Annotated in this window: 47 protein-coding genes, 2 tRNA genes and 2 pseudogenes (1 of these 51 only partly in view); 36 read left to right on the top strand and 15 right to left on the bottom strand. The window is 47.5% G+C overall.

The window, feature by feature from the left end; translation table 11 throughout:
* Positions 1-21 precede the first annotated feature (21 nt).
* Both BN102_RS00580 and BN102_RS00575 read left to right on the top strand, forming a co-directional pair.
* Entirely contained in the window at positions 22-1,785 is a 1,764-nt protein-coding gene (locus tag BN102_RS00580; protein WP_019207100.1) for a RagB/SusD family nutrient uptake outer membrane protein, read from the top strand.
* Positions 1,786-1,842: 57 nt separating this feature from the next.
* Complete coding sequence (locus BN102_RS00575; protein WP_019207099.1) at positions 1,843-2,307, top strand: hypothetical protein; 465 nt, start codon at positions 1,843-1,845, stop codon at positions 2,305-2,307.
* 763 nt (positions 2,308-3,070) lie between these two features.
* On the opposite strand, the gene BN102_RS00570 is transcribed toward BN102_RS00575, so the two are convergent.
* Both BN102_RS00570 and BN102_RS00565 read right to left on the bottom strand, forming a co-directional pair.
* A complete protein-coding gene (locus tag BN102_RS00570; protein ID WP_019207098.1) occupies positions 3,071-3,331 on the bottom strand; it encodes a thioredoxin family protein in 261 nt (86 codons plus the stop codon).
* A 20-nt stretch (positions 3,332-3,351) separates the two neighbouring features.
* A tRNA-Arg gene (locus BN102_RS00565) sits at positions 3,352-3,423 on the bottom strand.
* A 249-nt stretch (positions 3,424-3,672) separates the two neighbouring features.
* On the opposite strand from BN102_RS00565, the gene BN102_RS00560 reads away from it, so the two are divergent.
* The 3 genes from BN102_RS00560 (at position 3,673) to BN102_RS00550 (ending at position 10,351) form a co-directional block, all read left to right on the top strand.
* The gene (locus BN102_RS00560) at positions 3,673-7,116 is read left to right on the top strand and encodes a TonB-dependent receptor (protein ID WP_036786876.1); all 3,444 of its coding nucleotides are present in this window, start codon (positions 3,673-3,675) and stop codon (positions 7,114-7,116) included.
* A gap of 366 nt (positions 7,117-7,482) precedes the next feature.
* Positions 7,483-9,330 carry a 2-oxoacid:acceptor oxidoreductase subunit alpha gene (locus BN102_RS00555; protein WP_021311876.1) on the top strand — a complete coding sequence of 616 codons (1,848 nt, stop codon included), beginning with the start codon at positions 7,483-7,485 and terminating at the stop codon, positions 9,328-9,330.
* Positions 9,331-9,346: 16 nt separating this feature from the next.
* Positions 9,347-10,351: a 2-oxoacid:ferredoxin oxidoreductase subunit beta gene (locus tag BN102_RS00550; RefSeq protein ID WP_019207095.1), complete on the top strand. Its 1,005-nt coding sequence runs from the start codon at positions 9,347-9,349 to the stop codon at positions 10,349-10,351.
* Positions 10,352-10,430: 79 nt separating this feature from the next.
* Here BN102_RS00550 and BN102_RS00545 read toward each other — a convergent pair whose 3' ends face one another.
* From BN102_RS00545 to bamJ (BN102_RS00530), 4 genes are all read right to left on the bottom strand, one after another.
* Positions 10,431-10,934, bottom strand: coding sequence for a pyridoxamine 5'-phosphate oxidase family protein (locus tag BN102_RS00545; protein WP_019207094.1), 504 nt, complete (start codon positions 10,932-10,934; stop codon positions 10,431-10,433).
* An 11-nt stretch (positions 10,935-10,945) separates the two neighbouring features.
* Positions 10,946-12,061, bottom strand: coding sequence for an OprO/OprP family phosphate-selective porin (locus BN102_RS00540; RefSeq protein WP_019207093.1), 1,116 nt, complete (start codon positions 12,059-12,061; stop codon positions 10,946-10,948).
* Between the two features lie 365 nt (positions 12,062-12,426).
* Positions 12,427-13,296, bottom strand: coding sequence for a BamJ family beta-barrel-assembly machinery protein (gene bamJ, locus BN102_RS00535; RefSeq protein WP_019207092.1), 870 nt, complete (start codon positions 13,294-13,296; stop codon positions 12,427-12,429).
* A 16-nt stretch (positions 13,297-13,312) separates the two neighbouring features.
* A complete protein-coding gene (bamJ, locus tag BN102_RS00530; RefSeq protein ID WP_019207091.1) occupies positions 13,313-13,897 on the bottom strand; it encodes a BamJ family beta-barrel-assembly machinery protein in 585 nt (194 codons plus the stop codon).
* Between the two features lie 139 nt (positions 13,898-14,036).
* Here bamJ (BN102_RS00530) and BN102_RS00525 point away from each other — a divergent pair, with 139 nt between their 5' ends.
* The gene (locus tag BN102_RS00525) at positions 14,037-14,735 is read left to right on the top strand and encodes an SIR2 family NAD-dependent protein deacylase (protein WP_035455490.1); all 699 of its coding nucleotides are present in this window, start codon (positions 14,037-14,039) and stop codon (positions 14,733-14,735) included.
* Between the two features lie 69 nt (positions 14,736-14,804).
* Positions 14,805-14,969: a rubredoxin gene (gene rd, locus BN102_RS10620; RefSeq protein ID WP_021311021.1), complete on the top strand. Its 165-nt coding sequence runs from the start codon at positions 14,805-14,807 to the stop codon at positions 14,967-14,969.
* Positions 14,970-15,112: 143 nt separating this feature from the next.
* Here rd and pnp read toward each other — a convergent pair whose 3' ends face one another.
* On the bottom strand, positions 15,113-17,359 hold the full coding sequence (gene pnp, locus BN102_RS00520; protein WP_019207088.1) for a polyribonucleotide nucleotidyltransferase: 2,247 nt from the start codon (positions 17,357-17,359) through the stop codon (positions 15,113-15,115).
* Positions 17,360-17,554: 195 nt separating this feature from the next.
* On the opposite strand from pnp, the gene BN102_RS00515 reads away from it, so the two are divergent.
* The 3 genes from BN102_RS00515 (at position 17,555) to BN102_RS00505 (ending at position 19,771) form a co-directional block, all read left to right on the top strand.
* Positions 17,555-18,706 carry a thioredoxin-like domain-containing protein gene (locus BN102_RS00515; protein WP_019207087.1) on the top strand — a complete coding sequence of 384 codons (1,152 nt, stop codon included), beginning with the start codon at positions 17,555-17,557 and terminating at the stop codon, positions 18,704-18,706.
* Positions 18,707-18,892: 186 nt separating this feature from the next.
* Positions 18,893-19,357, top strand: a complete 465-nt coding sequence (greA, locus tag BN102_RS00510) for a transcription elongation factor GreA (RefSeq protein ID WP_019207086.1) — start codon at positions 18,893-18,895, stop codon at positions 19,355-19,357.
* 9 nt (positions 19,358-19,366) lie between these two features.
* Complete coding sequence (locus BN102_RS00505) at positions 19,367-19,771, top strand: HIT family protein (protein WP_019207085.1); 405 nt, start codon at positions 19,367-19,369, stop codon at positions 19,769-19,771.
* Between the two features lie 133 nt (positions 19,772-19,904).
* Here BN102_RS00505 and BN102_RS00500 read toward each other — a convergent pair whose 3' ends face one another.
* Positions 19,905-20,948 carry a mannose-1-phosphate guanylyltransferase gene (locus BN102_RS00500; RefSeq protein ID WP_019207084.1) on the bottom strand — a complete coding sequence of 348 codons (1,044 nt, stop codon included), beginning with the start codon at positions 20,946-20,948 and terminating at the stop codon, positions 19,905-19,907.
* Positions 20,949-21,114: 166 nt separating this feature from the next.
* Here BN102_RS00500 and BN102_RS00495 point away from each other — a divergent pair.
* The 4 genes and pseudogenes from BN102_RS00495 (at position 21,115) to BN102_RS00480 (ending at position 24,081) form a co-directional block, all read left to right on the top strand.
* Positions 21,115-21,201 (top strand) — tRNA-Leu (locus BN102_RS00495).
* A 253-nt stretch (positions 21,202-21,454) separates the two neighbouring features.
* Positions 21,455-21,903: pseudogene (locus BN102_RS00490) on the top strand (PD-(D/E)XK nuclease family transposase); the annotation flags it as partial.
* A 605-nt stretch (positions 21,904-22,508) separates the two neighbouring features.
* Positions 22,509-23,672 (top strand): C10 family peptidase, encoded by a 1,164-nt coding sequence (locus BN102_RS00485; RefSeq protein ID WP_019207082.1) that lies wholly within the window; start codon positions 22,509-22,511, stop codon positions 23,670-23,672.
* Between the two features lie 4 nt (positions 23,673-23,676).
* Positions 23,677-24,081, top strand: a complete 405-nt coding sequence (locus BN102_RS00480) for a hypothetical protein (RefSeq protein ID WP_019207081.1) — start codon at positions 23,677-23,679, stop codon at positions 24,079-24,081.
* 129 nt (positions 24,082-24,210) lie between these two features.
* Here BN102_RS00480 and BN102_RS00475 read toward each other — a convergent pair whose 3' ends face one another.
* Entirely contained in the window at positions 24,211-24,990 is a 780-nt protein-coding gene (locus BN102_RS00475; protein ID WP_019207080.1) for a class I SAM-dependent methyltransferase, read from the bottom strand.
* 205 nt (positions 24,991-25,195) lie between these two features.
* Between BN102_RS00475 and BN102_RS00470 the strand changes: the two genes are divergently transcribed.
* On the top strand, positions 25,196-26,728 hold the full coding sequence (locus BN102_RS00470; protein WP_019207078.1) for a PAS domain-containing protein: 1,533 nt from the start codon (positions 25,196-25,198) through the stop codon (positions 26,726-26,728).
* A 116-nt stretch (positions 26,729-26,844) separates the two neighbouring features.
* Here the strand turns inward: BN102_RS00470 and BN102_RS00465 are convergent, their stop codons facing one another.
* Positions 26,845-27,771, bottom strand: a complete 927-nt coding sequence (locus BN102_RS00465; protein WP_019207077.1) for a hydrogen peroxide-inducible genes activator — start codon at positions 27,769-27,771, stop codon at positions 26,845-26,847.
* Between the two features lie 43 nt (positions 27,772-27,814).
* Between BN102_RS00465 and BN102_RS00460 the strand changes: the two genes are divergently transcribed.
* A complete protein-coding gene (locus BN102_RS00460; protein WP_019207076.1) occupies positions 27,815-28,063 on the top strand; it encodes a hypothetical protein in 249 nt (82 codons plus the stop codon).
* A gap of 162 nt (positions 28,064-28,225) precedes the next feature.
* Here BN102_RS00460 and BN102_RS00455 read toward each other — a convergent pair whose 3' ends face one another.
* From BN102_RS00455 to BN102_RS00445, 3 genes are all read right to left on the bottom strand, one after another.
* Positions 28,226-29,086 carry a sugar phosphate isomerase/epimerase family protein gene (locus tag BN102_RS00455; protein WP_019207075.1) on the bottom strand — a complete coding sequence of 287 codons (861 nt, stop codon included), beginning with the start codon at positions 29,084-29,086 and terminating at the stop codon, positions 28,226-28,228.
* Positions 29,087-29,333: 247 nt separating this feature from the next.
* Positions 29,334-29,825: a Dps family protein gene (locus BN102_RS00450; RefSeq protein WP_019207074.1), complete on the bottom strand. Its 492-nt coding sequence runs from the start codon at positions 29,823-29,825 to the stop codon at positions 29,334-29,336.
* A 41-nt stretch (positions 29,826-29,866) separates the two neighbouring features.
* The gene (locus BN102_RS00445) at positions 29,867-30,451 is read right to left on the bottom strand and encodes a superoxide dismutase (RefSeq protein ID WP_019207073.1); all 585 of its coding nucleotides are present in this window, start codon (positions 30,449-30,451) and stop codon (positions 29,867-29,869) included.
* A 271-nt stretch (positions 30,452-30,722) separates the two neighbouring features.
* Here BN102_RS00445 and BN102_RS00440 point away from each other — a divergent pair, with 271 nt between their 5' ends.
* The 8 genes from BN102_RS00440 (at position 30,723) to BN102_RS00405 (ending at position 40,656) form a co-directional block, all read left to right on the top strand.
* The gene (locus BN102_RS00440) at positions 30,723-31,637 is read left to right on the top strand and encodes a glutaminase (RefSeq protein ID WP_036787011.1); all 915 of its coding nucleotides are present in this window, start codon (positions 30,723-30,725) and stop codon (positions 31,635-31,637) included.
* 218 nt (positions 31,638-31,855) lie between these two features.
* Positions 31,856-33,103, top strand: coding sequence for an efflux RND transporter periplasmic adaptor subunit (locus tag BN102_RS00435; protein WP_036786872.1), 1,248 nt, complete (start codon positions 31,856-31,858; stop codon positions 33,101-33,103).
* Position 33,104: 1 nt separating this feature from the next.
* The gene (locus BN102_RS00430) at positions 33,105-34,403 is read left to right on the top strand and encodes an ABC transporter permease (RefSeq protein ID WP_019207070.1); all 1,299 of its coding nucleotides are present in this window, start codon (positions 33,105-33,107) and stop codon (positions 34,401-34,403) included.
* 18 nt (positions 34,404-34,421) lie between these two features.
* A complete protein-coding gene (locus tag BN102_RS00425; RefSeq protein WP_019207069.1) occupies positions 34,422-35,714 on the top strand; it encodes an ABC transporter permease in 1,293 nt (430 codons plus the stop codon).
* Positions 35,715-35,751: 37 nt separating this feature from the next.
* Positions 35,752-36,423 carry an ABC transporter ATP-binding protein gene (locus BN102_RS00420; RefSeq protein WP_019207068.1) on the top strand — a complete coding sequence of 224 codons (672 nt, stop codon included), beginning with the start codon at positions 35,752-35,754 and terminating at the stop codon, positions 36,421-36,423.
* A gap of 1 nt (position 36,424) precedes the next feature.
* Positions 36,425-37,903, top strand: coding sequence for a TolC family protein (locus BN102_RS00415; protein WP_019207067.1), 1,479 nt, complete (start codon positions 36,425-36,427; stop codon positions 37,901-37,903).
* 46 nt (positions 37,904-37,949) lie between these two features.
* The gene (locus BN102_RS00410) at positions 37,950-39,311 is read left to right on the top strand and encodes a sigma-54-dependent transcriptional regulator (protein WP_019207066.1); all 1,362 of its coding nucleotides are present in this window, start codon (positions 37,950-37,952) and stop codon (positions 39,309-39,311) included.
* Between the two features lie 4 nt (positions 39,312-39,315).
* Entirely contained in the window at positions 39,316-40,656 is a 1,341-nt protein-coding gene (locus BN102_RS00405) for a sensor histidine kinase (protein ID WP_036787009.1), read from the top strand.
* A gap of 609 nt (positions 40,657-41,265) precedes the next feature.
* On the opposite strand, the gene BN102_RS00395 is transcribed toward BN102_RS00405, so the two are convergent.
* Positions 41,266-42,972, bottom strand: coding sequence for a Na/Pi cotransporter family protein (locus BN102_RS00395; RefSeq protein ID WP_019207063.1), 1,707 nt, complete (start codon positions 42,970-42,972; stop codon positions 41,266-41,268).
* Positions 42,973-43,059: 87 nt separating this feature from the next.
* Here BN102_RS00395 and BN102_RS00390 point away from each other — a divergent pair, with 87 nt between their 5' ends.
* From BN102_RS00390 to BN102_RS00365, 6 genes are all read left to right on the top strand, one after another.
* Positions 43,060-44,730: a nucleoside kinase gene (locus tag BN102_RS00390; protein ID WP_021311209.1), complete on the top strand. Its 1,671-nt coding sequence runs from the start codon at positions 43,060-43,062 to the stop codon at positions 44,728-44,730.
* Between the two features lie 70 nt (positions 44,731-44,800).
* Positions 44,801-46,312, top strand: a complete 1,512-nt coding sequence (rpoN, locus tag BN102_RS00385) for an RNA polymerase factor sigma-54 (RefSeq protein ID WP_019207061.1) — start codon at positions 44,801-44,803, stop codon at positions 46,310-46,312.
* A 2-nt stretch (positions 46,313-46,314) separates the two neighbouring features.
* Complete coding sequence (locus BN102_RS00380; protein WP_021311205.1) at positions 46,315-46,971, top strand: hypothetical protein; 657 nt, start codon at positions 46,315-46,317, stop codon at positions 46,969-46,971.
* 35 nt (positions 46,972-47,006) lie between these two features.
* Entirely contained in the window at positions 47,007-47,390 is a 384-nt protein-coding gene (gene gcvH / locus BN102_RS00375; RefSeq protein WP_019207059.1) for a glycine cleavage system protein GcvH, read from the top strand.
* A gap of 213 nt (positions 47,391-47,603) precedes the next feature.
* A complete protein-coding gene (gene purE, locus BN102_RS00370; protein WP_019207058.1) occupies positions 47,604-48,113 on the top strand; it encodes a 5-(carboxyamino)imidazole ribonucleotide mutase in 510 nt (169 codons plus the stop codon).
* Positions 48,114-48,121: 8 nt separating this feature from the next.
* Complete coding sequence (locus BN102_RS00365; protein ID WP_035455688.1) at positions 48,122-49,960, top strand: 4-hydroxy-3-methylbut-2-en-1-yl diphosphate synthase; 1,839 nt, start codon at positions 48,122-48,124, stop codon at positions 49,958-49,960.
* 87 nt (positions 49,961-50,047) lie between these two features.
* On the opposite strand, the gene upp is transcribed toward BN102_RS00365, so the two are convergent.
* The gene (upp, locus tag BN102_RS00360; RefSeq protein ID WP_019207056.1) at positions 50,048-50,707 is read right to left on the bottom strand and encodes a uracil phosphoribosyltransferase; all 660 of its coding nucleotides are present in this window, start codon (positions 50,705-50,707) and stop codon (positions 50,048-50,050) included.
* Positions 50,708-50,959: 252 nt separating this feature from the next.
* Here upp and pckA point away from each other — a divergent pair, with 252 nt between their 5' ends.
* The 6 genes and pseudogenes from pckA to BN102_RS00330 all read left to right on the top strand — a co-directional run.
* The gene (pckA, locus tag BN102_RS00355; protein ID WP_019207055.1) at positions 50,960-52,564 is read left to right on the top strand and encodes a phosphoenolpyruvate carboxykinase (ATP); all 1,605 of its coding nucleotides are present in this window, start codon (positions 50,960-50,962) and stop codon (positions 52,562-52,564) included.
* Between the two features lie 78 nt (positions 52,565-52,642).
* A complete protein-coding gene (locus tag BN102_RS00350; RefSeq protein ID WP_021311194.1) occupies positions 52,643-53,287 on the top strand; it encodes a nitroreductase family protein in 645 nt (214 codons plus the stop codon).
* Between the two features lie 205 nt (positions 53,288-53,492).
* Complete coding sequence (locus BN102_RS00345) at positions 53,493-54,650, top strand: NAD(P) transhydrogenase subunit alpha (protein WP_019207053.1); 1,158 nt, start codon at positions 53,493-53,495, stop codon at positions 54,648-54,650.
* A gap of 78 nt (positions 54,651-54,728) precedes the next feature.
* Positions 54,729-55,043, top strand: a complete 315-nt coding sequence (locus BN102_RS00340; protein ID WP_035455691.1) for an NAD(P) transhydrogenase subunit alpha part 2 — start codon at positions 54,729-54,731, stop codon at positions 55,041-55,043.
* A pseudogene (locus BN102_RS00335) lies at positions 55,043-56,458 on the top strand (NAD(P)(+) transhydrogenase (Re/Si-specific) subunit beta); the annotation flags it as partial. The gene BN102_RS00340 and the pseudogene BN102_RS00335, both read left to right, overlap by 1 nt.
* Positions 56,459-56,805: 347 nt before the next feature.
* Positions 56,806-57,671: the 5' portion of a sugar phosphate isomerase/epimerase family protein gene (locus BN102_RS00330; RefSeq protein ID WP_245545291.1), read on the top strand. The gene runs 76 nt beyond the window's last position; only the first 866 of its 942 coding nucleotides appear in the window; its start codon is at positions 56,806-56,808; its stop codon lies beyond the right edge, outside the window.

Below are 57,671 nucleotides of genomic sequence, written 5' to 3'. Positions count from 1 at the left end.
TTAACTTTTAATTCGTTTATCATGAAACAGATATACATACTGATAATAGGACTGACAACTGCCTTATCCTTTAGTTCCTGCGGAGACGACTTCCTCGGTAAGAAGCCTCAAGGCAGCTTGACCCCCGAGGCTTTGGAAAATGAGACAGGGGTGAACTTGCTGACGATAAACGCCTATGCGGGACTGGCTTCTCCGGTAGACGGCTATTCGCCTTATCAGGCCTCCCCGCTCAACTGGGTATGGGGCGGCATTTACGGCGGCGACGCCAATAAAGGTTCCGATCCGGGCGATCAGTCCGTGTTGAACGAAGTGGAACTCTACAATACGCTTTCCACCAACGGTTATCTTTCCCAGAAATGGGCATGGGTATACGCCGTGGTCAAACGCGTGAACTTAGCGCTGCAGACCTTGGCCGGCGCTCAGGATATGGAGGAGAACCTTCGTAAAATCCGCGAAGGAGAATTGAAATTCATTCGCTCCCTGGCTTGTTTCGAAGGTATCCGCGTTTTCGGTCCGTTCATTCCCTGGGTCGGAGAAGAGATCACGGAGAACAATCCGAAGGTACACAACGATAAGAATATCTACGAAAACGTGCTGGCCGATTTGGACGTCGCCGTGGCGAACTTGCCGGAGAAACAGGAGCAGGTAGGCCGGGTCAATCTGTGGGCGGCCAAAGCTCTGAAAGCCAAAGTGCTGATTTACAAAGGCGATCTGGCTGCCGCCAAACCGATGCTGAAAGAAATATTGGAAAAAGGACAGACCAGCAACGGACTGGCCTACGACTTGGAAGACAACCTGAACAACAACTTCAATGCCTTGACGGAAAACGGCAAAGAATCCGTCTTCGCCATTCAGTATTCCAATGCCGCGCAAGACATGGGGAATGCTGCGCTCTGTCTGGCCTATCCGCACAACTCGGGGCCGGGCGGATGCTGCGGCTTCTACCAACCCTCGTATGAACTCGTCAACTCGTTCCAGGTAGACGCCAACGGACTGCCGTACCTGAACGGCGAATACCGTAGCAAGAAGAGCGTATCCGTAAAAGGCCCTGGCGGAAAAGACGACCCCACCGGCGTCAACGACAATACCATCCCCGTGGATCCCCGCTTGGACTTCGCCGTGGGACGGTTCGGCATCCCTTACAAAGACTGGGGGTTGCCCAAGAACGATTGGGTGCGCAACCCCGTGAACGGAGGCATCTTCATCCCCAAAAAACACGTGTTCAGCAAGGCCGAAGATAACGCCGGGATGAAGAATCTGTATGGCGGATGGGCGCCGGGCTCGTGCATGAACATCGAATACCTGAGCCTTCGCGACTTGATCCTCCTCTACGCCGAATGCTTGGCCAACGACGGGCAGTTGGCGGAAGCCATGGCGCAAGTGAACCGGATTCGTACCCGCGCCGCCCTGGATGTCAACATCGTCAGACTGCCTGACGGAAAACCTGCCGCCAACTACTCGATTTCGCTGTATCCGGCTTCGCATGCCGCCTTTACCGACAAAGACGTCTGCCTCAAGGCTATCCGGATGGAGCGAAAACTGGAACTGGCCATGGAAGGCGAACGCTGGTTCGACCTGGCCCGCTGGGGAGGAGACTATATGTCGGCCGAACTGAAGGCTTATATCGAATATGAAAAGGAGTATATCCCGAAGTTTGCAGCAGCATCCGTCTTAAATCCTGCCAGGACTATGCTCCCGATCCCCGACAGCCAGATACAGACCATGGGCAACGACAAGGACGGAAAACCGTACTTGGTACAACCGAGCGCCTGGAACAATAACTAATCGACTGAAAAAAGTACGCAGCAGCACTGCTGCGTACTTTTTTATACCTGTCTCCCGATGAAAACAAAGCTTATATTGTGCTGTTGCATTTCCCTTTTGGCGTGCGGGTGCAAAAAGAAACAACCCTTGCGCGATTTCGCCTTCACGTACACGATGGAGATCATTCAACATTACAGGGTTTCGTTCTCCTTCGACAGCCAGAAGCGATTCCGAACGGAGATCGCCAACCATTACATGGATAAGGTGGAAAACAAACGACGGCCGGAAATCAAAGCAGGACGACTGACGGACGAACAGTTCGACCGCCTGAAAACGCTCTTGGAAGAGGCCGACCTCCCCTCCATGAAGGAGGATTACGGCTTCGACAAGCATACGCAGGCATCGCAGGACATCCTCGTCCAACTCATCCTAACACAGGGGGAAGAGAAGAAATACATCAGCATCCTCTACAATCGCGAGCAACGGTTTCCGCCGCCTTTCGTCCGGCTCATGAGCGAGCTGAACCGCTTTCTGAAACGGTAACATGAAACCGCACTGAAAATCCTCGCACCCACCCAAGTCATCTACGAGGAATGCACGCTAAGAACCGAACGATGACATCTTTCCAGACCTCAGCTCTTCCGACCCGCTCCGACTCTGGTTTTCAATGGCCGGACTTTTTCCTTGTGGGGAACATGCATCTCGTCAGCGATTATTCGCCATGCGAATTGCTTTGACGGAGTTGTCCGCCGGGTAACCCTGCCTGTAGGAGCGATTGTCGACTATGAAAACGAATTTCCGTTCCTGTCGAAGTGGTCGCCAATAAGGAAGACGGATTTTCGTTCCCTTCCGGTCGGTCGGCGAGAATGAAAACGAGTTTTCATTTTCGCCGCGTCGGTTGCAGGGAGGTAAAATGGATTTCTATGCATGCCGCATGAGTTGTAAAGGGTTAAAATAAATTTCTATTCATGTCGCATACGTTGCGAGGTACTAAAACGGATCTTTATGCATGCCGCATGGGTTGCAAGGTGCTAAAACGGATTTGTATTCAGACCGCATGCGTTGCAGCGACCAAAAATGAAAATTAACTCGCTGCAACCGACGCGGCAGCACCGAAACCGACGTACTACTCCCGTTGCACTATGCGGCAGCGCGGAAAATGGATTTCTATTCTGACCGTGCCATGCTGCGCCGGCAAAACCGGAATTTGACTCCTGTGGAATGGTTCGGCAGACAGGGTAAACCGGAAGCGCCGCCGCCACGGAACGCACCGCCGATTCGGCGGCGGGAGCGAAGGAAATACCCCTTATTCCAGCGCTTTCCGAAGCACGGCTTCCATCTCCTCTTTGAAGATACCGCCCTCGTGCACCTTCTTCCCGTCAACATAGAAAGTGGGGACATAGTAATAGTCGTATCGGTCGGCTATCTCGGGCTGTTCGCTTTCTTCGACGGTATCGATTTCCACGGTCTGCAGTTCGGGGTGTTCCCGTTTCAGTTCCTCGATGTAACGAAAAGCTTTCTTGCAGAAGGGACACTCCTTCAAATAAAAATAGGTGATGGGTTTCATAAGCGTTGTGATTAATACGGTAGCCCCGAGCAGAATCGAACTGCTATCAAAAGTTTAGGAAACTTCTATTCTATCCGTTGAACTACGAGGCCTTTTATGGAAAAAGATGATCGTCCGGCAAAGGTAGTGGTTTTTGCGAATACGACAACGCAAAAGTCGATCTTTTCTTTATACTCATTCTGAATCGACGTACGAATGCCTCTGAAGATGAGGCGAAGAGAATAATTTTTGCCTTTCGCATGCATTTTTAAGGTGGAAGTATTCAATGTTTCTTTTAATTTTATTACATTTGTAAGGCGTTATCAAATGAAAATTCTAAATTTAATTAATAATTGAGACTTATGTTAAAAAGAATGCGATCTTTCTTGGCAGTCGTTGTTACGATGATTGCCGTAAGCGTCAACGCACAGATTACCACTTCTACCCTAAGCGGTAAGGTGGTTGATGCTAATGGAGAAGCCATTATCGGTGCCACAGTGCAAGCCACTCATACACCTTCCGGCACTCATTACGGTACTGTCACCAACATGGATGGGCTTTATACCATTCAAGGTATGCGTACCGGCGGTCCGTACAAGGTAGAGATTTCCTACATTGGTTATCAAACAGTGAACTATACGGATGTGGCATTGCAACTCGGCGAAATCTATAACTTGAATGCTTCGTTGAAAGAAACTTCGGAGGTGTTGGAAGAGGTGGTGGTGATCGCCGCCCGTTCCAGGTTCGCTAACGAAAAGACGGGAGCTTCTACCAATATCTCGAATGCGCAACTGACAAGCATACCGACCATCAACCGCAGCATTTCCGATATCGCCCGCCTCTCTCCGTATGCGAACGGAATGAGCATCGCCGGAGGCGACGGCCGTTCGACGAATTTTACCATCGACGGAGCCAACTTCAATAACAACTTCGGCTTGAGTTCTAAACTCCCCGGCGGCGGCAACCCGATTTCCATGGATGCCATCGAGGAAGTGCAAGTCGTAGTCGCTCCGTTCGACGTGCGCCAAACCAATTTCATCGGCGGCGGCATCAATGCCATCACGAAATCGGGTACCAACACGTTCAAAGGTACGGCGTATTACTATTACCGCGATCAGGATATGCGCGGCAACAGAATTGACGGCGAAGACCTGGGCGCTCGGCCGGAAGAGTCGAAGAAAACTTTCGGTTTCACCTTAGGCGGACCGATCGTGAAGAATAAACTGTTCTTCTTTGTCAATTACGAAAACGAGAAAACTCCGGGGCAGGTGATCAAGTATCGTGCCGCTACAGAAGGCGAAACGGGCGGGAAAGACTTGGTATCCCGTACCACGGAAGCGGACATGCAACGCGTCTCGGATTACGTAAAGCAGAAGTACGGTTACGATACGGGCTCATTCACTAATTTTCCCGCCGATGAAGAGAATACGAAATTCCTGGCTCGTTTGGACTGGAATATTACCGACCGCCATCACTTGAGCGTTCGTTATAACAATACGAAGAATACGACTTGGAATGCCCCCAACGGTAACTCTTCCGATACGGGGCAACGTTTGAACAACACTTATCGTGTCGGTCCGCAGTCCATGTCGTACGCCAACAGTATGTATTCGATGAATAATAAGGTACAGTCCTGGTCTGCCGATTTGAACAGCCGCTTCACGGATAAAATTTCCAATCAGTTGCTCTTCACTTATACGAAGATCGACGATGTGCGCGGGTCTACCTCTTCCCCTTTCCCGTTCATCGATATTATGGCAGGGAAGGATGCGGAAGGCAACCAGATTATGGAGCCCTACCTCAGCTTAGGTTATGAGTTGTTTACTTGGAACAATGGCGTACATAATAAAGTGACGAATATCACGGATAATTTCACCTACTATTTAGGCGCACACAAATTCACTGCCGGCATCAGCTTTGAACATCAACTGGCCAACAACGCTTACATGCGCAACGCTACAGGCTATTACCGTTACAACAGCATAGACGATTTCCTGAACGGAGCTACTCCGGAATCGTTTGCGCTTACTTACGGTTTCAACGGCGTGAAGAATCCGAATGCGCAGGTGTCGTTCAATCAGTGGGGATTCTATGTGCAGGATGAATGGAATATCAGTCCGAAGTTTAAATTGACTTACGGCGTTCGCTTCGACGATTTGACGTTCGATAACGACGACTTGCAGCGTAACACTGCGATCTACGATTTGACCTTCCGCGACGATCGGAAGATCGATACGGGCAAGTGGCCCGAATCGCGTATACAGATTTCTCCGCGTATCGGTTTCTCTTGGGACGTCCTGGGCGACAAGATGCTGAAGGTGCGAGGCGGTACCGGTCTCTTTGCCGGTCGTCTGCCATTGGTATTCTTCACCAATATGCCGACCAATGCCAATATGGTTCAAAATAGCGTCAAGTTCACGACTTCTTATCTTAATGGCAAACCGACAGGTGCTTACGATCCTCGTTTGGATCGGTTCAAAGGCAATATGCTGACGAACACGGACGATATGATCAACACGTTCAACTTGCCGACCACTCTCGAAAAACATTATGCCGGCAGCAAGATCTCGGGAGTGGATAAGAATTTCAAGATGCCGCAGGTATGGAAATCTTCCATTGCGATCGATTACCAGTTGCCCGTCTCCTTCCCCCTGACGGTTACCGGCGAATTCATGTTCACGAAGAATATCAATGCGGTTGTAATCGATAACATCAATATCAAGAATCCGACCGAATGGAATTATTATGCCGATGCGTCCCCCTCAGATCGCCCGGGCTCGGTATGGACGCTCTCTTCAACTGGTATCCAGCGTTTTAACGGGGCGGATAACCGTATGATGTACCCGAGCCATACGATAAAGACTTATAACGCCCAGGGAAAGGTCGTTAAATCGGCTACCGTCTTCGATTATCAGTACCATAACGGAAAGAATGCCGTGATGTTGGCCAATACGCATAAAGGATGGGGATATACGGCAAATATTACCGTCAACGCGCAGCCGGTTAAAGACTTGAACTTGATGTTGGCTTATACGCATACGCAATCGAAAGAGGTTTCCGGATTGCCGGGCAACGACCCCATTTCAACCTGGCAAGGCTTGAATACGATCGACGGACCGAACTTCGCAACTGTTCAGCGTTCGCAGTATGTCATTCCCGATAAGGTGATTGCGTCCGTAGGCTATTACATCCCGTTCCACCATAAAGGGCTGTTGCGGGGAACTCACCTGAACTTGTTCTATTCTGGATATAGATACGGAGGCTATAGTTATACCTACGTCAATGATATGAACGGTGACGGTATCAATAACGACTTGATGTACATTCCGAAGAATGACAGTGAAATCCTTTTCGGTTCGTTCGACAAGCATGGTGAGTTCAAGGCCAATGACGCCGATCGCAAGATTTTCTGGGACTTTGTGAATCAGGATCCTTACCTGAAGAAGCATAAGGGCGAATATGCCGAAGCTTATGCAGCGCGTACGCCTTGGGTACATCGCTTCGACCTGCGTGTGGCGGAAGATTTTTCGTTCAAAATCGGCAAGACGGAACATACTTTCGAATTATCTCTCGACTTCATGAATATTGGAAATATGCTCAATTCCAAGTGGGGAGTTTATAAGTCCAATGTCGTTTCGAACTACAGCCGTATCTTGAAATACGAAGGCGCCGATGCGAACAGAACTCCGGTTTTCTCCGTGTACAAGGACAGACAGGGCAACTATCCTACCGAATCGTACGCCGTTTATAAGGATTACAGCCAGTGTTGGAAGCTGCAGATCGGTTTGAAGTACTACTTTAATTAATAAAGTTAAAATCTCTATAGGAAGAGGCGATTCCTCCACATGGGATCGTCTCTTTTTTCTAATCGATGCGGTCGCTTCTGTTTATCATTATGCGAGGACATCCCCGGCAAAATAAGCGTAAGTGCCGGACAAAACACGTTATGGTTTTGGAAAACGAAAGGAGGAATTTACAAATAGTTAGTAGTTCTTTGTATTTTTACCTCTTTTCCGGTACATTTTACTGCTTTTCGGTGGAAGATAAGAGCGTAGGATTTCTTTTTGTCATTGTCGAAAGGAATAAAGTTTGTTTTTCTTTTGAAATGTCGAAGAACTTTCCGAAATTTGCCGCAAATAATTAACTCAATTATAACCTTAAATGTTTTGTATATGACAGATGAAATGGTTGTCAAGGAACTGGATCAGGTGGTTGTCCGTTTCTCAGGCGATTCAGGCGATGGTATGCAACTTGCGGGAAATATTTTTTCGAATATTTCCGCGACGGTTGGAAATGACATCAGTACCTTTCCGGATTATCCGGCGGATATTCGTGCTCCGCAAGGCTCTTTGAACGGCGTATCGGGCTTTCAGATCCACATCGGCGCCGAGAAGGTCTACACCCCGGGCGACAAGTGCGACGTGCTGGTAGCGATGAATGCGGCGGCGCTGAAAACGCAGTATCAGTTTGCAAAACCTACGGCTTGTATCATTATCGATACGGATAGCTTCAAGGAATCGGATTTGAAGAAAGCAGCGTTCAAGACGGATAATCCTATCGAAGAAATGGGTATCCGACAAGACGTGATCGCCGCTCCCATTACCAAGATGGTGAAGGATTGCCTAGCTGATTCGGGTATGGATAACAAATCGATGTTGAAGTGCCGGAACATGTTCGCCTTGGGGTTGGTTTGCTGGCTGTTCAACCGCGACCTCGAGGCCGCCGCCGCCTTCCTGCGCGGGAAGTTTGTCAAAAAGCCGGAGATTGCCGAAGCTAACGTGAAGGTGATTCGGGCCGGCTATGATTACGGGCATAATACCCATGCATCTGTCGCTCATACTTATAAGATCGAATCGAAGACGAAAGCTCCGGGAAAGTACATGGATATCAGCGGCAACAAGGCGACCGCTTACGGGTTGATCGCCGCTGCGGAACGGGCGGGATTGAAGCTTTATCTGGGCTCTTACCCCATCACCCCGGCTACGGATATCCTGCATGAGTTGGCTAAACATAAATCGCTGGGCGTAATTACCGTCCAGTGCGAAGACGAGATCTCCGGTTGTGCCTCTTCCATAGGCGCTGCTTTCGGCGGGGCCTTGGCCGTGACTTCTACTTCCGGGCCGGGAGTGTGCCTGAAGTCGGAGGCGATGAACTTGGCCGTGATTACCGAATTGCCCTTGGTCATTATCGATGTCCAGCGCGGCGGACCGTCGACAGGACTGCCTACGAAGTCGGAGCAGACCGATTTGCTGCAGGCTTTGTTCGGCCGGAACGGCGAATCTCCGATGCCGGTGATTGCGGCAATCTCTCCGACCGACTGTTTCGATACCGCTTATCTGGCCTGCAAGATAGCGCTGGAGCATCTGACTCCGGTTATCCTGCTGACCGACGGGTTCATTGCGAACGGTTCGAGCGCGTGGCGTTTGCCGGACTTATCCGCGTATCCGGAAATCCGTCCGCCGTATGCGACGCCGGAGCAGCGAGGACATTATGCACCTTATCTGCGCAATCCCGACACGTGCGTCCGTTATTGGGCTGTTCCGGGGCGGGAAGGATATACGCATATCCTCGGCGGTTTGGAGAAAGATAGCGATACGGGCGCCATCTCGACAGATCCGGAGAATCACGATAAGATGTGCCGCCTCCGTGCCGAGAAAGTCGCTCGCATTCCCGTTCCCGACGTAGAAGTGTTAGGCGATAAGGAGGATGCCGACTTGTTGATCGTCGGTTTCGGCAGTACGTTCGGACATTTGTATTCGGCGATGACGGAGATGAAGAAAGAGGGGAAGAAAGTGGCTTTGGCGCAGTTCAAATACCTGAACCCGTTGCCGAAGAATACGGCGGAAGTGTTGAAGCGGTATAGGAAAGTGGTGGTGGCCGAGCAGAATTTAGGTCAGTTCGCCGCCTATCTGCGTATGAAAGTCGATTGTTTCGTACCGTATCAGTATAACGAAGTAAAGGGACAGCCGTTCCAGGTGAGCGAGTTGGTCGCCTCTTTCAATCATATTTTATCTTTATAATTCAAGACGTAAGACCATGAGCGAATATACAATCAACGATTTTAAGAAAGGACAACCTCGTTGGTGTCCGGGGTGCGGCGATCATTTTTTCCTGGCTTCGCTGCATAAAGCGATGTCCGAGTTAGGCATCGCTCCTCATCATACTGCTGTGATTTCAGGTATCGGTTGTTCCAGCCGGTTGCCTTATTATATGCATACGTACGCCATGCAGACCATTCACGGCCGCGCCGCCTCCATTTCTACGGGGCTGAAGGTCGTACGTCCGGATGTGACCGTCTGGCAGGTTTCGGGCGACGGCGACGGGTTGGCTATCGGCGGGAATCATTTCATCCATGCCGTCCGTCGTAATATCGATATCAATGTGATTCTGTTGAACAATCGCATTTACGGTTTGACGAAAGGCCAATATTCGCCGACCTCTCCCAGGGGATTCGTCAGCAAATCCTCCCCTTACGGGACGGTCGAGGATCCGTTCCACCCGGCGGAACTCTGTTTCGGGGCAAGAGGACGTTTTTTCGCCCGCTCCGTCGCCAGCGACGCGCAGGGAACGGTTGAGATCCTGCAGGCGGCGATGAAACATAAGGGGACTTCCGTCTGCGAGATTTTGCAGAACTGCGTGATCTTCAACAATGGCGCCTACGATGCCGTCTATACGAAAGAAGGTCGGGTCAAAAACGCGATCTATCTGGAGCACGGAAAACCGATGCTTTTCGGTGAGAACCGGGAGTTCGGGCTGATGCAGAGTGGTTTCGGACTGAAGGTCGTCCGCTTGGGCGAAGACGGTGTCAGCGAGCAGAATATCCTCGTGCACGACGCCCATTGCATGGACAATACGTTGCAGTTGAAGCTCGCTTTGATGGAAGGACCGGACTTCCCCGTCGCCTTGGGAGTGATCAGGGATGTAACGGCTCCGACTTACAACGAAGCGGTGGAAGAACAGATCGAGGAAGTGAAAGGAAAGAAGAAATACCATAACTTCGACGAGCTGTTATTGACGAACGATATTTTCGAAGTGAAATAGAGGGTTTTGAACCGATGTCGTCGAGGCGCTCCTAAACGGAGCGCCTCGACGCGTATGTCAGCTTCCCGCAAATGGTTCGCTACTCGTCCAAGCCGTGCATATTCGGGTCGTTCAGTTTGTGTAGGTTGCTCTTGGCCGTCATCTCGAGGACCGTTAACCGCATCACCGTCGTAGCGGGAACGGATTTTAGGTTGACCGGGAAGCCGTCCGGATGATAGTGGGCGTTCAACAGGATCAGAGCATGTACCTTTTCTTCGTCGGGGAGCAGCTCTATTCGGCCTTTCCCTATGACACTGGCATAGGCCATGGTGCAATATTGCGCGTCGTCACGGAATAGCAGCCGGTGTCGGCAATCCATCTCGAAGGCGACGATCGGATGTTCCCGGATATAATCGTACTTCATGCCTTCTTTCGCGCCATGAAAATACAGGTAAACGACGCCGTCGATCACTTCGATGCCGAAGTTCAGCGGAAGGATGTAAGGAATTTCTGCTCCGTTGAAAGCGATGCGACAGACGTCGGACGCTTTCATGATCTCTACTTGTTGATCGAAATCAGTCACTTCGCGGGTAGCTCTTCTCATCAGGATCAATGTTAAAAACGAAATTGAATGCGCGATTGGAACAGACCCCAATTCGTTTTGCCGACAGTCGACTGGGCATCGGCCCACTGGTGCGAATAGTTGAACCGGAAGATCAGGTTCCTGTTCAGGTAGTAATTCGCCCCGACGGAGAGATCGTGCAAACGACCTCCTCGGAAGACGCGATCGTTCAAGTCGGTATAATTGAAGCGTCCGAAGAGGATGAGCGCCTCGGGTCCTGACGCACAGACGGGCAAAGCATCGACGGGATTGTAACCCAAAACGGAACCTTTCACCACCCAGCCTCCTTCCACATAAGTGCCTTGCCCGCAAAAGGCGGGGTGTGGGTATCGCTCAATCCACACCTTCATGTATTCCGCCTGAACGAAAAACGCTCCGTCCTGCGCGAATGTTTCTATGTTCCATTGCCATTGCCGGCGGACATGATCCACCGGGAGGGCGAACAGCGAAGGGGCGGGGAGGGACGTATTAGCTTTGCTTTTTAACGTGATCAGCCGAGAGGTTGCTTCTTCGTGGCGGTCGGGCACGCGGAATACGGCTCCGCTTCCGATATGGAACAATTTCCCGATGTCGTGGTACGGACGGAAGACGAAGCGTACCGAGGCATTGTAACCCTGTTCCGTTTTCTGATCGGTCCATACGCCGTCGCCGCAAAATACGCCTGCCGAAGCGTAGTACGTTGGAAGGTTCAACGTATAGGAGGCACCGAGTCGTCGGCCGAAGTAAAAGGTCTCGGCGCAGTTCGAGGCGGTGAGGAACAAGAAATCGTTGCTGCTCGAAGATTGGTCTAAACTGAAGAATCCTAACATGTAGCCCGTGCGAAAGATGTGCCGTCCGATTGTCTTCTCGATAAAGACATCCTTCAACCGGATCTGATTCCTTGCGAACGAGATGTCCATCTTCGCATACCAGCCGTCGTTCCAGCGGTATTTCCCTGTCAGGCGCACATCGGTAATGGCTACGCCCGAATGGAATCCCTTGGGAGCGCCCGCGTACCATCCGCCATCGATAAAGAGGCGTCCGCCCAGCGTCGGTCCGTCGCCTGCGTGTATCGCGGGGGCGACCAGCAGAAAGAGAAACGATCCTATGATTCGGCGGTATTTTTCCATAGAGGCATATCGTTATTGTTAGTGTCGTGCAAAGGTAGTGCATCTTTCGATACAATCCTACTGTTTTTTGCCTTTCTCCGCATCGATCGGAGATGCTGGCGAACATTTCGCCAAGACCCCGAAACGTTCCGTATCGGAAAAATAACTTATTCCTGGCCCTCGGGGCGCTCCGTGGCAGCTCCCCTGCGAAGGGAGGTAGCATTAAAAGCTCCTCATCCCGAGTCTCAGGGGGAAGCGGGTTATTTTGAAAAATTTTTCCTTTGGATCGTAAGAGGAAGGAGGAGTAGGGGCAGCAAGACAGCTGCCCTTTTGAGTTTCCATTCAAAAGGGCAGCCTTTATCAATCAATTAAAAACCATGGGCGGTTTATTTCTTGTCGATACCGATCAATTCGATTTCGAAAATCAAGGCGGAGAAAGGATTGATCTTGGCGCCGCTGCCGTTTTCTCCGTAACCCAATTCTTGGGGGATGTACACCATCCATTTGGAGCCGACGGGCATCATCGTCAACGCTTCCGTCCATCCTTTAATGACCTGATTGGCACGAAAAGTCGCCGGTTCCGAACGCTGGTAAGAACTGTCGAATTCCGTACCGTCGATCAGCGTTCCTCTGTAATGCACTTTCACGGACGAGGAGTCGGCTGGGACGGGACCCTTGCCTACCTTCAGGATTTTGTATTGCAGACCGCTCGGCGTGGTTTTCACGCTGTCGTTCTTGGCGTTCTCTGCCAGGAATTTCTCGCCGGCGGCCTTGTTGTCGGCATATTTCACCAAGTTGGCTTTGTGTTTGATGATTTTCGTCTGAGCGTCCACGTAGGCCGTAGCGCTGTCGACGCTGACCTTCGCCTTATTCTTCATGGCATCGATGAAACCGGCCAGGATATTGTTTTTACTTAATTTCTGGGTAGAGTCGCCGGCAAAGATGCGGTCGTTTATCGCTTCGTACATGCGTCCTGCTACCTGTTGTCCGATCTGCACTCCGGCTAAGTAAGCTTCGTCGGCTTTCGATGTTTTTGTCATTCCTTCTTGCACGCCGCGTCGGAAGTGGGCCATGTTGGTCGAGTCGATGCCGAGCTGCTGAGAGACGTACATGTCCAGACCTTGCGTATTGGCGATGCCGATCATGTACGAGAGAGTATCGACACCGTCTTGGAGTGAAGCTTTGGGAGCTTGAGCATTACAGGAGGCCAGCCCCGCTGCAGCGATAAGGGCTGCGAAATAAATCAGTTTTCTCATTTTTTTTGTTTTTTAATTATATGATTTGTATTAATTCGATATCGAAAATCAAGGTGCTGTAAGGAGGGATGAGTTCGCCCGCTTGCTGGGCCCCGTAGGCGAGGTCGGCAGGGATGTATAGGCGCCATTTGGAACCTTCGTTCATCAGCTGAAGCGCTTGGGTCCAGCCTTTGATGACTTGGCTGACGCCGAATACGGCGGGGACGCCGCGCTGGACGGAGCTGTCGAATACCGTGCCGTCGATCAGGGTCCCTTCGTAATGGCATTTGACACGATCGGTAACTGTCGGTTTCTTTCCGTTCCCTTCGCTTAGGATCTCGTATTGCAACCCGCTCGGCAGCGTAACGATTTCCGTGCGTTTTCGGTTTTCTTCCAAGAATGCTTTTCCTTTCCGGATTCGCTCTTCGTTGAGCTTCGCTTCCATGTTTGAAAAATAGCTGTTTACGATATCTTGAGCTTCTGTAAACGTCAAGGGCGTTTTTCGGTGAGCGAATATATCCTTGATGGCTTGGGCGAAGTCGTCGATGTTTAAGTCTTTCGTTCCCATGCTCAGTAAATTCTGGCCGATGCCCATTCCCATCGCATAACTGAATTTGTCCATGTTTTTTATCGCTTTAACCGATTCTTTTATCTGAATTGCAAAGGTAGAAGTTTTATTTGAATGATTGGAGAATTGCTGGCAAATTTTTCCTATTTTTGTTGCAAAGAGTCATATTCAATAAAAGCGGGAGGATCGCATGATGAAAAAATTGGTGGTTTTAACGGGAGCGGGCATGAGCGCCGAAAGCGGATTCAGTACATTCCGCGATTCCGGCGGGCTATGGGAACAGTATAACGTGGAAGATGTGGCTACTCCGCAAGGGTACGAACGGGATCCCCGGTTGGTCATCGACTTCTATAACAAGCGTCGTAAACAGCTCCAGGATGCCAAGCCGAATAAAGGCCATGAATTGGTAGCCGGACTGGAAAAAGCATATGAGGTAACGGTCATTACTCAGAATGTGGACGATCTGCACGAGCGTGCAGGCAGTAAAAACGTGATTCACCTGCACGGAGAGTTGACGAAGGTTACTTCCACCGATCAACCCAATAATCCGGAGTATATCCGAACGCTTCGACCGGAAGAATGGGAGGTGAAGATCGGCGATAAAGCCGCCGACGGCAGTCAGTTGCGCCCTTTCATCGTCTGGTTCGGTGAGGCGGTCCCTAAAATCGAAGATGCCGTTCGTTGTGTGGAACGAGCTGATATTTTTCTGATTATCGGTACTTCTCTGAATGTATATCCTGCGGCAGGGCTGTTGAATTATGTGCCTTATGACGTTCCGGTTTATTTGATCGATCCGAAAGAAGTCGCGATACCCTCGGGCAGAAAAGTGCGTGTCATCCGTAAAGGCGCTTCCGAAGGGATGGAAGAATTTATAAAAGTCATAGGCGACTGAGAGGTAGATTTTTCTAAATCGTTTATCTTTGTTACGAATACTAATTACTAACAATTTTAATTTGACAAGATGAAAAAGTATGTTTGCACAGTATGTGGTTGGGTGTATGATCCCGCAGTAGGCGATCCCGATAACGGCATCGCGCCGGGTACGGCTTTCGAAGATCTTCCGGACGATTTCGTTTGCCCTCTCTGCGGGGTAGGCAAGGAGGATTTCGAGGTCCAGGAGGATTGATATCCTTTAAAGGTAATCTGGATGCCCCGGCAGGCATTCTGCCGGGGTCTGAAATTGTTGCGGAGGAGCATTAATGCCGAGCGGCTGCACCAAAACTTTCGTTTCGATGCAGCCGCTTCGGGTTTTGTACCATCGGATGATGCTTAATTATCGTTTCCGTCGTTTTCCTCCTGACGCTGCGGTTTGTTAGGACGATACTCCCGGCGGTCATTATGGTTGCGGTGATCTTTGTGCGATGGACGATCTCCGCGCTCCTGACGTTCCGAATGCCCTTCCGGTTTGGGTAACAGCACCCTATGCGACAATTTGAATTTACCGGTCTTCGGATCGATATCCAAGAGTTTCACCTTAATGGTGTCGCCTTCTTTCAATCCGGATTCTTCGATCGTTTCTAAACGTTTCCAGTCCATCTCGGAGATATGAAGCAACCCGTCCTTGCCAGACAAAAATTCCACGAATACGCCGTAAGGCATGATTGACCTCACCTTTCCTTCGTACACTTCACCCACTTCTGGAACGGCGACAATGCCTTTGATCATGCGCATCGCGTCGTCGATGCTCCGTTTGTTCGAAGCAGCGACTTCGATATGCCCGCCGTCCTCCTGTTCTTCAATGGTGATGGTCGTTCCGGTCACTTCTTGCATGTTCTGGATGATCTTTCCGCCGGGGCCGATGACGGCGCCGATAAATTCTTTCGGAATGATCATGGTCTCTATACGAGGTGCATGCGGTTTCAATTCAGGGCGAGGTTCCGCCATCGTCTCAGTCAATTTGCCGAGGATGAATTCGCGACCGGCCTTGGCTTGGGCTAAGGCTTTGCCCAGGATTTCATAAGACAGTCCGTTGCATTTGATGTCCATTTGCGTAGCCGTAATACCGTCACGCGTGCCCGTCACCTTAAAGTCCATATCACCCAGGTGATCTTCGTCGCCGAGGATATCCGAAAGCACAGCATATTTATCGCTATTGTCGTCCTTGATCAACCCCATAGCGATGCCCGAAACCGGCTTCTTGATCGGAACACCGGCGTCCATTAACGATAAGGTGCCTGCGCAAACAGTGGCCATTGAGGAGGAGCCGTTTGATTCGAGAATGTCGGAAACAATACGAATGGTGTACGGATAATCGGTAGGAATTTGTCCTTTCAAGGCGCGCCACGCCAAATGACCGTGTCCGATCTCCCGTCGTCCGACGCCGCGTTGCGCTTTTGCCTCACCGGTTGCGTAAGGAGGGAAGTTGTAGTGTAATAAGAAACGCTGTTTGGTTTGGTTTAACACGTCGTCGATGGTCTTCTCGTCCAATTTTGTTCCCAACGTGCAAGTGGACAGGGATTGGGTCTCGCCGCGAGTGAAGATGGCTGATCCGTGAGGGCCCGGTAGTGGACTGACTTCGCACCAGATAGGGCGGATATCCGTCGTTTTCCGTCCGTCGAGACGTTTCCCTTCGTCCAGGACGCAGCGACGCATGGCCTCTCGTTCGACTGCTGCGTAATACCGATCGATCATAGCTTCTTTCTCTTCGAGCTCTTCTTCCGAATACTGCGCTTTGAACTCATCGACTACGGCTTGGAACGAATCTTCACGCAAATGCTTATTGGTAATGGCGGAAGAGGCTAATTGGTATGCTTTTTCGTAGCAGGCATTGCGCACGGCTTTTCGCAAGTCTTCGTCGTTTTCTTCGTGATCGTATTCGCGTTTCGTCGTCGATCCGACTACTTCCGACAGCTCTATTTGTGCCTTGCATTGCGTCTTGATCGCTTCGTGAGCCACTTTCAGGGCATTCAATAAATCTTCTTCCCTCACTTCGTTCATCTCGCCTTCTACCATCATGATGTTATCGTAGGTAGCGCCTACCATCAGGTCCATATCGGCTTTTTCAAGCTGTTCGAAAGTCGGATTGATGATGAACCGTCCGTCGATTCTGGCTATGCGAACTTCGGAGATCGGTCCTTCGAAAGGTATGTCGGAAACAGCTAAGGCAGCCGAAGCCGCCAGACCGGCCAGGGCATCCGGTATATCGACGCCGTCGGCTGAGAAAAGAATGATGTTCACATATACCTCGGCGTGGAAATTCTCGGGGAAAAGCGGGCGGAGCACCCGATCCACGAGTCGGCTTGTCAGGATTTCATAATCGGAAGCCTTGCCTTCGCGCTTGGTAAATCCGCCGGGGAAACGTCCGAATGCCGAATACTTTTCTTTGTAATCTACTTGGAGCGGCATGAAATCTGTACCGGGAACTGCATCTTTTGCTGCACAAACAGTAGCAAGCAACATGGTGTTACCCATGCGAAGCATAACAGAACCGTCTGCCTGTTTTGCCAGCTTTCCCGTTTCGAGCGTGATGGTTCTTCCATCAGGGAGCTCGATTGTTTTAACAATAGGGTTGATCATAAAAATTATAGTTATCTTAAATTCGTAAAAATACGCGCAAAGATAGCTATTTATTTAGTTATTAGATGATAAAGTGCTAAAAACTTGATCTTTTTATCGATTTTTTAATGAGAATGTGTAAGAAACTGAAAAAAACTTTGCTAAATCGGTAAAACGCGTATCTTTGCACAAAAATAGATGTAGGGTGTATTAACAATGAGAAAGAGTGTATTTTTTATTTTGATGCTATTGCTGAGTTTGGGCAGTTGTGATAATGAAGCTAAATTTGTAGTTAAAGGCGAGATAAAGGATGCAAAGGATCAAATACTTTATTTGGAGAAATCCAGTATTGAAGGTGTGGTTCTGCTCGATTCGATGAAAATGAAAGGCAGCGGGGTATTTGAATTTACTCAGAAGCGCCCGGAAGCGCCCGAATTTTATCGGTTACGATTGAAAAACGATGTCATCAATTTTGCCGTAGATTCCATAGAGACGGTATTTGTCAAAGCGGATGCGAAAGATTTCTCCACAAACTATATCGTCGAAGGTTCTGAAAATAATCTGAAGATAAAAGAATTGGTACTGCTTCAGGCGGATCTGCAGAAAGAAGTGAATCGGTTGGGGAGAAGCAATTTACCTCCCGGTATTGTGCAGGACAGTCTTACCGCAATGGTCCAACGATATAAGGATCAGGTGAAACGTAATTATATTTTTGCCGAACCTAATAAGGCGTATGCGTATTTTGCCTTATTTCAGACCTTGAACGGTTATATGATCTATAATCCTTTATCGAACAAGGAGGATATAAAATGCTTTGCGGCTGTCGCAACGAGTATGAATAATGCCTATCCTCATTCCGACCGTTCCAAGAATCTTTACAATACGGTTATCAAGGGCATGAAAAACACGCGTACGCCAAAGATGGATACGTTGAATCTGCCTGTAGATAAAATAAAGGAATCCGGCGTCATAGAGATTGCTTTGAAGAATATCGACGATAAAGTTTGTCGTTTGACAGATCTGAAGGGAAAAGTCGTTTTGCTCGATTTTACCGTTTATAATCATGCGATGTCTTCCAGTCGCAACTTGGCGTTGCGTGAGTTGTACAACAAACTCTTTTCGAAAGGTTTGGAGATCTATCAGATCTCTTTGGATACCGACGAACATTTTTGGAAGACTCAAGCTGATAAATTGCCGTGGGTTTGCGTGCGCGATCCGAACGGCATTTATTCCGAATATGTCAACGTGTACGGCATTACGAACCTGCCGACTATCTTCTTGATCAATCGTTCCAATGAGCTGTTGAAGCGTTATGATACGAATACGGGAATGGCTTCTTTAGAAAAAGATGTTGAGGCGATTTTGTAAGATATCGCAATGGCGAATTTCTTATTAAATATGTTACAAAGCATAGGATAAATTTTTGATTTGTTCCATCGAAAGCTGTACCTTTGCAGAACATGATAGAAAAGGGTTCCGACATGCTAAGTGTCGGAATTCTTTTTGTTGTATTTTGAAAAAGAAATAAATTATTAAAAATGAGGAGGAAAGAGCATGGCTTATATTTCAGAAGAGGGTTACCAGGAGATGGTAAAGGAGCTTAGGCGATTGGAATCCGTGGAACGCCCGAAAGTAATTGCTGCCATCGCCGATGCCCGGGATAAGGGAGATTTATCGGAGAATGCCGAATATGATGCAGCTAAAGAGGCCCAGGTTTTGTTGGAATCGAAAATCAATCAGTTGAAGAACGATATCAGCGATGCTAAGATTATTGATACGTCGAAGTTAAGTACTGATACTGTCCAAATTTTAAGTAAGGTCGACTTGAAGAATGTGAAGACCGGCGCGAAGATGAACTATACTATCGTGGCCGAGAAAGAGGCCAACCTGAAGCAAGGAAAGATCTCGGTGAATACACCGATTGCGCAAGGTTTGTTAGGAAAAAAGGCAGGCGACATCGTGGATATTCAAATCCCCAAAGGCATGATCAGCCTGGAAATATTGAGAATTTCATTTTAATTAATAGCGATGGCAACCATATTCAGTAAAATCATTGCAGGAGAAATTCCGAGTTATAAAGTAGCGGAAGACGATCGATTTTATGCTTTCTTGGATATCAATCCGTTGGTACAAGGGCACACACTTGTCATCCCCAAGCACGAGGTTGACTATTTATTCGATTTAAGCGACGAAGAGTTGGCCGCTATACAAGTTTTTGCCAAAGGAGTCGCTGCAGCCATTAAAGAAGTTTGCCCCTGCATTAAAATCGGGCAGGCTGTGCTCGGTTTGGAAGTACCTCATGCACATATTCACCTGATTCCGATAAATAAAGAATCGGACATGATTTTCTCGAATCCGAAAATGAAATTGGCTGATGAGGAATTTAAACAACTTGCCGATTCTATCCGTACGGTTTGGGAAAACAGGAAATGATTGGTCTTTTGAAAAAGGGAGGGTGTGTCGAAATGAGAGTTTGGCCCCCCCTTTTGTTGTACATCCTCTATATGAATTTCTCACTTTCCGGCGGCCCGGCAGACAGGAGCCCTTTTGAGGTGTTGTACATCCTCTATATGAATTTCTCACCCGATTTTATTTGCACATCGTTGAGAAACTTGCGGATAGACGCGTCGTCGTCTTTCTTGCAAATTAACAATACTTTATCTTTGGCTGCAATCAGATAGCCGTCGAGTCCTTGCACAATCGCCAAGCTCTCTTCCGGAACGGAGACGATGTTATTCCGACAGTCGTACAGCATGGTTTCTCCCTGTAAGGTCACGTTTTGGTCTTTGTCTTTGTGGTATTGATTGTACAACAATTCCCATGTGCCTAAATCGGACCACCCGAAATCGCATAACTGAACGAATACGTTATCGGCTTTTTCCATGACGGCGTAGTCGATAGAAATATTAGGGCAGGAAGCAAATTCTTCGATCCCATAAGCTAATTTCGTACAGAGGCCGGGCATTTGTTTCTGCAGGGCTTTGATGATCGTATCCACGTTCCATAAGAAAATACCTGAGTTCCAATAGAATTCTCCGCTTTCTACAAACATCTTGGCAAATTCCAATTGAGGTTTCTCTACAAATGTCTTTACTTTAATGAATCCGTCTTCCTTTTCGTCTGTCAACTGGATATATCCGTAATCGGTTACGGGGCCTTTCGGTTTAATGCCTAAGGTAAGCAAGTAGGGACGTCGGTCAACGAACTCCAATCCATTGATTATCGCTTTTCGGAATTCGTCCTCCTTTAAAATAAGGTGGTCCGAGGGAGCTACGATAATATTGGCATTCGGATTTTTTTTCTTAATCATAAAGCAAGCCCAGGTAATACTTGGAGCCGTATTTCTGCGCATCGGCTCGAGAATAATCTGGCTGTCCTCCAACTCCGGCAACTGTTCGCGGACCAACTCTTTATACATGACGTGAGTAGAAACGATGATATGTTCCGGCGGGACAATTTTTTTATAGCGATCGAATGTTTGCTGTATGAGGGTACGTCCTGTCCCAAAGAAATCGAGAAACTGTTTAGGCATATTTTCACGGCTGACGGGCCACAGTCTTCGTCCAATTCCGCCTCCCAATATGATACAATAATTGTTATTATAGGCCATTGTGAAACTTGGTTTAAAGTTTTCGTAAATATAAGTCTTATTTTTCGAATAATCTTATCTTTCTGCATCTAAAAGATATGTTAAATATCTTTTAGCGGAAAAAAGAAGATAAAGTTTGCAGATAAGGAAAAATAGCGTACCTTTGCATCCACGATCAAATGGAGATGCCCAGATGGCGGAATCGGTAGACGCGCTGGTCTCAAACACCAGTGGATTCACTTCCATCCCGGTTCGACCCCGGGTCTGGGTACCAAGTAAAAAGCTAAGTGTTTGATTATTCAATACTTAGCTTTTTCTTATTTTGCAAATGTTCCCAAATTGTTCCCGTGTAAACTTATTCTTCATCTCGTTAAATGGGTTTGAATATCTTTAATCATTGATTATTGTAATACAGAAAAATGGTCTTTGGTGGCTGTTATCTCGTTTGAATATCTTTAATCATTGATTATTGTGGCGACAAGCAGTAAACAGAATGGGTTCTGTCCATCCGTTATTTTAAAAAAATGTCTGATACCGAGTATTTCCATCATGAGGTGAAACTTGTCGATCTCCATACCAAGAGAGTTTTTTACGATAAGCTGACCTTCGTTTATCTGGAGATGCCCAAATTCAATAAGACTGAAGATGAGTTGGAAACCATGTTCGACAAGTGGTTGTTTGTCCTTCGTAATCTCTCTTCCCTTCTTGAGCGTCCCGGAGTCTTACAAAATAGAGTGTTTGACTGCTTCTTTGAAGCAGCTGAGAAGGTAAAATTTAGCAAGACTGAATTGAGCGAGTATTGGGACAGTCTTAAGAATTTCCGTGACTGGTATAGTGTGATATTAACGGCTGAGAAAAAGGTCGTATTGAAGAAAAAAGAGAAAATGTCCGTAACTTGAAGAAACTTGGCGTTGCTGTCGATATCATTTTCCAGGCTACAGGATTGACACCGGAAGAGATAGAAGGAATATCATAAATCATCAGAAAAAGGGACGAACGATAGATGTTAAGCCCCTTTGTTTTGCTCCTATAATTTGAATCTTTGGGCAGGATCAGGTTTACTTTTTCTGATGATAGTTTATGTCCTACATTTTTACTATTTCCTTTTATGAATTGAATATTTGTTCTTGGCATTGACAAAGATTATATTGTTGTTCTCCATCTATGATTTTTTAGTAACTGACCTTTAGGGGATTGATTTGATTTTTATTCCAAAATAGAGTAAAAATAGCTTCACTGTTTGATGATAACGCTGTTCAGTGATATTATTATCATGATATTCCCCTCCTATTCTGTTTGATATGGTTTTGAAGTGTTATTTTTGTACATACGCATTCAATTGGTATTAGTATTATGACGAAGTATGTATAGGTATTATGATGATATCGGAGCGACAGTGATAACGATGGTACTGCAACTGCGATATTCTCACAGATATTACGAAAGTGTTGTCGCAAAGAACATGACCATACTCTTTCCTTCATTGTTTTTAGGTATTTGTGCATTTTGAATACCTACATTTAGGTATTGGTCTAATAACTTAAAATAGCTAATTTTACATTAACAAGAAATCAAATAAAAATGAAAGAGCTATTTAAAGAATTATTTTATGTAATGCTGACATTGTTGACATTGAGCGGATGTAATAATGGGAGTATTGATGAGGTACTATCCAAGGAACCAATATCTCATATTGAATCAAATCTGGACAAAGCGATTAGCACTGCAACAAAAGCATTGCAGGGAATGTGCCAAACCACAAGGAATAATAATAAGGATTGCTTCGTAAAAGAGATTTATCCAATCTTATCCAAAAGAGCTGTAACAAGAGCATCAAATGCCGATACATTGTTATATTTGATTAATTATAATGATGGATTTGCTATCGTGGGAGCACAGAATTACACTGATCAGATCTTTGCCGTTTCAGATAATAGCCAAATGAATATTTCGGACACTATTGCTAATCCTATATTAGCAAATTTGATAAATGCTTATGCTAATTTTGTAGGCGATGATATCTTAAATAAAGGTGTCCAAACAACTCAATCTGGAACAATTATTAATGTTTTGGAATATATGCCTCCGTTAATTCAATCTAAATGGGGGCAAGGGGTGCATTTCTGTGCAATGTATACAGATGGTGGACCAGCAGGTTGTGTGCCTGTGGCTCAAGTGTGTTACTATCATAAGAAACCACAGAGCTTCAATGGTTATCAGTTTGATTGGAATTTGATGCAGAATATAAAAATGTATTCAGATTTTAAAAACAATTCAGAAGCAGGTAAGCAAGTTTCACGATTTTTTTATGAAATAGCACAGAAAATGGGAACTAAAAATGGCAGTACTTATGAAAGCAATATTGTTCCTTGTTTCTCATCGATGGGGTATGATGCAGCTTACTCGTATCTAGATATTCATACTATTAAATGGGGAATATTGAATGGTCGTGAGCCTGCTGTTATTTGTGCCACTACTGATACAGGCAGACATGCTTGGGTTGTTGATGGCTATAGGGAGACCGAAACAAAGACACCACGTCCCAATGGTTATGATTATCAATATGATTATTATCTGCACTGTAATTGGGGATGGGATGGAAATGCGGATGGATATTACAGATATGCGAATTCAATGGGATTTTTTGAATTTGATACAACCTCAGGTGCTGCGTGGGGAGGGGATGGAACTAATGCCAGTTTTGTTTTTACAGAAGATTTCAGGATGGTTTACAATATAAATTAACATTATGAGACGGATTCTTATTTTTATGTATTCCTTCTGTACGCTTTGGGGAATTGCTTCTTGTGACGACCAGAATTCCAATGATAGAGTAGTTGGAAAATGGGAACCGCAATTCTTTTTGCCTAAAGATACTTTTGAATATGATTATAGTGAACAGACAGACATTATTGTTGTTCAAGGAAAGCCTTTTATAATAAACAGTATCCATGATATGGATGATGGCGATTCTGTAAATTGTGTCCATGAGAATGACATCCAATACAAGTGGATAGAAGCAAAATTTACAAAAAACGAGTTGTCTTTATCGTTATTGGAAAATCCGGAAATGCATAAACGCCGTATGTGGCTGTGGCTTAGCTGTGGAGATTATTTCAAGAAAATATATATAATACAAAATGGGAAAATGTAGCTTTTATCTGTAATAGTCAGAACAAGTCTTGACTAATTCATTCTGTCATTTTCAAATCAAAGAATCGAAGGCCACCCTGAACCCCCTATTGATAAAGGGATATATTGAGCTTAAATTAAAAATATTGCATCACTTATGTTTCAGAATATAGAAACAGCTTGTACTGAAGAAATCTCTTAAAAATGGAATGTAGCTAATACTTCTGCTTAGTTTGCGTGGAGATAATCCGAATTTTATTTTATAATGGGGATTGATGAGCCATAATTGCCTATCCTGTATATTTAGAGTTGTCTTTTTAATTAAATTCTCAAACGACTCTATTGATACTCTTGTTTGCTTAATGGAAAGTAATTCCTTAATGCAAGCATTGTTTTCTCCGAAAGATTTTAACAGCAGTTGGTATATAACTGCGGGGAATAAATGGACAAAAGGCAGATGGGATAATAGTTTGCTTTTGCAAATTTGTTGATGTCCTCCAAATGGCATCTGCCATGCAGGGAATGACATAAAGACAATGCCGTGAGGTTTCAGATACTTACTCAGTTCAGATAAAAATTGTTTTTTGTCAGCAATATGCTCAAAGACGTCATGACAGATGATTATATCGAAACTTTGTTCTAATTCTTTTAATTTGAAAATATCTTGTGCTATAAATATTCCTTTTGCCTGATTGCTTTCAAAGAATGTTTTTGCATCTTTGATTCGGCTTTCTGCAATGTCAACTCCGACGGTATTGCATCCCATTTCGGAAAAAGGAAGTAAATTCCCACCGTCGCCACAACCAATTTCCAATACATTCATTCCTGCTTCTATCGTGTGCCAATGTTGTATATATGGAACAAAATACTTTCTGCTTGTTATGGAAAGTTCTTTGAAATAAATATTTCGTTTTTTATGACGTTCTTGCATAACGTATGCATATTAAATGCGACATTTCTGAGCGAAGGTACGAAAAATAATTTTTCGGATGTATTGAAGTTTTAGTTTTTTCGATTTCCCGAGATACAGCGATTAATTTTAAAGCCTTTTAACATGCCAAAGTCACGTTTGTTATTTTGGAATCGGGATCTATTTTCTATCTTCGCAACATGAGTAATCAGGAGGAGATGAAGAGATGGAAAATAAAATGAAGGACTATTTGCCGAAGATAGAAATAGAGAAAATGCAGATGCTTCTCGACATAGAAGAGAAGTTTGAGGCGGGGGAGGTCACGCTCGAAGAGGCTCGTCGGTTGATGGCGGATCGAGTGGGTAAGATCCATCCTTACCATATCGCGTATATCGAACAGACGATGATGGAGGCCGACGATGAAGAGTGTGTGCGGGTAGATATGCGCAAGACCATGCAACTGCTTGAAGGATTTATGGACCATTCGCGCCCCGAATTGCCGGACAGCCACTCTATCATGCATTATTATAAGGAGAACGACGAGTTGCGTAAGCTGTTGCTGGCGGTCGAAGACCTGATCCAGTACCCGATGATTAAGAACCAATGGTTGGCACTTTATGACCAGATAGGGCGCTATCCGATACACTATAAGCGTAAACAAAACCAGCTCTATCCAGTCCTCGAACGCAAGGGATTCTCGCGGCCGACCACGACGATGTGGACTTTCGACGATATCGTACGCGATGAGATCCGTGAATCGCAACGATTGCTCAACGAAGATGAGGAGGAAGAATTTATCCGAAAACAGTCTCTGCTGATCGATCATGCCCGCGACCTGATGGAGAAGGAAGAATTGATCCTCTATCCTACTTCGTTGGCATTGATTACACCTGAAGAATTCGAAGAGATGAAATCCGGCGACCAGGAGATCGGCTTCGCTTTTATCGAAGTGAAAGCCGAGCCCCGAGGGCCGACTTCCGCCTCGCAGAAAAAAGAAGACGATTTCGCTAACGACTTGCACGCGCTGCTTTCCAAGTACGGTTATAGCTCAGGCGGAACGAACGGCCAGCTCGATGTGACTACGGGGCGACTTACATTAGACCAGATCAATCTTATTTACAAACATTTGCCCATCGATATTTCGTTTGTGGACGAGAACGAGTTGGTTTGTTTCTATTCGGATACCGACCATCGTATTTTCCCGCGCAGCAAGAATGTGATCGGACGCGAGGTGATGAATTGTCATCCACGAAAGAGCGCTCACGTAGTCAGAGAAGTCATTGACAAACTGCGGAATGGCGAGCAGGACAGAGCGGAATTCTGGATCAATAAACCCGATTGGTTTGTTTATATCGTATATGTCGCTGTGAGAGACAAGGAAGGAAACTTCCGAGGCGTGCTCGAGATGATGCAGGATTGTACACATATCCGTTCGCTTCAGGGCTCGCAGACATTGTTGACATGGGCGGGGAGTGAACTGCAGCCGGAAAAACTTGCCACCGAAAAATCGGCGGACGAAACCGAAGAAGAACCGATGCCGATTTCCGAGATTACGCCGGATACGCGCCTGAAAGATTTACTCAAGCGATATCCGGATTTGAAAAAGCGCCTCCCGGAAATAAGCCCTGGCTTCCGGATGCTCCATACGCCGTTAGGCAAACTCCTGGTGGCGAAGGCTACCGTGAGCATGATGAGCGAACGTTCGGGCATTCCCTTAGAGAAATTGATAAAAAAGCTCGAAGAATTGATTGAGCAATAGCGCTTCGAGCCTCCGGATAACTCTCACAACCTAAGCAATCGTATTTTCGACCCCGCCGGAGAGGTTTGATAATCGGTCTGCTCGATGCATGGTTTCCCGAATGCTGCATCCGAGGATCAGATTCGCTGTTGGGTTTGTTTTAAATCTAGCATATCCTTGGGTACAGCTTTTTGTATTTCTTTCACCAACATTTCTCGGAGGGTTTTCCGAATGAAATCTTTTGCTGTCAGCATGACGATGTCACGCGTCGGGATGGGGATTGCAAAGGGGCGCACCATTTCTTTCTGGTTTTCGTTCAGTTGCAGAATAGACAGTTCCGGGATGAAGGTCACTCCCTTTCCGCTTTCCACCATGCGCATAAATGTTTCGATGCTTCCCAGCGAATAGGCTTTCTTGCTTTGGCTGGCGCCTTTCAGCTGGCAGAACTTCACCAGTTGATCGCTGAAACAATGTCCTTCGTCCAGCAGCCACAGATACTCTCCTTTCAGATCGGCCGTACGGATTACCTGGTGGCGGTACAGGGCATCTTCCCGAGATACGTAGGCGAAGAATTGTTCATAGAATAGATGAGTGTCATCGAATTCGTCCATGTCGTCTAACAAGGCGAGGATTCCGACATCGATATCGCCGTGTCTGAGAGCCTTTTTGATGTCTTCTGTTTGCATCTCCGTGATTCTGACGTCCATGTCCGGATATTTTTTCATGAGTTGCGGGAAGAAACGCGGGATCAGGTAAGGGGCGATGGTGGGCAGGATGCCGATGCGGAACGTTCCCAGGAGCGAATGTTTGGCTTCTTCCACTATTTCTTTCAACTTCCGTACACTCAGTAGCACTTCCCGTCCCTGTGCGAGAATTTGTTTCCCAATAGGCGTCGGGCCGACGGGTTGTTGCTTACGGTCGAAAATCCGAATGCCGAGTTCTTCCTCCAATTTTTGAATCATGGCGCTGAGTGTAGGCTGAGTGACGTGGCAGAACTCAGCCGCTTTGGCGAAATGCTTGTATCGGTAAACGGCCAGCATGTATTCTATTTGTTGTAATGTCATTGGGGCATATGATTTATTTTCCCAAAAGTAATTATTTGAAGCGATGATCTTTTTTATTTTTCGTAAAATTTCAGATCTTCTCGGTAAACTACTCGTATTCGGCCTGGACGGAGACTATCTGAAGACGCTGGGGGTGATCGAATTACATCCTTCCGTCATGATCAAGATAACCATCGGCTTATCTTGGTTGCGGACGATGAAAGTCAGTTCGGATACCTCGATGCAGAGAAAGGATTGTTGGATTAGCGATATTAAGTATCGATTGTCGATGAAATCCTATTCTTTTTACTAACCGTAGGTTTGCACTGGGAAGAATCAGCAAAAGAGTCTCCAACGAGAGGTACATCTGTCGTAATGTTAAAAAAACAATGATTTCTCGAACATTTGGTTGCCGCGACCTCCCAAGATCAGTGATTTTTCGAACGTCGGGGGTGAAGACTGGGCGAAGCGCTGTTTATACTACGTCGCAAACCGCTTTTAAATAGCCGTACGACTCTGCGATTCCCATAAAGGGATCTTTCATATCTTTTTCGTACTCTAAGCTGCACATGCCGGTATAGTTTACTTCGCGCATCGCTTTGACGAGTGCGGGGAAATCGATTTTTCCGCGTCCCAATTCTACGCAGTGCCCCGCTTTCGAAGCTTCGCTTTCATCTTTGATGTGCATGTCGAATATGCGGGAATGATATTTTCTTAAGTCGCTTATCGGATCGGCGCCATTGCGCAGGTCGTGCCCTATATCAAGGCACATGCCGATGCGCGGGTTCAGGTCTTTGACCTTATCCCAGATGACTGTTGCATCCTGGAAGATCGGCAGGTCGGGACCATGTAAGTGGATGGCGTAATACATGTGGGGATATTCCCTTATCTTTTCGTTTACGTAAGGGAGGATTTCGTACGTAGGGACGCCTACCATTATTTTTACGCCCACGCGTTCGGCATACTCGAAAGCGCAGTCTGTTTCCTCTTTCGTTTTCATGTAGATCGGTCCGACGCCATACCCCTTTACGTCGTAGGAAGCACATTTCCGGTGAAAGGCAGCGATTTGTTCGTCGGTCGAGTTCATCGGAAGATGGAAATCCTTGATACATAGATAATGAATATCGATCTGTTTCAAAGTCTTCAATGTGGTTTCGATGTCGAAGTGGACGAAGGTGTAACCGGCGCAACTGAGGCGGAACGGGTTCTTGCCCTTGGAAGACGGAGTTTCAGGTGCAGTCGATGCGGTCGCTCGACTCAGGTTCAAATCGCCTGTGGCAAGGAAGGCTGTGCTTGTCAGTCCTGCTTTTAAGAATGTTCTTCTGGATACTTTCATGGTATGAGGCTGTTATATTATGGTGGAACAAAGAAAATAAAAACCGACTGGAAATCAAAGGAATTGTTTTGTTTTTGTTTCATTCGTACATTCAACCGATTGTGTTGCGTCTTTGTAAAGAGTTATTTAACTGTATACGTTGTAAACCGATGGAGATTTAAAATAAAAATGAGGAGTATACCCAAATGAAAGTTTTGGCACACCCCTCTTCAGACTTGCAATAGCTATAGCAGCTGCTTTTAACCGTTTAGACCTCTTCTGGTTTTTGGCTGTTGAACGCAACGAGCATCCAGATCAATTTTTCCTGCTCTTTCAGGTAGTCGGCCATCAGGGATACGGTTACTTCATCCTGAGCTTCGGAAGCCAGGCGGAGGATTTCCCGTTCGTTGCGAATCAATTCTTTCACCATGTCCATAACTTGGCACAGCACTTCGTGTCCGCAAGGCGTATTTCCCGTTTCTTGAATCGTAGCTGCTTTCAAGTATCTGCTGAAGCGATTTTCCGGGACGCTGTTCAATTGAAGAAGACGTTCTGCTACTTCGTCGATTTTCTCCGCCGTGTCATTGTAGAGCTCTTCGAACTTTGCATGGAGCGTAAAAAAGCCTTTTCCTTTGATATTCCAATGGAAACCGCGAAGATTAGTGTAATACACTTGTAAATTGGCGAGCAACAGGTTTAATCCTTTTACTACGTCGGTCACTTTCTTTTCGTCTAAATTTAAATAATCTAACGTTTTCATTTTTCTTTCTTTTTAATTTTCGGAATTTTCTACATTTATAATTATTTCAATCTCTTCTCTACAATTTCCCAATCGACGATCTCCCAAACGGCAGCGATGTGGTCTGCCCGCCGATTTTGATAGTCTAAATAGTAAGCGTGCTCCCAAACATCGAGTCCGAATAGCGGATTGTTGCCCCGACGAAAGGGATTCCCTGCGTTGCTCTCCTTGGTGATGACCAGGTCTCCGTCCTTATCTTGAGACAACCATGCCCACCCCGAGCCGAATAACGTGGCTGCAGCCTGCGAGAATTGTTTTTTAAATTCCTCGAAGCTGCCGAATGCGACGTCAATCGCTTTCGCCATCTTACCATGAGGAACGTTGTTGGAAACGGGCGATTTAAATTGGGAGAAATAGAACGCATGATTCAAACTTTGTCCTGCATTGTTGAAGATAGGACCGTCGGGAACGGTCTGTACGATTTCTTCTATGCTCTTATTTTCAAACTCGGTACCTTTCACGAGGCTTGCCAGCGTATTGATATAATTTTGGAAGTGTTTACCATGATGTAAAAGGATGGTTTGTGCACTGATTACAGGTTCTAATGCATTGGCTGCATAAGGGAGTCTTGGCAGTTCTACTTTCATAATTCTTTTACTGTTTTACTATTAATAACTCAATTTCTTTCTTTTCCATAAGGAGGAAAAATCTTTCATTGCAAAAATAAGGAAAATTCGAATAGAAACAAACAGAAAAAATCTATCTTCGAATAGAAGAAATTTATCGATAGCGCTCAAGGCTGCCATATTCGGGAAGAAGTGGCATCAATAATCGGAACAGCGGTGATAGATTTATCCACAGTCTTTCTTTCAAATCGGCTTTTTTTAATTATCTTCGCATAAAAATGGTGGTGAAATGATGAACTATCAGGAAATCTTGGAACACGTCTATAGCAAGATTTTACCCTTTGCCAAGGAGGGGAAGCAGGCTGATTATATCCCTGCGCTCACCAAAGTGGATCCAGATCAGTTTGGGATTTGTCTTCATACTATCAGGGGCGAAATGTTTACCGTCGGGAAAGCTGCGACGCGTTTCTCTATTCAAAGCATTTCGAAAGTTTTCGCCCTGGCGATGTGTCTGAGCATGGAAGGCGATAACCTCTGGAAACGGATGGGGAAAGAACCTTCCGGTACGGCGTTCAATTCTTTGATTCAGTTGGAGGAGGAAAAAGGTGTTCCCCGCAATCCGTTCATCAATGCCGGCGCTATCGTCATGACGGATATCCTGCTCTCTCAACTTCGGAATCCCGAACGGGAGTTCATTTCCTTCGTCCATGCCTTATGCGGAAACGATAGCGTGACCTATCGAGAAGAAGTAGCGATTTCGGAGCGCAGCCAAAGCTATCTGAATGCTGCGATAGCCAATATGTTGAAGTATTATCGTAACATAGCTAACGATATAGAGCGCGTGCTTCATTTTTATTTCCTGATGTGTTCGGTGGAAATGAGTTGTCGGGAATTGTCGAAAGCTTTCCTGGCTTTCGCCAATCATCAGCAGGCATTCCGGTACGGAAAGGTCAGTCTTACGGCTTCGCAGGTGAAACGGATGAATGCGATTATGCAGACTTGCGGCTTTTACGATGAGGCCGGCGAGTTTTCTTATCTGGTCGGCTTACCGGGCAAGAGCGGCGTTGGCGGTGGTATTGCCGCGATTTACCCGATGCGGTATTCCGTAGCTGTCTGGAGTCCTCGCTTGAATACCAAAGGTAATTCCGTCATGGGAATGAAAGCATTGGAACTGCTTACCACCGAGACGGAAGAATCGATTTTCTAATATTGACGTCGAAGCGACTATCCGGAACCTTTCGGAGAAGGAAGTAAGCAAATCCACCCTGTTTTGATGCGCAAGTACTAAAACGGATTGTCCGTTTGTAACGAAGGCGTCCGATTGCGGACGCCTTCGTTTTTATTTTCCTGGCTCATAATCAGCGGATTAACCCATTGGTACGGGTATTGTTCTATAGGCAGAGTATAACGGAAAGATGGCTAATCATGGATAGAAAGCTAACAGACCAGGAACGGCAAAAAGAACGAAACAAGAAGTTTGTCAAATACGGTTCGATAAGCGGTGGCATATTCCTGTTTATTTTCCTTTTCTCATGGTTGATGCGAAGCAGTGTAAAGAGGGAAGATCTCAAGATTTGTACGGCCGACAGAGGGACCATCGAAGTCAGTGTGACAGCGTTGGGAAAAATCGTTCCGGCGATGGAAGAAATCATCAATTCCCCGATCGATACCCGTATTCTGGAAGTATATAAAAGAGGCGGCGACAGCGTGGAAATCGGTACTCCGATTTTAAAATTGGATTTGCAAAGCACCGAGACGGATTTTCGGAAATTGCAGGATCAGGAACGGATGAAATACTATGAATTGGAACAGTTGAAAGTAAATAATCAAACTTACTTGAACGACCTGGCCATGAAAGTAGAGGTGGAGCAGATGAAACTCAATCGGTTGGAGGTGGATTTGCGTAATGAACGTTATTTGGATAGCTTGGGATCGGGAACTCACGATAAAGTGTATCAGGCGGAATTGGCCTATAATACGGGGAGGTTGGAATTGCGACAGTTACTTCTGCGATTGGAAAACGAACGGAAAGTAAAAGCGGCCGAATTGCAGGTGAAGGAATTGGAACGAAACATATCTGCCAAGAGCATGATAGAAAAGAAACGCATTCTCGAAGATGCTCAGATCCGTTCGCCGAGAAAAGGGATTCTTACTTTTATCAATAATCAAGTCGGCGCGCAGGTCGGACAAGGCCATCGAGTAGCCGTGGTTTCCGACTTAAGCCGTTTCCGAGTGGATGCGGAAATTTCCGACGGGTATAGCGACCGCGTTTGTTCCGGAGGGAAAACCATCGTTAAGATCGGGAATAAGAAAATGGAAGGCATTATCAGCAGCATCACTCCTATCAGCAGGAATGGTGTCATCTCATTCACTGTGCAACTGACGGAAAATAACAACGTAGCTCTTCGTTCCGGATCGAAAGTGGACGTATACGTAATGAATGCGATAAAGGAGGAGGTGATCCGCATCGCTAACGGACCCTATTACGACGGAGCGAAAGATTATCAGCTTTTTGTACTCAACGGCGACAATGAATTGGTAAGACGTCGAGTTACGTTGGGCGACTGCAACTTCGAGTATGTGGAAGTGTTGGGAGGGATTCGTCCCGGCGAAAAAGTCGTCGTCAGCGATATGAGAGAATACGGAACGAAAACTATATTAAAACTGAAATAACATGTGGAAATATGATGTAAAGCAAGCGATTCAATTGCTGAAACAAAATCCGCTGTTCAGCATGCTCTATATGATAGGAACGGCGTTGGCTATCTGTTTTACGCTGGTGATAGTGGTAGTCCATTATGTGAAGCTCGCCCCGATTTACCCGGAATATCATCGGGGAAAGACCTTGTATCTGCCAAATATGAGACTGATAACGCCGGATGAAAATTCCTATCAGTCGAACGTCTCTTATTTAGCGTTGAAGGAATGGTTCTATCCGCTGAAAAATGCGGCGGCTGTCAGCGCTAATGCTGTCGAGGGCGACAAGTGGGTGCAACCAACCGATAATACCGGAGATTTCAAGCTGAATTTCCGGATGGTTGATCCGGCCTACTTCAAGATCTACGAGTTTAAGTTTTTGGAGGGAGCTCCTTTTTTGCAAGCCGATTTCGAAAGCGGGATTCGTCAAGTCGTCGTCACCGATGCCTTTGCCCGAAAACTGTTCGATACCGAGCGAGAGGTCGTCAGGAAAAGCGTGAAGATCGATTATGTGGATTACCGGGTTTGCGGTGTCGTGAAAAGCGCTTCTCCCTTGACGGATTCTTATGCCGAAGTGTATCTGCCTTATACGACGGATGACGGTTATGAAACTACTTGGACCTATGATTATTTGGGCTCTTTCCGTCTGGTATTCATGGTCGAGTCGGATAGACAGGCGAAGGCGTTGGATGAAGAGCTGCAGACATTGTTCAAGCATGTCAACCAAGTGCATAAAAGCGAATGGAGGGTTGATTACAGAGGTTTGTCCGACCATTTCGATAAGGTGGTTCAAGGATTGTCGGTGACCGGAGAATACAATCCTTCCTATGGGAAAATATTCCGTCGATTCTTTCTGATTTTCTTGGCGCTGCTTATCGTTCCGGCTGTTAATTTGAGCGGCATGATTTCGAGTCGGATGGAGGAACGCCTGCCGGAAATGGGGGTTCGAAAATCTTTCGGAGCCGACAGGAAGGCTTTGTTCCGTCAGGTGATCGGGGAAAACCTGGTATTAACTTTGTGCGGCGGGATGCTTGGCATGGTACTTTCGTGGATCGTCTTGTATGCGGGGCGCAATTGGATTTTCGGTCTGTTTGACAAATGGAATTCGTTTCCGGAAGGAGTAGATCTGACGGTGACCGGCGAAATGTTTTTCTCTCCGACGGTTTTTATCTGCGTATTGGTGGTGTGTTTCATGATAAATATGCTGTCGGCAGCAATTCCTGCATGGCATGCCTTGCGGAAACCGATTGTGAATGCTTTAAACGAGAAGCGATAGAAAGGGGGAGAGAGGACGATGTTTAGATTGATATTAAAAAAATTGTGGGCGCGCCGACGTCGGAATGCTTGGTTGTTTGCCGAATTGGTGTTAGTGACTGTCATCTCGTGGGTGATCTTCGATCCGACCATCGTGATGAGCTATGTTTTCAATCAGCCGATGGGTTATGATACGGACAGGCTTTGCCAGGTCCTTTTGTCGCTCTACCCGAAGGGATCTTCTCAATATACGGCGGAGGGAGATTCTACCGTACGCGACGACTTTCTGCGGCTGTTAAGCCTCACGGAGAAACTGCCGAACGTGGAGGCTGCAGCCCCGTTGATAGGCTTTGCTTATCCTGGTTCGGAAGGAAATATCAACAGCGGATATGTCTCGGCCGTCGATACGACGAAAAAAGGCAGTGTGGCTATGATGCTTTTCATGCCGGGGCACAATTATTTGAAGGCTTTCGGCATTCGGGCTGCCGACGGTTACGATACGAACGAATTGGACAAGATGTCGCTTGGCGGAGATGAGATGATTATTACGGAAAATATGGCGAAGATGTATTTCGGCGATAACCGGAGCCGGATGCGGTTTCTGAAAACGAGTCGGGGAGGTATTGACTCTACCACATTCATTGAAGTGAAAGGGGTGGTAAAGGATATTAAAATGTATAGCTACCGCCGTTTCTCCCCTATCGCTTTCAAGATTTATGACGATCAGGAAGATGGGAAGGATCCGGACAAAATAAAAATCTTGGTTCGGGTAAAAGAAGGAGTCAGTTTGAAACAATACATGGAAGATTTCCGCGAGAAAGAGATGGCGAGGCTTCGTTCGGGCAACTTGTATGTCCGTTCCATCGTGAGCTATCCGGAGCTGATCAGGCAGCGGGAGAGGAGAATTACCGATGCCTCTGTCATGATGCGGCGGTGCTTGACGATTTTCTTCCTGATGAATCTGTGCTTGGGAGTAATCGGTACGTTCTGGTTGCAGACGAAAATCCGGAAAGAAGATGTCGGCGTAATGCTTTCGTATGGAGCGACGCCTGCCAAGATCGTGAAGATGCTCATGGGCGAAGGAGCCGTATTGACTACCGTCGCCGTTATCTTAGGGTGTCTGATCTACTTGCAGTACGCCTTGAGCGAGGGGCTGTATAAGGATTATTGGGTTGCGACGGATCCTTGCTGGATCGAAAGCTTCCCTCAACATTTTATGATTGTTTCGGCAGCGGTTTATATTGCGATGTTAACCGTCGTGCTTATCGGGATTTTCATCCCGGCGAGGCGGATCAGCCGTATCCGACCGACGGAAGCTTTGCGTGACGAATAAAATAAACAACAGGTATGAACTAATTATAATTATAAGGATGAAAACCATAAAACTGACCGGTATCAATAAAATATATCGTACCAAAGAAATAGAAACTCAAGCGTTGGAAAATGTCAATTTGGAAGTGGAGAAAGGAGAATTCCTCAGCGTCATGGGACCTTCGGGCTGCGGGAAGTCGACCCTGTTGAATATCATGGGTTTATTGGACCTGCCTACCTCAGGCACCGTTACCATCGACGGGATTGATACTTTCTCTATGAAAGACAAGGAGTTGGCGGCTTTCCGTAATGAGAAGTTAGGATTTGTCTTTCAATCTTTCCATCTGATCAATACGTTGAATGTATTGGACAATGTGATCGTGCCGTTGCTTTACCGGAATATGAGTAATTCCGAACGGAGGAAATTGGCGAAAGAGGTGCTGGATCGGGTCGGCCTGAATCATCGAATGCATCACATGCCCTCGCAACTCTCCGGTGGACAGTGTCAACGAGTGGCGATAGCGAGAGCGATTGTCGGTAATCCGGAGATCATCTTGGCCGACGAACCGACGGGAAATCTGGATTCGAAGAAGGGCGGCGAAATCATGGATTTATTGCATCAGTTGAATAAGGAAGACGGGAGGACGGTCGTGATGGTGACGCACAACGAAGCTCAGGCAAAACAGACCGATCGTACGATTCGTTTCTTCGACGGGCGACAAATAGAATAGTATGAAACGATTGCTTTTTATTTGGTTGACAGGGACGATACTGAGCGCAAACGCTCAGAGCGGAACCACCGTCCGGCTGATCACGCTTGCCGAAGCGATCCGTTTGGCAAGGATGCAGAGCGTGGATGCGCTCGTCGCCCTGAACGAACTGAAAACGGCTTATTGGGAATACCGTACCTATCGGGCGAATTTGTTGCCGGAAGTGAATTTCGACAGTACGATTCCCAGTTATCATAAGAACTACGACGCGTATCAACAGGAAAACGGAGACTATAAGTATCTGAGAAACGATTACATGCAACTGAAAGGAAACCTGAGCATCGACCAACATATTTGGCTGACGGGCGGAACGCTCTCCTTGAATACTTCGCTGGATTACTTGAAGCTGTTCGGCGGGAAGAAAGCCGAAAGTTATATGTCGATCCCAGTCGCTGTCAGACTGGATCAGCCCATCTTCGGCGTAAATACCGTGAAGTGGAACCGGCGAATAGAACCGGTGCGATATAAGGAGGCGAAGGCGGCTTTTCTTTCTGCCACGGAAAAGGTGACGATGGCCACGATAACCGGCTTTTTCGATTTATTGCTGGCCAAGGAGAAGGTGATCATCTGCAAACAGAACCTGACCAACGCCGAGAAACTCTATGAGATTGCAAAGGTGAAACGAGAGATGGGACAGATCAGCGAAAACGATTTATTGCAGCTTCAGTTGAACGTATTAACGGCTAAATCGACGTTGACGGACAATGAAAGCAACTTGAAGAGCCACATGTTCAAGCTTCGCTCCTTCCTCGCGATAGGAGAAGGGGAAGAGCTCGAGCCCGTTCTTCCCGAAGCCATTCCCGACGTGATGTTAAGCTACGACGAAGTGTTGAATAAGGCGCTTGCCAACAATTCGTTCGCCTTGAATATCCGACGCCGACAAATGGAAGCCGATTATGAAGTAGCCAAGGCGAAAGGAAATCGGAGGCAGATGACGCTCTATGCACAAGTCGGCCTGACGGGGACGGATCGTTCTTTGGCAGATGTTTACCGAGGATTGAAGTCGAATCGGGTGGTCGAAGTGGGAGTGAAGATCCCTATCCTCGACTGGGGAAAGAAGAAAGGAAGTGTAAAAATGGCCGAAAGCAACCGACAAGTAACTCAAAGCAAGCTGCAACAGGAGACGATGAATTTCAGCCAAAACCTGTTCATCTTGGTGGAACGGTATAATAATCAACGAATACAGCTCGACATCGCAGACCTCTCGGATCATATCGCCAAGAAAAGATACGATACGAATGTGAAAACCTTCCTGATAGGCAAGATCTCGACACTGGATCTGAACGATTCGCAAATCAAGAAAGACGAAGCCCGCCAACAGCATATCACCCAGCTGTTTTATTACTGGTATTATTATTATCAGTTGCGAAGTTTGACGCTGTGGGACTTCGAACGCCGTACGGACATCGAGGTCGACTTTGAGAAAATAATCCGAGGGTGACGAATTTATCTCCTTCGTTAAGTAAAAACATTATATCTTTGTGAAAATGATATTGATAATCGACGATGATAGCGCCATCCGCTCTTCTCTGTCTTTGATGCTGAAAAGAGCCGGATACGAACCCAAGACTGCCACCGGTCCTCGCGAAGCGATGGCCATAATCCGGGCGGAAGCATTGCAGCTGATCCTGATGGATATGAACTTTTCGCTCTCTACCGACGGGGAGGAAGGGTTGACTTTATTGAAGCAGGTCAAGCTGTTCCGACCTGACGTGCCGGTCATGCTGATGACGGCGTGGGGAAGCATCAACCTCGCCGTAAAAGGAATGCGAGCCGGCGCGTTCGACTTCGTTACCAAACCGTGGAACAATGCCGGTCTGATGCAACGGATAGAAACGGCGCTCGAGCTGACGGCCGCCCGACAGGAAACGGAAGAAAAGGCCGACGACGATATCTGGGACAGAAGCCGGATGATCGGCAAGAGCAAAACTTTGCTGAACGTGCTGGCTACCGTCAGACGGATTGCGAAAACCGATGCTTCCGTCTTGATCACGGGAGAGAGCGGAACCGGCAAGGAACTGATAGCGGAGATCATCCACAGGAACAGCCGGAGAACGGGAAAACCTTTCGTGAAAGTGAATCTGGGAGGTATTTCGCAGACCTTGTTCGAGAGCGAGATGTTCGGACATCGGAAAGGCGCTTTCACCGATGCCGTTGCCGACCGCAAAGGACGGTTTGAAATGGCGGATAAAGGCACCATCTTCCTGGATGAAATAGGAGAACTGGATATCGGCTGTCAGGTGAAGTTGCTTCGCGTGCTGCAGGAACAGACCTTCGAAGTGTTGGGCGATAGCCGCCCTCGGAAAGTGGACGTCAGGGTGATTTGCGCGACCAATGCCGACTTGGTGCAAATGATTCGGGAGCACGCCTTCCGCGAAGATTTATACTATCGCATCAACTTGATCACCGTGCATCTGCCCGCGTTGCGGGAAAGGAAAAGTGATATCCCCTTGCTCATCGACTATTTTGTAAAGCGGCAGTGCAGAGAAAACGGCTTGCCGCCGGTCGAGGTGACGGCAGAAGCCATAGCCTACCTCGCCCGCCTGCCGTACCCCGGCAATGTCCGCGAATTGAAAAACCTGGTCGAGCGCACCTTGCTGATAACTGCCAAGAACCGATTGGAGGCTTCCGATTTCGAAGCGCAGCAGCAGGTAGACACTTTTTCGCAAACGGAAAAGAACGCGAATCGCATGAACTTGGAAGAAGTAGAGAAACAGACCATCCTGCAAGCCCTGCAGCTTTACCGCAATAATATCACGCGAGTAGCGTCAGCCTTGGGTATCAGTCGTCAGGCATTGTATCGCCGCTTGGAAAAGTATGGTATCCGTATCGATGATTCGCAGGTTTGAAACGATGAGACTCAAATACCTCTTTTACCTCCTGGCGCTGATGATCGTCGTGCTTTTGGCGATTGTCTGTGTGCTTTCTTTCGAGGCTCATAACGTGCTGTTTTACCTCGTAGAGGTATTTATCGTACTCGTGCTCATGTATTTGACCTATTTCTATGGGAAGGTGCTCAAACCGCTCGACACCATCAGCAGCGGCATGGAACTGCTCAGTGTGCAGGACTTCTCCACCCGGTTGGCTCCTGTCGGGCAGTACGAGAGCGATCGCATCGTCGACCTCTTTAACCGGATGATGGACCGGCTGAAAGACGAAAAGTTAAGGATCTCGGAACAGCATCGGTTTCTGAACTTGTTGATCGATGCCTCGCCCATGGGCGTGGTCATCGAAGACTTCGACGGGCATATCACCCTGGCGAACGAGGCGGCGTTGCGTTTTCTCGGAGCAGCTTCTTTCGAGCAACTCGCAGGCAAGACCCTGGCGGAGGTAACCTCGCCTTTGGCCCGGGAGATCGAGCGGATCGGTCGGAACCATGCCCGTACCGTCCGCCTGAGCAACTCCCTGATTTATCGTTGTTCCTCGCTGGCGTTTCTGGATCGAGGCTTTGCCCATCCGTTTATTTTGATAGAAAGCCTGACCGACGAGGTGATGAAAGCCGAAAAGAAGGCGTACGAAAAAGTGATCCGGCTGATCTCGCACGAGGTGAACAATACCGTGGCTGGCGTAACTTCCATCCTCGAGTCGGTCGGCGACGAACTGCAAACGAGGGACGGCACGCAAGACCTCGTCGAAGGGATGCACGTCTGTTCCAATCGCTGCATGAGCATGAGCCGCTTCATTACCGCCTTCGCCGACGTGGTGAAGATCCCCGACCCTATCCTGCGGCGGGCGGACCTGAACGAGTGTGTGGAGGCCTGCAAGCATTTTATGGAAACCGTTTGCGCCAACCGACACATCGGGCTGGACATGCACCTTTCACCACCCCAAACGTTGCAGGTCGAACTGGACAGGTCGCTCTTCGAACAAGTCGTGGTCAATATCCTCAAGAATGCCGTCGAGAGCATCGAGGAGGCCGGGCGCCGCGACGGCCGCATCCGCATGACTACCTCCGCCGACCCGCCCGTGCTGGAAATTGCCGACAACGGCAAGGGTATCGCTCCGGAGACGGAGTCGAAACTTTTTTCCCCTTTCTTTTCCACCAAACCCAACGGGCAGGGAATCGGGTTGCTCTTCATCCGCGAAGTCCTGATCAAGCATCGCTGCACGTTTTCGCTCAAAACCTATCCCGACGGGATCACCCGCTTTAAGATCTCTTTCCCCCACCCTCCTGCAAAGCAAGTCGTCAGATAGAATTCGCTTCCGGATACGTCGCACAACGTAGCCGGATACGTCCACAACGTAGCCAGATACGTCCGGGACCCCGCCGGCCCGGTTGTTTATCCCGTCGGATAGGTTATGCAACCTGTCCGGATACGTTCCGAACGTCGAATTTGAGGTTGCCCAACGTATCCGGCGGGGTTCGGAACGTCGAATTTGAGGTTGCCCAACGTATCCGGCGGGGTTTGGAACGTCGAATTTGAGGTTTCCCAACGTATCCGGCGGGGTTCGGAACGTCGAATTTGAGGTTGCCCAACGTATCCGGCGGGGTTTGGAACGTCGAATTTGAGGTTTCCCAACGTATCCGACGGGGTTTGGAACGTCGAATTTGAGGTTATCCAACGTATCCGACGGGGTTCGGAACCTCTACGATGCCGTCCGAAAGGTAGTGATATTTTGCGGGCTGAATACGTTTTTGTTGCAAAAGGCTTTATCCTATGTATGTCGTACTTTTGGACTCGAGTGATGAGAGCAAGATATGACTTTAACCTATCCCGTATCGCCTCATCATTATCGGTGAAAACTTTCCTGTGAATAAGAGGATATACGACAGTCATCTTCCGGGAGCCTGACGAGATGCGTTTACTCTTTCCTCTCCTTGGTGTTGGTGCGGGCTTCTACCACGTTGACCACGTAATCTCCTAACTTTTCGCACTCGTTGATGATATCCATGTAGTAGACGCCCGTCTGATAATCGTAATATCGGTTGTTGATGTCCGTGATGTTCTGATTCTTCAGCTGATCCCTGAAGTTATTGATTTCGTTCTCTAAGTTGAAGGTCACGTTCACGTCGGTCGTATGCGGATCTGCGATCAATGCGTTCATTTGCGCCAGCGCCTCGTTGGTCAGGTCGAACATGTGGCGGATATGCCGGTATTGCTGCTCGGTGAAATCTTCGTCGCCGTTATGTTTGTGATTGATCGTTCGGGCAAGATTGTAGCAACTGTCTCCGATGCTTTCGATTTCGGAAATTTCGCGGAGCATGGCACGGATTTTCCCCTTCGTTTCGGGACTCAAGTGCGCATTGCTGACGTTATCCAAATACTTGGCGATTTCTATTTCCATACTGTCGGCGATATTCTCGTACTTCTCGATGCGCGAGAACAGTTTTACGAATTGCGTGCCGTCTTTGATTTCGATCAGTTGCATTACGAAGCCGAACATGCGGTGGATGCGTCGGGCGAAATTCATGGTCTCCTTTTGTGCTTCCAATACGGAGAGCTCGGGGGTTTCTAAGAATCCACTGCTGATGAAGTGCAGGCGGAAGTCTTCTTCTTCGTCCGTCTTTTTAGGTTTGATGATTTTGCAGACCAACTTTTCGATCTGCGGGATGAACCAGATCAGAATGCCCGTATTCGCTACGTTGAAAGAGGTGTGGAAGGCGGCCAGCACGAACGAGAGCTTGGAGGCATTCGCCAGGAAATCGGGGGCCGACTTGGTCATGGTCTCGTCATATCCCACGAAGCCGCAGACCATATCCACGAACGGATGGAACAGGCACAACACCCAAAGCACGCCGAACAGGTTGAAGAACATGTGGGCCAGCGCTGCGCGCCGGGCCGGCGTATTGGCCGTTAGGGCGACGATGTTCGAGGTGACGGTCGTCCCGATATTCTCGCCCATCACCAGTGCAATGCCTTGATAGATGGGAAGCACGCCGCTCGAGCAGAGGATCATGGTAATGGCCATGATGGCGGCCGAAGACTGAACGCCCATCGTCATGATACTGCCGATGAGGAGGAAGATGAGCGTAGTCAGGAAGCTCTCCGGATTGAACAGCGAAAAGAAGTGAAGGACGGCCTGGTTCTCCGAAAGGTGCATGTCGATGCCTGTTTGGCGCAACGTACCCAAACCCAGAAACATGAAAGCGATGCCGAATAAAAAATCGCCGAGACTCTTTTGTTTTTTCGTATAACAGAGAATGATGGCGATGAAGAAAGTGGGATAAACGAAATCCGTAATGTTGAATGAGAACCCGGCGCTCATGATCCAGGCGGTCAGCGTGGTTCCGATGTTCGCTCCCATGACGACTGAAATGGCCTGTGTCAAGGAAAGCAGACCTGCATTGACGAAAGAAACGGTCATCACGGTGGTGGCGGTGGAGGATTGCACGGCGGCGGTCACGAAGGTACCCGTCAGCATTCCCGTCAAGCGATTGGTAGTCATCTTTTGCAGCACATGGCGTAATTGGCTGCCCGCCATCTTCTGCAAACTCTCGCTCATCGATTTCATACCGTACATCAGCAGGGCCAGCGAACCGATGAGTTTAAAAATAATCCAAAACGACATATTTAATCTAATTTATGATGCGTAAATCAAAGACTTGTCACATTTATGTGTACCTTTAAACCCCGAAAACTCAAAATCGATATTTCGATGGAACAAATGTTACAAATTCGGTGCAAAAATACTAATATTTCCAAAGAATTTCCATTCGGAAGCACTCTTTTGGATATTTATCGTGGATTTAAGTTGGCCATGCCTTATGGTCCGATAAGTGCCAAGGTGAACAATAAGGTGGAAGGCTTGAAGTATCGCGTTTTTAGCAATAAGGATGTGGAATTCCTGGATCTGACCTCCGCTTCCGCCATGCGCACCTATGTGCGGTCTTTGTGCTTCGTCGTATGCAAAGCGATCGAGGATTTATATCCCAAGGGCGATTTCGTGCTCGAACACCCCGTCTCGAAAGGCTATTATTGTCGGCTGGTCATCGGTAGAGAAATCGGACTGGACGACGTGATCCGCATCAAGAATCGGATGCAGGAGATCATCGACGAAGACCTTCCCTTTCACCGCTATGAAGCGTGCACCGAAGAGGTGGTCGACCTGTTTAGGAAGAAAGGGCGGGAGGATAAGGTTCGATTGTTGGAAACTGCCGGTAACCTCTATTCCTATTATTATACGTTGGGCGAAAGCGTGGACTATTATTACGGATGCCTGCTCCCGAGCACCGGATATATTCGTAACTTCGATATCGTAAAGTACTATGACGGCATGCTGATCCGCGTGCCCAAGCGCTCGAATCCTGCCGAATTGGAAGAGATGGTGAAACAGGAGAAGATGCTCGAAGTGTTCAAAGAATTCCGGCACTGGAACAGAATCATGGGAATTTCGACCGTCGGCGATTTTAACGTAGCTACCCGGAAGGGGTATATTTCGGATCTGATCAAAGTATCCGAAGCGTTGCAGGAGAAGAAAATCTCCAATATCGCCGACGAGATCTTCCGCCGTTATCAGGGCGAGCGTCGCGTCCGGGTCGTACTCATCTCCGGCCCTTCGTCTTCAGGGAAGACGACATTCAGCAAGCGCTTGAGCATCCAGCTGATGGCGAATGGACTGATACCTTATCCCGTCTCGCTGGATAATTATTTCTTGGAGAGAGCGCGTACGCCGAAAGACCGAAACGGCGAATACGACTTCGAATCGCTCTACGCCTTAGACCTGAACTATTTCAACCGGCAGTTGACGGAACTGTTAGACGGGAAAGAAGTCGTTCTGCCCAAGTATAACTTCACAACCGGCAAACGGGAAGTCGACAGGAAGATGAAGTTGGATCAAAACACGATCCTGATCTTGGAAGGCATCCACGCCTTGAACCCTGAACTCACCCCGCACATCCCCGAAGAATGCAAGTTCAAGATCTATGTGTCGGCCTTGACCACTATTCAGCTGGATGAACACAATTACATACCTACCACCGATAACCGCTTGCTCCGGCGTATTGTGCGGGATTATAAATACCGCAACTATTCGGCGGAAGAAACGATCAGCCGCTGGCAAAGCGTACGGGACGGCGAGGATAAATGGATCTTCCCCCATCAGGAAAATGCGGATGCGATGTTTAATTCCGCCTTGTTGTTCGAGTTGGCCGTGATAAAAGATGTGGCGGAACCGATATTGAGGAAGGTGCCCGAGAATCGTCCAGAATATTCGGAGGCTTACCGCTTGCGCAGGTTTTTGAGTTATGTCACGTCCATCCCCAGTCGGGAAATACCGCCGACTTCCTTATTGCGCGAATTCCTTGGCGGTAGCAGTTTCAAGTACTGAAGAAATATTCTTTGAAAAGAACGGGTGTTATCGGAATAATAACTAATTTTGTGTGTGGAAAACGATCGCTATGCCGCAGAAATCGAGTCAAATACAAACGCAGGCTTTGCAGCAAACCCAGACTTTATCGCCGCAACAAATCCTGGTGGTAAAGCTCTTGGAATTGCCTAAACAGGAACTCGAGGAGCGAATCCAAACGGAGATTCTCGATAACCCTGCCTTGGAAACGGTCGATAAGTCGGCGGACGATGCGGGAAACGGGGACTATGAACCGGAAGGCTACGGCGGAAGCGAACCGACGGAAGAGAATAACGAAAACCCTTCTGCGGGGTCGGACGAGGATCTCTCGTTGGGCGATTATCCCTCGGAAGACGATATCCCCGATTATAAACTACAGGAACATAACCGAAGCAGAGGAGAAACGATGGAAGAAATCCCTTTCTCCGATACCGTCTCTTTCTATGACGAGCTGAAGGATCAGCTGGCTATGCAAAATCTTCCGGATAAGGCGAGGAGTATGGCCGAATATCTGATCGGTTCGCTCGACGACGACGGGCTGTTGCGGAAACCGCTCTCAACTATTGCGGAAGAGATGGCTATTTATCAGGGTATAGACGCTACGGAGGACGAATTGCGGCATAGTTTGGCCGTGATACAAGGATTCGATCCGGCGGGGATCGGTGCGCGAAGTCTGCAGGAATGCTTGTTGTTGCAGATCCGACGGAAGCCGGACTCACCTCTCAAAAAGGTGGAACTGAATATCGTCGAAAAATGTCTGGAAGACTTCACTCGGAAAAACAAGGATAAGGTGATGCAACGCTTGGGCATTTCCGAAGAAACATACGCCAAGGCCGTTTCCGAATTGGTGAAGCTCAACCCTCGTCCGGGCAGCTCTTTAGGCGAAGCGATAGGAAAGAATTTTCAGCAAATCGTGCCGGACTTTATCGTGGAAACGCAGGAAGACGGTACGGTGACGGTAAGCCTGAATAATTGGAATGTGCCGGCACTCAGGTTGAGCCGGGAATTCTCGCAGATGCTCGATGAACAGGTTCGAAACAAAGAGAATCAAAGCAAGTCGGCCAACGATGCTTTCCTTTTCCTGAAACAAAAAGTGGATGCAGCCCAAGGTTTCATTAACGCCATCAAACAGCGTCAACATACTTTGATGGTGACCATGAATGCCATCGTAAAGATTCAAAAGGCGTTTTTCCAAACGGGTGACGAGTCTTCGCTGAAACCCATGATCCTGAAAGATGTGGCCGAATTGGCGAAGTTGGACATCTCGACGGTATCCCGAGTGAGCAACAGCAAATATGCGCAGACCAACTTCGGTCTCTTCCCGCTGAAGTTCTTTTTTATAACGGGATTCAAACGAAACGAAGCGGACGACGAAAAACTCTCTTCGTACGAAATAAAGCGAATACTTCAGGAATGTGTGGACGAGGAAGATAAGACCGCTCCCTTAACCGATGACGAATTGGCTGCATCGCTCCAGGAGAAAGGATATCCTGTCGCCCGTCGTACCGTGGCCAAATACCGTTTGCAATTGAACATCCCTATCGCCCGGTTGCGGAGAAATTGAACATGGAACGGAAAGAGTTATACATATTCGCTGACCGAAAACGAAAGTTCAACTGGCTCAATGGCTGTGCCCGTGCTATCTCGGTGGTCTTTATGCCATTTCTGATCCCTTTGCTCGCATTCTGCCTGCTGCTGTTTTGTACTTATCTGCGTATCATACCTATCAATTACCGGTTACAGGTCATAAGCATTGTGGGAAGCTTTACGCTGGTCATTCCCGTAACGGCCATTTATCTGTTCCAAAAGATAAACGGATGGGGGATCCGCACATTATCCCGTAGAGAGCGGCGATACGTCCCCTACATATTGACCATCGTCAGTTATGTGACCTGTCTCATAGCCATGTATCGGATGCATTTGCCGCGTTATATGACGGGCATCATCATGGCCTCGTTATTATGCATGATCTGCTGTACGCTGATCAACTTCCGCTGGAAGATCAGCGTGCATGTAGCCAGCGGTGGACTGATGGTGGGAGGCATTGTCTCCTATTGCATGCTGTTTAACTTCAATCCCATAGGCTGGCTGAGTTTCTTTATCCTGTTATCGGGTATGTTGGGCACAGCCCGTATGATCCTTGTCGAACATTCTTTATGGGAAATTTTATTAGGATTTATGACCGGTTTGTTTTGCGGTATCATCGGAATTTTGTTTATTTGAAAAACTAAATACTAACCTTATTAATTTGAAACATTATGAATTTTCCGAACAATGTGCGTTACACTCAGGAACACGAATGGATTCGCGTGGAGGGTGAGATAGCTTACGTAGGTATTACCGATTATGCCCAAGCACAATTGGGCGACATCGTTTTCGTGGATATCCCGACCGTCGGTGAAACGTTGAAAAAAGGAGAGACGTTCGGTACGATCGAAGTGGTTAAAACCGTGTCTGACCTGTTCCTTCCCATAGGCGGCGAAGTGTTGGAACAGAATGAAAGGTTGGTTGATCAGCCGGAACTGGTGAATAAAGATCCTTACGGGGAAGGCTGGCTGATCAAGATCAAACCCGATAACTTGGCCGATGTGGACGAGTTGCTGAATGTGGAAGCTTATAAAGCCGTCGTCGGCGAGAAATGAATGAAGCCATGACCTGTGCGGACAAGAGACCGTGTCAAAATGAAGCTTTCGGTGTAGTCGCTTTGGGATTTCAACTCTTCGATCACTCTGTGACAGCTCCCTCAAAGCGACGACAGTTTAAAAACGATCTCACGAGTAGCTCTCGAAGTTAGCTGTTCGTGTGAACTTTAATTTTGACATATTTGCTTGTTTGCACATAACGGATAGATATTGATGAAACCTCTTGTAAGTATCATTATGGGCAGTACTTCCGATCTCACGATTATGGAGAAAGCTGCCAAACTGCTGGACGAGATGCAGATTCCTTTCGAGCTCAATGCGCTTTCCGCCCATCGCACTCCCGAAGCGGTGGAAAGCTTTGCGAAGAATGCGGCGGGACGCGGACTGAAAGTGATTATCGCCGGGGCCGGCATGGCGGCCGCCCTCCCTGGAGTGATCGCCGCCAATACCATCTTGCCGGTTATCGGGGTCCCTATCAGAGGATCGGCACTGAACGGCGTCGACGCGCTTTATTCCATCCTTCAGATGCCTCCCGGTATTCCTGTGGCAACGGTCGCTATTGACGGCGCCATGAATGCAGCCATTCTCTCCGTCCAGATGTTGGCCTTGTCGGATGCGGAATTGGCGAAGAAATTCGCTGCGTATAAGGACGGCCTGAAACAGAAAATCGAGAAAGCGAACGCCGAGCTGGAAGAAGTGAGATACAGTTATAAAACGAACTGATTGAAATGATCGATCTCTTCAATTATGCGCGACGGAAATCTTTGGAAGTACGTGTGGGAGCTGCCCCTTTAGGAGGGGAACACCCGATCCGTATTCAAAGTATGACAAATAGGTCGACGATGGATACGGCCGCTTGCGTGCGGCAGGCTGTCCGGATTATTGAAGCGGGCGGCGATTATGTGCGCCTTACCGCACAGGGGACGCGGGAAGCGGAGAATTTGAAGCAGATCAATGCTGGCATTCGGGCGGCAGGATATGATACGCCGCTAATCGCTGATGTACACTTCAATCCCCATGTGGCGGAGGTCGCCGCTCATTATGCCGAAGCCGTCCGCATCAATCCCGGTAACTATGTGGATCCGGGACGTACGTTCAAACGGTTGGACTATACGGATGAAGAATACGCCCGGGAAATCGAAAAAATCCGCACTCGATTGCTCTTCTTCATCCGCTTGTGCAAGGAGAACCGTACGGCCGTGCGTATTGGGGTAAACCACGGTTCCTTGTCTGACCGGATCCTGTCTCGCTACGGCGATACGCCGGCCGGCATGGTAGAGTCGTGCATGGAGTTTCTGCGTATTTTTGTCGAAGCGCATTTCGAGGAGGTGGTCGTCTCTATCAAGGCCTCGAATACGGTAATTATGGTACGTACCGTCCGATTGTTGGTCAAACGGATGGAGGAAGAGGGAATGCACTTCCCTTTGCATTTGGGTGTGACGGAGGCAGGCAGCGGAGAAGACGGGCGGATTAAGTCGGCCGTCGGCATCGGAGCGCTCTTGGCCGACGGCTTGGGAGATACCATCCGGGTTTCGCTCAGCGAAGCTCCCGAAGCGGAAATCCCCGTCGCCCTCAAGTTGCGCGACTATATGGTCGGCAGAGAAGGACATCCTTATATCCCTGCCAAAGAGGCGGACGCTTTCGATTATCTGAATCCTTCCCGAAGGAAAACGATACCAGTGCAGGACATCGGAGGCGATCGACAACCTGTTGTTATTTCGGAGCGGATAGCAGGTGATCGCCGTGAGTTTCACGCATCTTTCCGACCCGACTATATCTATTATGGTCGGCAATTGCCGGCCGATCGGGACGAAACTGTTTCTGCGATCGTAGACGCCGACGGTTGGCCACCTGATCGGCCACAGGTATATCCGGCTTTTACTCCCGACCATCTAATCGCATTGCATTACTGTACGGCCGACTTGAAGTTCCTGTTCTTGTCCTATATGGCTCTTGGCGAGGAGGTGTTGGCCGCATTGCGCCGCCATCGGGAGGTGGTGATTATCGCGCAGAGCGATCACCCGAACCGAGTGGGCGAATTCCGTGCGCTGGTTCATGAACTGATGAACGAGGGGTTGACGAATCCGGTCGTATTTTTCCAGCATTATCGGGAACAAGAAGCGGAAGATTTGCAGATTAAGGCGGCTGCCGATATGGGAGTGTTGATGATCGACGGACTTTGCGACGGCTTGTTCCTGTTCAATCAGGGAGTTGTTCCGCGTAGCGCGGTAGATGAAATCGCTTTCGGCATTTTGCAGGGTGGCCGGCTCCGTATCAGCAAGACGGAATATATCTCCTGTCCGGGATGCGGACGAACTTTATATAATCTGGAAGAGACCGTCGCGAAAATTCGGGCGGCTACTTCGCATCTGAGAGGACTGAAGATAGGCATTATGGGGTGTGTGGTGAATGGTCCCGGAGAAATGGCGGATGCCGACTACGGCTATGTTGGTGCCGGCCGGGGGAAAGTCAGTCTTTACAGGAAGAAAGTATGTGTGGAAAAGAATATCCCCCAGGAAGAAGCGGTGGAGAAGCTCCTTCGACTGATTCGGAAAGATACTTCTCTGTAAGTGGATCGGCTATGAACGATTTCGTTTCATCTTTACTAAGTTTTTGGCGAGCTCCAAACCGTTCGATCTCACTCTGCCAATTAGGATTTATAACTTGTCGCCGAAAGCTAAGTCGCCGGCATCACCTAAGCCCGGAACGATATATTTGTGTTCGTTCAGTTCCGGATCGACAGCTGCGCACCAGAGCGTGACGTCGTCGTTTTGAAAAAGTTTCTGAAGGTGTTTCACCCCCTCGACGCTAGCAATCACACAGGCGATGTGTAAACGTTTCGGAGTTCCTTTCGTGAGGAACGCCTTCCATGCCAATTCCATGCTTTCACCTGTGGCCAACATCGGGTCGACAAGGAGTAGCGTGTGATTGTTCAGCAACGGCGCTGCGATATATTCTATCTGTACGTCGATAACGCGGTGCTCCATATCTTTGTAATAGCGGAAGGCGGAAACGAAAGCGCAATTGGCATGATCGAAGAAATGAAGGAAACCGCTTTGCAGAGGGAGGCCGGCACGGAATACCGTAGCGATGACTAACCGGTCGTCGTACGTATTGATTGTCGCAGTCCCTAAAGGAGTCTGCACCTTCTTGGCCGAATAAGACAACGTTTTGCTGATCTCGTATGCCATGATTTCGCCGATGCGCTCGATGTTTCGGCGAAAGCGCATCCGGTCTTGCTGGATATCCATATCCCGGAGTTCGGCCACGAATTGATTGAGTACGGAATTTTCTTCACTGAGGTTGTAAATCTTCATACGTATCCTATTAAACCAACGATTCTTTCTTTCGATAGGCAAAGGAACAACTTTTTTTTGAATTTGTAAAGTAGAAATGGCATTAATGTTATACAAGATTAAAAGCTGAATGATTAAAGAAATATTTCATTATTAAATTCTTTTTGTAGGAAGAAAGTGCTAATTTTGCACCTGATAAAAAAAGAGCGGATGAAAAACCCTCGATTTAATCGATGAAGCAATCATTATAATACTATTTTAAATCTTATAAAAATGGCGAATTTAGATTTGACAAAGTATGGAATTACCGGTACTACCGAGATTCTTTACAATCCTTCTTACGAAGTGTTATTCAATGAAGAGACCAAACCGGGTCTTGAAGGTTATGACAAAGGCCAGGAAACTGAACTGGGTGCTATCAACGTAATGACAGGTATTTATACCGGTCGTTCTCCAAAAGATAAATATATCGTGATGGATAAAAACTCCAAGGACACCGTATGGTGGAATACCCCAGAGTATCCGAACGATAATCATGAGTTGTCGGAAGCTAATTGGAACGTTTTGAAGAAATTGGCTCAGAAGCAACTCTCCGGCAAGAGATTGTTTGTGGTCGACGGTTTCTGCGGCGCGAACAAAGATACGCGTATGAAAGTGCGCTTCATCATGGAAGTAGCATGGCAGGCTCACTTTGTTACTAACATGTTCATTCGCCCGCAGAATCAGGCCGAGTTCGATCAGGAACCGGATTTCATCGTTTATTGCGCGGCGAAAGCCAAGGTGGAGAATTATAAAGAATTGGGACTTCGTTCTGAAACGGCCGTTGCCTTTAATGTCACCAGCAAAGAACAGGTGATCCTGAACACGTGGTATGGCGGTGAAATGAAGAAAGGTTTGTTCTCTATGATGAATTACTACTTGCCCTTGAAAGGGATTGCTTCGATGCACTGCTCGGCCAACACTGACAAAAATGGTGAAAATACCGCTATTTTCTTTGGACTCTCAGGTACGGGCAAGACCACGTTGTCGACCGATCCGAAACGTAACTTGATCGGCGATGACGAACACGGATGGGACGACAATGGCGTATTCAACCTCGAAGGCGGTTGCTATGCCAAAGTGATCAACTTGGATAAGGAGGCGGAACCGGATATTTACGGCGCTATCACGCGAGATGCTCTGCTCGAGAACGTAACGGTCGACGCTGAAGGCAAGATCGATTTCAAAGACAAGAGCGTCACGGAGAATACCCGCGTTTCTTATCCGATCTATCATATTAAGAATATCGTTCGCCCTGTTTCTCATGCTCCGGCTGCGAAGCAGGTCATCTTCCTTTCCGCGGATGCTTTCGGCGTATTGCCCCCGGTATCTATCCTGAATGCAGCGCAGACTAAGTATTATTTCCTGTCGGGTTTCACGGCTAAATTGGCGGGAACGGAACGCGGTATCACCGAACCGACTCCTACATTCTCGGCTTGTTTCGGTCAGGCATTCTTGGAATTGCATCCGACCAAATATGCGGACGAATTGGTCAAGAAGATGCAGAAGAGCGGTGCTAAGGCATACTTGGTCAATACAGGGTGGAACGGCAGCGGTAAGCGTATTTCCATTCGCGATACCCGCGGGATTATTGACGCCATTCTGAATCATTCCATTGATCAGGCTCCTACGAAGACGATACCTTACTTCAATTTCGTCATTCCTACTCAGTTGGAAGGGGTCGATCCGAAGATTTTGGATCCACGCGATACCTATGCCGATGCTTCTCAATGGGAAGAGAAAGCGAAGGATTTGGCTGCTCGTTTCATTAAAAACTTCGTTAAGTATGAAGGAAACGAGGCTGGCAAGGCTTTGGTCGTTGCCGGCCCGCAACTTTAAGCGGTTGAATTTATACATGTTCGTAGAGGGGGACAACTTCGGGTTGTTTCCCTCTTATTGTCTAAAAATAATAGTCGTATGAAAAAATTGTCTTTTGCAATCTGGATGATCATGGTATTGTCGATGCCTGCGTGCCAACAGAAAAGTCAGCTTGCCTCGGAGGAGGAGCTGCAGTCGGAAAGAAAGAATGTGGTCGTGAAGACGATCCTGTCTCGTCGTAGCATTCGTAAGTACCAACCGCAAGCAGTGAACCGCGATACGATGAACATCGTTCTGAAGTGCGGCATCAATGCGCCTAATGCGCGGAATAAACAGGACTGGGAAGTCCGCGTGGTGGATAATCCCGAGATCTTGAATGGATTGACAGCGATCTTCAAGGCCCAGCATCCGGAGATGGTTGAGCGGGACAAGGAGATGAAAAACATGTTTCGTAATGCTCCGACAGTCGCATTTATTGCTGCGCAAAAAGAATCGAAGTACGCTGCGGTTGATTGCGCTCTAATGGCCGAGAACATGATGCTTTCTGCCTGGTCTATGGGAATCGGTTCGGTCTGCATGGGCGGTCCGGTTCAGTTCTTAAAATCGTCAGATGCTGCCGAGTACCTGAGTAAGCTCGGTTTTAGTGAAGATTATGAGCTATTGTTGACTGTCGGTTTCGGTTATCCGGCTGAAACTCCTGCGGCCAAACCAAGGGATGAGGGTAAAATAAAGTTCGTAGACTGATTTGACCACTCTCGTTGAAGTGGCGTTTTGACACTGTCAGAGCGCTACTCTTTTTTATGAGTACGGTGTATCTATTAAAAATAATGTTAAATATGAAAGAATAAATGACAAGATGATAAATAAGTATTATTTTTGAATAACAATCAATGGGCGAAAAAAAGTTTTTCTTTACCCATGGTATATAGAACCTTAAATGTAATGGATTATGATTATTGGTATTCCGAAAGAAATTATGCACGATGAAAACCGTGTGGCTTGCACTCCGGAGACGGTAGGCAAGTTTGTAAAAGACGGTTTTGAAGTTTTAGTAGAGAAACATGCTGGTGACGGTGCTTTGTATCACGATGAAGATTATGTCGCAGTCGGCGCGAAGTTGGTCGATGAGCCGCAGGAGATTTATGACAGGGCCGAATTGATACTTAAAGTAAAGGAACCGCTTTTCAATGAAAAAACAGGTAAACATGAAGTTGAAATGATGCATGGCGGTCAATACCTTATTACTTTCATTCATCCGGCATCTCCGGTCAACCACGAGATGGTAAGGATGATGACGAAGCAGGGCGTGATAGCTTTGACCCTCGACAGTATCCCTCGTATTTCCCGCGCTCAAAGCATGGACGCTTTGACTTCGATGAGTACGTGCGCAGGATACAAGGGTGTCTTGATGGCTGCTGATCACTTGACGAAGTTTATGCCTCAGATGTTTACCGCCGTCGGCAAGATCGAACCTGCAAAGGTTATGGTGATTGGTGTCGGTGTCGCCGGCTTGCAGGCCTTAGCTACCGCCAAACGATTAGGAGCGGTTACGTATGCGGCCGACATCCGGCCTATGGCTATTGAGAACGCACAGAGCTTAGGAGCGAAGATCGTAGATACGACTGTTCCTGCAGAACTTGCCGTCGGGGAAGGCGGATATGCCAAGAGTTTGCCGGAGGATGTGTTGGCCAGAGAACGCGAAGCCTTGAGAGAAACGATCCAACGGATGGATATAGTGTTCTGTTCCGTATTGATTCCCGGTAAGATTGCTCCGCTCATCATTACCGGAGATACGGTCAAAGGGATGAAAAAAGGAGCCGTTATCGTGGACATCGCCATCGATCAAGGCGGTAACTGTGAGATTACGCCCAAGGGTGATATCGAGGTAAAACATCATGTCACCTTAATCGGAGTGAAGAATATTCCGGGCGAATTGCCGCAGAGTTCGACTTGGATGTTCTCCAACAATATGTATAACTTGGTCAAATACCTTGTCAAGGATGGAAAGATCGTCCTCGATCGTTCGGATAGGATTGTGACCGAGAGCCTCGTATGCATGGACGGAGAATTGGTCCATGCAGGCACTCGTGAAGCGATGGGTTTATGATTATTGTTCATTGAAGAGGGGCGGTCGTCATGTTTCGTCGCATGTCGGTCCTCTTTTCTTTTTTAATTTGCGTTTATGATTAGTCCAATTATTTTATTGTTAATATTCATCGGGTGTACCGTTGCCGGGTACTTTATCATCAGGACGGTTCCGAGCTTGCTTCATACTCCGTTGATGTCGGGGATGAATGCTTTGTCGGGAGTCACGATTGTCGGCTCTATCACAGCTACGGCTTTCGCCTTGCTCAATATCGATTTGGGAGCAGGTTCGAAAATCTTTTCTCAGATAATGGGTGGGGTAGCCATCATTTTAGCTTCTATCAATGTGTTTGGCGGTTTTGGGATAACCCATCGGATGCTTAAGATGTTTAACAGGAACAAAAGTCAGGAGTGATGGATACGTTACAGATTATTATCAGTATTTTGCTTTCGGTAGCGGTTCTGGCAGGCATTTCTATGATGAGTAAGGTAAAGACGGCAGTAAGCGGCAATTTGCTTTCCGCTCTTGCAATACTCGTCGGTATTGTCGTTACACTGTTCTTTTCCGGTATTGCGAGGGCTTATACCGTTTACCCGACAATTGTTGTCGGCGCGTTGATAGGAGGCCTGATCGCCCGGAGGGCAAAGATGATCCAGATGCCTCAGATCGTAGCCTTATTCAACGGTTTCGGTGGAGGCGCCTCTGCCTTAGTCGGCATTTTATCGGCTACTTATTTGGCTTTCAGCCCTTACCAGAAAGTTATTATTGTCCTGAGTGGGTATATTCCGTTTGTACGCTGCACGTCTTTATTGGCCATCGCCGTAGGTATGATTACCTTGGTCGGCAGCTTGGTCGCGGCAGGCAAATTGCATCGGGTATTGCCTCAGAGATCGATTGTCTGGTCTTCGCATAGCCTGATTACATTAGTGCTCCTCTTTGTCACGGTTCTCTTCATTGTGTTGGGGACTGTTTATGATGAAGATAGTTGGACTATTGGGGGGACGATCATCGCTTCCGCATTGTTCGGGCTTTATTTTTCCGTCCGTGTGGGAGGGGCGGATATGCCTATCACCATATCGTTGCTTAATTCTTTGTCGGGTGTGGCCGGCGCCATTGCGGGTATGGCCATCAGCGATATTTTCTTAGTGGCTGTCGGTGGTATCGTCGGCGCTTCTGGTTTATTGTTGACGCAGATTATGTCTAAAGCGATGAATCGTAACTTGTTGAGTATCCTTTCAGGGGGAATAACGCAACGTCAAATGGTTCCTCAGCAGGCGGAGACCGTTCCGCAACAAGGAACGAGAGAAGGAGTAAGGAAGGAAGCGGTAGCGGATAAAACTCCCGGTTCCGTGCTCGCCGCTGCCAAGGATGTGATTATCGTTCCGGGATACGGAATGGCATTGGCTCAGGCGCAACATCGAGTGAAGTTGTTGGCGGATAAGTTAGCTGGCAATGGAACGAAAGTCCGTTTTGCTATTCATCCGGTAGCGGGCAGAATGCCGGGGCACATGAATGTCTTATTAGCGGAAGCCGATGTCCCGTACGAACAACTTTACGAGATGGAAGTGATCAATGACGATTTTGCACGAGCAGACGCCGTGATCGTGATCGGGGCGAATGACGTGATGAATCCGGCGGCGCGTCATGCGGAAGACACTCCTATCTATGGTATGCCGGTGTTGAACGTAGATCAGGCTCCGGAAGTCATTATCTGCAATTACGACTTGAAACCGGGATATGCAGGAGTCGAGAATCCTCTTTATTCGCGGAAAACAGGCGTTTATTTGATGTTGGGAGATGCGAAAGAATCGTTGGATATATTGATGAGCCAGTTTTAGTCTATAATTGTTAAGAGGATATGATGATGCCACCACTACACAGCACATGAAGCGAGAGTTTTAGTCTATAATTGTATAAGAGGATATCTTCCAACGCGGAAAGGTATTCTTTTGGGTACGATGTTGGTTGTAACGGAACGGAATAGAGATGAAAAAACTAAGCTGAAGTTTTACTTATTCGAGTATGAATTTGTACATTTGCCTTTGAAAAAGTGCTGTGAATGCAATGCATCCCTGAAATCCGGATGGTTGCTAAAACATTCTCTTTTTTTCTTCCATGCTGTATCAGGCAATTGGATGGTTGAAATGATCGACTATTAATTAAAAATACATTGAAAATGAAAAAAATTTATTCGGCACTTGTACTCTCTGGGATAATCGGTTTCGTTTATATGAGGACGGCTCAGGCGGGAACGGGAGAAAGTAAAAAAGCAAATGCGATGGCTCATGTGGTATCAAGTAAAATAACTATCGGCACCATCATATACAACTTAAGCGATATCGACGGTAGCTTTAGAGAGTTGAAAGAAAATAAGTTTACTTCCTGTCAGATACATTACGGCAAAGGAATGGACGCAGCGTTAGCCCAAAAGGTAAAAGCCGCCTCCGAAAAATATAATATAAAGGTAACAACGGTGGTGGGTGTTCCCGGTCGTAGCGTTTGGAATTTTAAAGAAGGGCCGGCAACCATCGGCTTAGTTCCCCGAGAAGGTCGTGCCGAAAAGATTGAAGCTTATCATCATATCATTGATTTCTGTGTTCTGGCAGGAATTCCGGCTATGCACTCCCATTTTGGCTTTATTCCGGAGGATCCGTCCTGTGAGCAATATGAGGAGTTCATCGAAGTGATGCGACGGTTAGCGGGTTATGCGAAAGATAGAGGTATTATGATTTATTTCGAGACGGGACAGGAAACGCCGACGACCTTGATTCGGGCCTTGACCGATATCGGTACGGGCAATGTGTTCGTCAACTGCGACGTGGCCAATCTTTTGCTCTATGGAAAAGCTAACCCGACGGATGCGATTCGGCAGTTCGGCCCTTTGGTGAAAGATATTCATGCCAAGGACGGTTGTTATCCCACTCGAGAAGATCCGTATCATTTAGGCGTCGAAAAACCGATACCGGAGGGAGATGTCGATTTCCCCGCAATTATCAGAATTCTAAAAGAAGAAGGTTATGAAGGAGCTTTGACGATCGAATG

Origin of the sequence: Phocaeicola abscessus CCUG 55929 (genome assembly GCF_000312445.1) — a bacterium.
GTDB classification, from domain to species: Bacteria; Bacteroidota; Bacteroidia; order Bacteroidales; family Bacteroidaceae; genus Phocaeicola; species Phocaeicola abscessus.
The sequence above is the reverse complement of the archived record's forward strand: the minus strand, read 5'-3'. Positions and strand labels throughout refer to the sequence as shown.

Coding starts and splice junctions, on each gene's coding strand:
- BN102_RS00580 (WP_019207100.1), top strand. CDS start 22: ATGAAACAGATATACATACTGATAATAGGACTGACAACTGCCTTATCC.
- BN102_RS00575 (WP_019207099.1), top strand. CDS start 1,843: ATGAAAACAAAGCTTATATTGTGCTGTTGCATTTCCCTTTTGGCGTGC.
- BN102_RS00570 (WP_019207098.1), bottom strand. CDS start 3,331: ATGAAACCCATCACCTATTTTTATTTGAAGGAGTGTCCCTTCTGCAAG.
- BN102_RS00560 (WP_036786876.1), top strand. CDS start 3,673: ATGTTAAAAAGAATGCGATCTTTCTTGGCAGTCGTTGTTACGATGATT.
- BN102_RS00555 (WP_021311876.1), top strand. CDS start 7,483: ATGACAGATGAAATGGTTGTCAAGGAACTGGATCAGGTGGTTGTCCGT.
- BN102_RS00550 (WP_019207095.1), top strand. CDS start 9,347: ATGAGCGAATATACAATCAACGATTTTAAGAAAGGACAACCTCGTTGG.
- BN102_RS00545 (WP_019207094.1), bottom strand. CDS start 10,934: ATGAGAAGAGCTACCCGCGAAGTGACTGATTTCGATCAACAAGTAGAG.
- BN102_RS00540 (WP_019207093.1), bottom strand. CDS start 12,061: ATGGAAAAATACCGCCGAATCATAGGATCGTTTCTCTTTCTGCTGGTC.
- bamJ (WP_019207092.1), bottom strand. CDS start 13,296: ATGAGAAAACTGATTTATTTCGCAGCCCTTATCGCTGCAGCGGGGCTG.
- bamJ (WP_019207091.1), bottom strand. CDS start 13,897: ATGGACAAATTCAGTTATGCGATGGGAATGGGCATCGGCCAGAATTTA.
- BN102_RS00525 (WP_035455490.1), top strand. CDS start 14,037: ATGAAAAAATTGGTGGTTTTAACGGGAGCGGGCATGAGCGCCGAAAGC.
- rd (WP_021311021.1), top strand. CDS start 14,805: ATGAAAAAGTATGTTTGCACAGTATGTGGTTGGGTGTATGATCCCGCA.
- pnp (WP_019207088.1), bottom strand. CDS start 17,359: ATGATCAACCCTATTGTTAAAACAATCGAGCTCCCTGATGGAAGAACC.
- BN102_RS00515 (WP_019207087.1), top strand. CDS start 17,555: ATGAGAAAGAGTGTATTTTTTATTTTGATGCTATTGCTGAGTTTGGGC.
- greA (WP_019207086.1), top strand. CDS start 18,893: ATGGCTTATATTTCAGAAGAGGGTTACCAGGAGATGGTAAAGGAGCTT.
- BN102_RS00505 (WP_019207085.1), top strand. CDS start 19,367: ATGGCAACCATATTCAGTAAAATCATTGCAGGAGAAATTCCGAGTTAT.
- BN102_RS00500 (WP_019207084.1), bottom strand. CDS start 20,948: ATGGCCTATAATAACAATTATTGTATCATATTGGGAGGCGGAATTGGA.
- BN102_RS00485 (WP_019207082.1), top strand. CDS start 22,509: ATGAAAGAGCTATTTAAAGAATTATTTTATGTAATGCTGACATTGTTG.
- BN102_RS00480 (WP_019207081.1), top strand. CDS start 23,677: ATGAGACGGATTCTTATTTTTATGTATTCCTTCTGTACGCTTTGGGGA.
- BN102_RS00475 (WP_019207080.1), bottom strand. CDS start 24,990: ATGCAAGAACGTCATAAAAAACGAAATATTTATTTCAAAGAACTTTCC.
- BN102_RS00470 (WP_019207078.1), top strand. CDS start 25,196: ATGGAAAATAAAATGAAGGACTATTTGCCGAAGATAGAAATAGAGAAA.
- BN102_RS00465 (WP_019207077.1), bottom strand. CDS start 27,771: ATGACATTACAACAAATAGAATACATGCTGGCCGTTTACCGATACAAG.
- BN102_RS00460 (WP_019207076.1), top strand. CDS start 27,815: ATGATCTTTTTTATTTTTCGTAAAATTTCAGATCTTCTCGGTAAACTA.
- BN102_RS00455 (WP_019207075.1), bottom strand. CDS start 29,086: ATGAAAGTATCCAGAAGAACATTCTTAAAAGCAGGACTGACAAGCACA.
- BN102_RS00450 (WP_019207074.1), bottom strand. CDS start 29,825: ATGAAAACGTTAGATTATTTAAATTTAGACGAAAAGAAAGTGACCGAC.
- BN102_RS00445 (WP_019207073.1), bottom strand. CDS start 30,451: ATGAAAGTAGAACTGCCAAGACTCCCTTATGCAGCCAATGCATTAGAA.
- BN102_RS00440 (WP_036787011.1), top strand. CDS start 30,723: ATGAACTATCAGGAAATCTTGGAACACGTCTATAGCAAGATTTTACCC.
- BN102_RS00435 (WP_036786872.1), top strand. CDS start 31,856: ATGGATAGAAAGCTAACAGACCAGGAACGGCAAAAAGAACGAAACAAG.
- BN102_RS00430 (WP_019207070.1), top strand. CDS start 33,105: ATGTGGAAATATGATGTAAAGCAAGCGATTCAATTGCTGAAACAAAAT.
- BN102_RS00425 (WP_019207069.1), top strand. CDS start 34,422: ATGTTTAGATTGATATTAAAAAAATTGTGGGCGCGCCGACGTCGGAAT.
- BN102_RS00420 (WP_019207068.1), top strand. CDS start 35,752: ATGAAAACCATAAAACTGACCGGTATCAATAAAATATATCGTACCAAA.
- BN102_RS00415 (WP_019207067.1), top strand. CDS start 36,425: ATGAAACGATTGCTTTTTATTTGGTTGACAGGGACGATACTGAGCGCA.
- BN102_RS00410 (WP_019207066.1), top strand. CDS start 37,950: ATGATATTGATAATCGACGATGATAGCGCCATCCGCTCTTCTCTGTCT.
- BN102_RS00405 (WP_036787009.1), top strand. CDS start 39,316: ATGAGACTCAAATACCTCTTTTACCTCCTGGCGCTGATGATCGTCGTG.
- BN102_RS00395 (WP_019207063.1), bottom strand. CDS start 42,972: ATGTCGTTTTGGATTATTTTTAAACTCATCGGTTCGCTGGCCCTGCTG.
- BN102_RS00390 (WP_021311209.1), top strand. CDS start 43,060: ATGGAACAAATGTTACAAATTCGGTGCAAAAATACTAATATTTCCAAA.
- rpoN (WP_019207061.1), top strand. CDS start 44,801: ATGCCGCAGAAATCGAGTCAAATACAAACGCAGGCTTTGCAGCAAACC.
- BN102_RS00380 (WP_021311205.1), top strand. CDS start 46,315: ATGGAACGGAAAGAGTTATACATATTCGCTGACCGAAAACGAAAGTTC.
- gcvH (WP_019207059.1), top strand. CDS start 47,007: ATGAATTTTCCGAACAATGTGCGTTACACTCAGGAACACGAATGGATT.
- purE (WP_019207058.1), top strand. CDS start 47,604: ATGAAACCTCTTGTAAGTATCATTATGGGCAGTACTTCCGATCTCACG.
- upp (WP_019207056.1), bottom strand. CDS start 50,707: ATGAAGATTTACAACCTCAGTGAAGAAAATTCCGTACTCAATCAATTC.
- pckA (WP_019207055.1), top strand. CDS start 50,960: ATGGCGAATTTAGATTTGACAAAGTATGGAATTACCGGTACTACCGAG.
- BN102_RS00350 (WP_021311194.1), top strand. CDS start 52,643: ATGAAAAAATTGTCTTTTGCAATCTGGATGATCATGGTATTGTCGATG.
- BN102_RS00345 (WP_019207053.1), top strand. CDS start 53,493: ATGATTATTGGTATTCCGAAAGAAATTATGCACGATGAAAACCGTGTG.